The sequence below is a fragment of the Acidobacteriota bacterium genome, assembly GCA_018001935.1.
GTDB lineage: Bacteria > Acidobacteriota > JAAYUB01 > JAAYUB01 > JAAYUB01 > JAGNHB01.
This window is the reverse complement of the sequence record JAGNHB010000053.1, coordinates 1-41,783: the sequence shown is the minus strand read 5'-3', so window position 1 is coordinate 41,783 and position 41,783 is coordinate 1. Positions and strand designations below refer to the sequence as shown.

At 67.0% G+C, this 41,783-nt stretch carries 49 protein-coding genes; 4 read left to right on the top strand and 45 right to left on the bottom strand.

Annotated features, from left to right (window positions below; genetic code table 11):
- Positions 1 to 514 precede the first annotated feature (514 nt).
- The 34 genes from rplQ to KA419_16605 form a co-directional block, all read right to left on the bottom strand.
- Complete coding sequence (rplQ, locus tag KA419_16770) at positions 515 to 931, bottom strand: 50S ribosomal protein L17 (GenBank protein MBP7867588.1); 417 nt, start codon at positions 929 to 931, stop codon at positions 515 to 517.
- Between the two features lie 41 nt (positions 932 to 972).
- Positions 973 to 1,917, bottom strand: coding sequence for a DNA-directed RNA polymerase subunit alpha (locus KA419_16765; GenBank protein MBP7867587.1), 945 nt, complete (start codon positions 1,915 to 1,917; stop codon positions 973 to 975).
- 52 nt (positions 1,918 to 1,969) lie between these two features.
- Complete coding sequence (gene rpsD, locus KA419_16760; GenBank protein MBP7867586.1) at positions 1,970 to 2,599, bottom strand: 30S ribosomal protein S4; 630 nt, start codon at positions 2,597 to 2,599, stop codon at positions 1,970 to 1,972.
- Between the two features lie 21 nt (positions 2,600 to 2,620).
- Entirely contained in the window at positions 2,621 to 3,025 is a 405-nt protein-coding gene (gene rpsK, locus KA419_16755) for a 30S ribosomal protein S11 (protein ID MBP7867585.1), read from the bottom strand.
- Positions 3,026 to 3,049: 24 nt separating this feature from the next.
- Complete coding sequence (rpsM, locus tag KA419_16750; protein MBP7867584.1) at positions 3,050 to 3,406, bottom strand: 30S ribosomal protein S13; 357 nt, start codon at positions 3,404 to 3,406, stop codon at positions 3,050 to 3,052.
- A gap of 21 nt (positions 3,407 to 3,427) precedes the next feature.
- A complete protein-coding gene (gene rpmJ, locus KA419_16745; GenBank protein MBP7867583.1) occupies positions 3,428 to 3,541 on the bottom strand; it encodes a 50S ribosomal protein L36 in 114 nt (37 codons plus the stop codon).
- Positions 3,542 to 3,560: 19 nt separating this feature from the next.
- Complete coding sequence (infA, locus tag KA419_16740) at positions 3,561 to 3,779, bottom strand: translation initiation factor IF-1 (protein MBP7867582.1); 219 nt, start codon at positions 3,777 to 3,779, stop codon at positions 3,561 to 3,563.
- Between the two features lie 3 nt (positions 3,780 to 3,782).
- On the bottom strand, positions 3,783 to 4,532 hold the full coding sequence (map, locus tag KA419_16735; protein ID MBP7867581.1) for a type I methionyl aminopeptidase: 750 nt from the start codon (positions 4,530 to 4,532) through the stop codon (positions 3,783 to 3,785).
- A gap of 2 nt (positions 4,533 to 4,534) precedes the next feature.
- Positions 4,535 to 5,176 (bottom strand): adenylate kinase, encoded by a 642-nt coding sequence (locus KA419_16730; GenBank protein ID MBP7867580.1) that lies wholly within the window; start codon positions 5,174 to 5,176, stop codon positions 4,535 to 4,537.
- Between the two features lie 5 nt (positions 5,177 to 5,181).
- On the bottom strand, positions 5,182 to 6,579 hold the full coding sequence (secY, locus tag KA419_16725) for a preprotein translocase subunit SecY (protein MBP7867579.1): 1,398 nt from the start codon (positions 6,577 to 6,579) through the stop codon (positions 5,182 to 5,184).
- Positions 6,572 to 7,018, bottom strand: a complete 447-nt coding sequence (gene rplO / locus KA419_16720; GenBank protein ID MBP7867578.1) for a 50S ribosomal protein L15 — start codon at positions 7,016 to 7,018, stop codon at positions 6,572 to 6,574. Before rplO ends, secY begins: the two co-directional genes overlap by 8 nt.
- Before the next feature lie 19 nt (positions 7,019 to 7,037).
- On the bottom strand, positions 7,038 to 7,235 hold the full coding sequence (gene rpmD, locus KA419_16715) for a 50S ribosomal protein L30 (protein ID MBP7867577.1): 198 nt from the start codon (positions 7,233 to 7,235) through the stop codon (positions 7,038 to 7,040).
- On the bottom strand, positions 7,232 to 7,735 hold the full coding sequence (rpsE, locus tag KA419_16710) for a 30S ribosomal protein S5 (GenBank protein ID MBP7867576.1): 504 nt from the start codon (positions 7,733 to 7,735) through the stop codon (positions 7,232 to 7,234). The genes rpmD and rpsE overlap by 4 nt, the downstream gene beginning before the upstream one ends.
- Before the next feature lie 20 nt (positions 7,736 to 7,755).
- The gene (locus KA419_16705) at positions 7,756 to 8,115 is read right to left on the bottom strand and encodes a 50S ribosomal protein L18 (protein ID MBP7867575.1); all 360 of its coding nucleotides are present in this window, start codon (positions 8,113 to 8,115) and stop codon (positions 7,756 to 7,758) included.
- A gap of 40 nt (positions 8,116 to 8,155) precedes the next feature.
- Positions 8,156 to 8,716 carry a 50S ribosomal protein L6 gene (rplF, locus tag KA419_16700; protein MBP7867574.1) on the bottom strand — a complete coding sequence of 187 codons (561 nt, stop codon included), beginning with the start codon at positions 8,714 to 8,716 and terminating at the stop codon, positions 8,156 to 8,158.
- Between the two features lie 13 nt (positions 8,717 to 8,729).
- Positions 8,730 to 9,128: a 30S ribosomal protein S8 gene (gene rpsH, locus KA419_16695; protein ID MBP7867573.1), complete on the bottom strand. Its 399-nt coding sequence runs from the start codon at positions 9,126 to 9,128 to the stop codon at positions 8,730 to 8,732.
- A 21-nt stretch (positions 9,129 to 9,149) separates the two neighbouring features.
- Positions 9,150 to 9,335, bottom strand: coding sequence for a type Z 30S ribosomal protein S14 (locus tag KA419_16690; protein ID MBP7867572.1), 186 nt, complete (start codon positions 9,333 to 9,335; stop codon positions 9,150 to 9,152).
- An 18-nt stretch (positions 9,336 to 9,353) separates the two neighbouring features.
- Positions 9,354 to 9,896 carry a 50S ribosomal protein L5 gene (rplE, locus tag KA419_16685; protein MBP7867571.1) on the bottom strand — a complete coding sequence of 181 codons (543 nt, stop codon included), beginning with the start codon at positions 9,894 to 9,896 and terminating at the stop codon, positions 9,354 to 9,356.
- A 10-nt stretch (positions 9,897 to 9,906) separates the two neighbouring features.
- Complete coding sequence (gene rplX / locus KA419_16680; protein MBP7867570.1) at positions 9,907 to 10,221, bottom strand: 50S ribosomal protein L24; 315 nt, start codon at positions 10,219 to 10,221, stop codon at positions 9,907 to 9,909.
- A gap of 19 nt (positions 10,222 to 10,240) precedes the next feature.
- A complete protein-coding gene (gene rplN, locus KA419_16675) occupies positions 10,241 to 10,609 on the bottom strand; it encodes a 50S ribosomal protein L14 (GenBank protein MBP7867569.1) in 369 nt (122 codons plus the stop codon).
- Between the two features lie 18 nt (positions 10,610 to 10,627).
- On the bottom strand, positions 10,628 to 10,897 hold the full coding sequence (gene rpsQ / locus KA419_16670) for a 30S ribosomal protein S17 (protein MBP7867568.1): 270 nt from the start codon (positions 10,895 to 10,897) through the stop codon (positions 10,628 to 10,630).
- Positions 10,898 to 10,914: 17 nt separating this feature from the next.
- Positions 10,915 to 11,112, bottom strand: coding sequence for a 50S ribosomal protein L29 (gene rpmC / locus KA419_16665; GenBank protein MBP7867567.1), 198 nt, complete (start codon positions 11,110 to 11,112; stop codon positions 10,915 to 10,917).
- A gap of 5 nt (positions 11,113 to 11,117) precedes the next feature.
- The gene (rplP, locus tag KA419_16660) at positions 11,118 to 11,531 is read right to left on the bottom strand and encodes a 50S ribosomal protein L16 (protein ID MBP7867566.1); all 414 of its coding nucleotides are present in this window, start codon (positions 11,529 to 11,531) and stop codon (positions 11,118 to 11,120) included.
- A gap of 3 nt (positions 11,532 to 11,534) precedes the next feature.
- Positions 11,535 to 12,200 (bottom strand): 30S ribosomal protein S3, encoded by a 666-nt coding sequence (rpsC, locus tag KA419_16655; GenBank protein MBP7867565.1) that lies wholly within the window; start codon positions 12,198 to 12,200, stop codon positions 11,535 to 11,537.
- Positions 12,201 to 12,212: 12 nt separating this feature from the next.
- Positions 12,213 to 12,557: a 50S ribosomal protein L22 gene (gene rplV, locus KA419_16650; protein MBP7867564.1), complete on the bottom strand. Its 345-nt coding sequence runs from the start codon at positions 12,555 to 12,557 to the stop codon at positions 12,213 to 12,215.
- A gap of 16 nt (positions 12,558 to 12,573) precedes the next feature.
- Positions 12,574 to 12,861, bottom strand: coding sequence for a 30S ribosomal protein S19 (gene rpsS / locus KA419_16645; GenBank protein MBP7867563.1), 288 nt, complete (start codon positions 12,859 to 12,861; stop codon positions 12,574 to 12,576).
- Positions 12,862 to 12,879: 18 nt separating this feature from the next.
- Positions 12,880 to 13,701 carry a 50S ribosomal protein L2 gene (gene rplB / locus KA419_16640; protein MBP7867562.1) on the bottom strand — a complete coding sequence of 274 codons (822 nt, stop codon included), beginning with the start codon at positions 13,699 to 13,701 and terminating at the stop codon, positions 12,880 to 12,882.
- Between the two features lie 24 nt (positions 13,702 to 13,725).
- Entirely contained in the window at positions 13,726 to 14,019 is a 294-nt protein-coding gene (rplW, locus tag KA419_16635) for a 50S ribosomal protein L23 (GenBank protein MBP7867561.1), read from the bottom strand.
- Positions 14,016 to 14,642 carry a 50S ribosomal protein L4 gene (rplD, locus tag KA419_16630; GenBank protein MBP7867560.1) on the bottom strand — a complete coding sequence of 209 codons (627 nt, stop codon included), beginning with the start codon at positions 14,640 to 14,642 and terminating at the stop codon, positions 14,016 to 14,018. Before rplD ends, rplW begins: the two co-directional genes overlap by 4 nt.
- A gap of 18 nt (positions 14,643 to 14,660) precedes the next feature.
- Positions 14,661 to 15,290 (bottom strand): 50S ribosomal protein L3, encoded by a 630-nt coding sequence (gene rplC / locus KA419_16625; GenBank protein MBP7867559.1) that lies wholly within the window; start codon positions 15,288 to 15,290, stop codon positions 14,661 to 14,663.
- Positions 15,291 to 15,309: 19 nt separating this feature from the next.
- Positions 15,310 to 15,636 carry a 30S ribosomal protein S10 gene (gene rpsJ, locus KA419_16620; GenBank protein ID MBP7867558.1) on the bottom strand — a complete coding sequence of 109 codons (327 nt, stop codon included), beginning with the start codon at positions 15,634 to 15,636 and terminating at the stop codon, positions 15,310 to 15,312.
- 435 nt (positions 15,637 to 16,071) lie between these two features.
- Positions 16,072 to 17,385 (bottom strand): serine hydrolase, encoded by a 1,314-nt coding sequence (locus KA419_16615; GenBank protein ID MBP7867557.1) that lies wholly within the window; start codon positions 17,383 to 17,385, stop codon positions 16,072 to 16,074.
- A gap of 8 nt (positions 17,386 to 17,393) precedes the next feature.
- Positions 17,394 to 17,789, bottom strand: coding sequence for a type II toxin-antitoxin system VapC family toxin (locus tag KA419_16610; protein MBP7867556.1), 396 nt, complete (start codon positions 17,787 to 17,789; stop codon positions 17,394 to 17,396).
- Positions 17,786 to 18,034, bottom strand: coding sequence for an AbrB/MazE/SpoVT family DNA-binding domain-containing protein (locus KA419_16605; protein ID MBP7867555.1), 249 nt, complete (start codon positions 18,032 to 18,034; stop codon positions 17,786 to 17,788). Before KA419_16605 ends, KA419_16610 begins: the two co-directional genes overlap by 4 nt.
- A gap of 344 nt (positions 18,035 to 18,378) precedes the next feature.
- Here KA419_16605 and KA419_16600 point away from each other — a divergent pair, with 344 nt between their 5' ends.
- Positions 18,379 to 19,767 (top strand): hypothetical protein, encoded by a 1,389-nt coding sequence (locus tag KA419_16600; GenBank protein MBP7867554.1) that lies wholly within the window; start codon positions 18,379 to 18,381, stop codon positions 19,765 to 19,767.
- Positions 19,768 to 21,015: 1,248 nt separating this feature from the next.
- On the opposite strand, the gene KA419_16595 is transcribed toward KA419_16600, so the two are convergent.
- The 6 genes from KA419_16595 to KA419_16570 all read right to left on the bottom strand — a co-directional run bounded on the left by KA419_16595 (position 21,016) and on the right by KA419_16570 (position 30,899).
- A complete protein-coding gene (locus KA419_16595) occupies positions 21,016 to 23,154 on the bottom strand; it encodes a hypothetical protein (protein ID MBP7867553.1) in 2,139 nt (712 codons plus the stop codon).
- A gap of 146 nt (positions 23,155 to 23,300) precedes the next feature.
- The gene (locus tag KA419_16590) at positions 23,301 to 27,194 is read right to left on the bottom strand and encodes an FtsW/RodA/SpoVE family cell cycle protein (protein MBP7867552.1); all 3,894 of its coding nucleotides are present in this window, start codon (positions 27,192 to 27,194) and stop codon (positions 23,301 to 23,303) included.
- A 174-nt stretch (positions 27,195 to 27,368) separates the two neighbouring features.
- The gene (locus KA419_16585; GenBank protein ID MBP7867551.1) at positions 27,369 to 27,962 is read right to left on the bottom strand and encodes a cysteine hydrolase; all 594 of its coding nucleotides are present in this window, start codon (positions 27,960 to 27,962) and stop codon (positions 27,369 to 27,371) included.
- Positions 27,963 to 28,140: 178 nt separating this feature from the next.
- Complete coding sequence (locus tag KA419_16580; protein MBP7867550.1) at positions 28,141 to 29,256, bottom strand: DUF1972 domain-containing protein; 1,116 nt, start codon at positions 29,254 to 29,256, stop codon at positions 28,141 to 28,143.
- Between the two features lie 205 nt (positions 29,257 to 29,461).
- Complete coding sequence (locus tag KA419_16575; protein MBP7867549.1) at positions 29,462 to 30,568, bottom strand: DegT/DnrJ/EryC1/StrS family aminotransferase; 1,107 nt, start codon at positions 30,566 to 30,568, stop codon at positions 29,462 to 29,464.
- A 151-nt stretch (positions 30,569 to 30,719) separates the two neighbouring features.
- Complete coding sequence (locus KA419_16570; protein MBP7867548.1) at positions 30,720 to 30,899, bottom strand: hypothetical protein; 180 nt, start codon at positions 30,897 to 30,899, stop codon at positions 30,720 to 30,722.
- A 1,692-nt stretch (positions 30,900 to 32,591) separates the two neighbouring features.
- Here KA419_16570 and KA419_16565 point away from each other — a divergent pair.
- Complete coding sequence (locus KA419_16565; protein ID MBP7867547.1) at positions 32,592 to 33,509, top strand: DUF4147 domain-containing protein; 918 nt, start codon at positions 32,592 to 32,594, stop codon at positions 33,507 to 33,509.
- A 310-nt stretch (positions 33,510 to 33,819) separates the two neighbouring features.
- Here KA419_16565 and KA419_16560 read toward each other — a convergent pair whose 3' ends face one another.
- The 3 genes from KA419_16560 to KA419_16550 all read right to left on the bottom strand — a co-directional run bounded on the left by KA419_16560 (position 33,820) and on the right by KA419_16550 (position 38,159).
- Entirely contained in the window at positions 33,820 to 35,226 is a 1,407-nt protein-coding gene (locus KA419_16560) for a hypothetical protein (protein ID MBP7867546.1), read from the bottom strand.
- A gap of 556 nt (positions 35,227 to 35,782) precedes the next feature.
- Entirely contained in the window at positions 35,783 to 37,546 is a 1,764-nt protein-coding gene (locus KA419_16555) for a hypothetical protein (protein MBP7867545.1), read from the bottom strand.
- Between the two features lie 250 nt (positions 37,547 to 37,796).
- On the bottom strand, positions 37,797 to 38,159 hold the full coding sequence (locus KA419_16550; protein ID MBP7867544.1) for a hypothetical protein: 363 nt from the start codon (positions 38,157 to 38,159) through the stop codon (positions 37,797 to 37,799).
- A gap of 409 nt (positions 38,160 to 38,568) precedes the next feature.
- Here KA419_16550 and KA419_16545 point away from each other — a divergent pair, with 409 nt between their 5' ends.
- Positions 38,569 to 39,195: a hypothetical protein gene (locus tag KA419_16545; GenBank protein ID MBP7867543.1), complete on the top strand. Its 627-nt coding sequence runs from the start codon at positions 38,569 to 38,571 to the stop codon at positions 39,193 to 39,195.
- A gap of 100 nt (positions 39,196 to 39,295) precedes the next feature.
- Here the strand turns inward: KA419_16545 and ruvC are convergent, their stop codons facing one another.
- Together ruvC and KA419_16535 are read right to left on the bottom strand one after the other, a co-directional pair.
- A complete protein-coding gene (gene ruvC / locus KA419_16540) occupies positions 39,296 to 39,883 on the bottom strand; it encodes a crossover junction endodeoxyribonuclease RuvC (protein ID MBP7867542.1) in 588 nt (195 codons plus the stop codon).
- Positions 39,861 to 40,601 (bottom strand): YebC/PmpR family DNA-binding transcriptional regulator, encoded by a 741-nt coding sequence (locus KA419_16535; protein MBP7867541.1) that lies wholly within the window; start codon positions 40,599 to 40,601, stop codon positions 39,861 to 39,863. Before KA419_16535 ends, ruvC begins: the two co-directional genes overlap by 23 nt.
- A gap of 136 nt (positions 40,602 to 40,737) precedes the next feature.
- On the opposite strand from KA419_16535, the gene KA419_16530 reads away from it, so the two are divergent.
- A complete protein-coding gene (locus tag KA419_16530; protein ID MBP7867540.1) occupies positions 40,738 to 41,679 on the top strand; it encodes an MTAP family purine nucleoside phosphorylase in 942 nt (313 codons plus the stop codon).
- Positions 41,680 to 41,783 lie beyond the last annotated feature (104 nt).

Genomic DNA, 41,783 nt, shown 5'->3' with positions numbered 1-41,783 from the left:
CCGGTGAACCGAGCTCCCTTCTCGCTCCTGCGAAATCCTCTCTCTTTGCACTGTCGATTGAAAACCAGTCGCTGGCCTCACCCCAAACCGCTGATTTTGGCCTCATCCCAGACCGGCGCGAACAGCGCCGTGCCCCTGTGCCTCTGTGAGAGATCCTTCCGGGATGATTTTCGCCAAAGCACGGCACGGAAAAAACGGAGCATCGGAAGCCGGCAGGGGTGATCGCGGGTGATGCGGGATTTGCGGCCCGTGCGGTCTTCCTTCGCGAGCTTGGCGCCTTGGCGAGAGCTTGTCCGGATCTTGATCTCGCAAAGGCGCCAAGCTCGCAAAGAAAACGGGAACGGGAAACCAGGGATGCGGTCAAGGAACACGAAAGCCCGCCTTCACAAAGTCACCGCACCGCATTCCGGATTCTGAGTTCGTGATGTTCGTGGTCCCCCCCCCGTACGCAAAAACGCCCGGCCGTGGGGCCGGGCGTCGAGGCTTCGGGTCGGGCGGGCCGCGGCCCACCGTTTCACTTCTTCTTGTCGGTCTTCTTCTTCGCGGAGGGGGCGGGAAGCTGGTAATCCACCAGTTCGATGATGGCCTTCTCCGCCATGTCGCCGGGGCGCGCCCCCAGGCGGTAGATCCGCGTGTACCCGCCGGCGCGCTCCGCGAACCGGGGGGCGACGTCGTCCATGACCTTGTGCGCGATCTCCTTCGACATCAGGTACGACAGCAGCTGGCGCCGGGCGTGGAGCTTCTGCTCGGGCGTGCCGGTGGTCTTCCCGAGGGTGACCAGCTTGTCGGCCACGCGCTTGAGTTCCTTGGCCTTGGGCAGCGTGGTGAAGATCCGCTCGTGCTTGAACAGCGAGGTGGCCATGTTCCGCAGCATAGCCCTGCGATGGGCGGCCGTACGACCCAGTTTTCTTCCCGCAACTTTATGGCGCATGGTTCATTTCTCCTTGGTGTCTTGTCGGGGGCCCGTCCCCGTCACTTCTTGAGGATCTTCCCTTCCCGGTCCAGCACCATGCCGAAGGCAAGGCCCATTTCCGTCAGGACGTTCTTGATCTCGTTGAGGGACTTGCGGCCGAAGTTCTTCGTCTTGAGCATCTCGCTTTCCGTCTTGAGCACGAGGTCGGCGATGGTGCGGATCTCGGCGTTCTTGAGGCAGTTGTAGGAGCGCACGGAGAGTTCCAGCTCGTCCACGGACTTCTGGAGGTAGTCGTTGAGCTTGCTGTCCTCCTCGGTGATCTCGGACTCCTTCTCCTCGTCGTCCTCCTCGAAGTTGATGAAGAGGGACATGTGGTCCTTGAGGATCTTCGCGGCCAGGGCGACGGCGTCCACCGGCGTGATGGCCCCGTTGGTCCAGACCTCGAGGATCAGCTTGTCGTAGTCGGTGGCCTGCCCGAGGCGGGCGGCTTCCACCGTGTAGTTCGCCTTGACGATGGGCGAGTGCACGGAATCCAGGGGGATGTAGCCCAGTTCCAGGTCCTCGTCGAAGTTCTCCTCCGCCGGGACGTAACCCCGGTTCATCTCGACCCGCATCTCCATCCGGATGGCGCCGTCCTCGCCCAGCGTGGCGATGTGGACGTTCGGGTCCAGGACGTAGACGTCCGCCGGGGCCTGGATGTCCCCCGAGGTCACGACCCCGGGGCCGGTCTTCTCGAGGGTGAGGAGCTTGATGTGGCTGGTGGTCATCTTCAGCGGGACGCGCTTGAGGTTGAGCACGATGTCCGACACGTCCTCGGAAACCCCGCGGAGCGACGAAAACTCGTGGAGCACCCCGTCGATCTTGACGGCGGTGATGGCGCCGCCGGGGATAGAGGACATCAGGATCCGCCGGAGGGAGTTGCCGATGGTCGTCCCGTACCCGCGCTCGAAAGGCTGGGCGTAGAACTTCGCGTAGCGGTCGGTCATCGTCTCCGGGTCGTGCATCAACCGTTTCGGTTTCTGCAGCTTGGGAATGCTAACCACAGTGAACCTCCCGTTATTTCGAGTACAGTTCGACGATCAGCTGCTCGTTGACGTCGAGGTTGACGTCCTCGCGCCTGGGAAGTTCCAGCACGCGGCCCTTGAGGGTGTCCTTGTCCATGGACAGCCAGCCGGGGATCCCGCGGCTGCCCGCGATCTCGACGTTGGCAAAGAGGAAGGCGTTCTTTCGGAAGCCTTCCTTGACGGTGATCTCGTCGCCCTTGCTCACCTGGAAGGAGGGGATGTCCACGCAGCGGCCGTTCACCAGGATCTTCCCGTGGCGGACGAACTGCCGGGCCTGGGCGCGGGAGGCGGCGAACCCGATCTTGTAGATCACGTTGTCCAGCCGGCTCTCCAGGAGGATCAGCAGGTTGGCGCCCGTGATGCCCTTCAGCCGGTCGGCTTCCTTGAAATACTTCCGGAACTGCCGTTCCAGCACGCCGTAGATCCGCTTCACCTTCTGCTTCTCACGGAGCTGGAGGCCGTACCCCATGATCTTGGAACGGCGCTGGCGCCCCTGTTCACCCGGAGGATAGGGCCGGCGGTTGACGGCGCAGCTGTCCTTGAAGCAACGGTCACCCTTCAGAAAAAGCTTGATTCCTTCACGGCGGCACAGGCGGCACACCGACTCGTTATATCTGGCCAAGGTGCAAACCTCCTTATGGTCTTAGACTCTGCGGCGCTTCTTGGGGCGGCAGCCGTTGTGGGGAATGGGCGTGGCGTCGCGGATGGTGCGGATGCGCAGCCCGTCGATGTTGAGCGCCCGGATGGCGGATTCACGGCCGGGGCCGGGGCCCTTGATGACCACGTCCACTTCCTTCAGCCCGTTTTCCATGGCGGCCCGCACGGCGGCATCGGAAGCCTGCTGGGCGGCGAACGGGGTCCCCTTGCGGGAGCCCTTGAAACCGATCGTCCCACCGCTGGCGGAAGAGATGGCGTTGCCGTTCACGTCCGTGACGGTGATGATGGTGTTGTTGAACGTGGAGGTGATGAACACCTTCCCCGTGGGGATGTTCTTCCGAACTTTCTTCTTGGCGGTCTTTCGGGCGGTGGTCTTGGTATCCTTCGCCATGGTTGACTCCTGTTCCTTGCGGACTTATTTCTTCTTCCGACGCGGGCCTTTGCGGGTGCGCGCGTTGGTGTGAGTGCGCTGCCCGTGCACGGGGAGGCCCTTGCGGTGCCGGATCCCGCGATAGCAGCCGATATCCATGAGGCGCTTGATGTTGAGGGACACCTCCTTCCGCAGGTCCCCCTCGATGCCGCCTTCCTCGGCGAGGACGGCGCGGATCTTGGAGATCTCCTCGTTGGAGAGGTCCTTGATCTTCTTGTTCTCGTCGATGCCGGTCACCTCGAGGATCCGCTGGGAACGGGCGATGCCGATGCCGTGGATCCGGGTCAGACCGATGAGCGTCTTCTTGTTGTCAGGCAGATTTACACCTTCAATGCGTGCCAAGGTAATCCTCCATCCGGCTTCTCAGCCTTGTCTTTGCTTGTGCTTCTTGATCTCGCAGATGATCCGCAAGATACCCTTCCGCTTGATGATCTTGCACTTGGGACAAATTTTCTTCACCGATGCTCTTACTTTCATGGGAGTTCTCCGACTTCCGCTATTTGTATCTGTAAATGATCCGTCCACGGGACAGGTCGTAGGGTGAAAGTTCCACCAGGACCTTGTCCCCGGGGAGGATCCGGATGAAATTCTTTCGCATCTTGCCCGACACGTGCGCCAGGACCACGTGCTTGTTCTCCAGCTCCACATGGAACATGGCGTTCGGGAGCGTCTCCACGATGGTTCCGGTCACTTCGAAGGCATCCTCTTTCGGCATCGATCACTCACCCAATCTCGTCATGATTTCCGGTCCGTTCGCCGTCACGATGACGGTATGTTCAAAGTGGGCGGAAAAACCGCCGTCGATCGTCGTCGCCGTCCACTTGTCCGGCAGGTAGCGGACGTGGGGCGAATACTCGTTGACCATCGGCTCGATGGCCAGGAGCATCCCCTCCTTGAGCCGTGCCCCGGTGGCAGGCGACCCGTAGTTGGGAACCTGCGGCTCCTCGTGAAGGTGGGTCCCGAGGCCGTGACCCACGAATTCCCGGACCACGGAGAAGCCGAACCGGTCCACGTGGCTCTCGACGGCGTGGGAGATGTCCCCCACCCGGTTCCCTGCCCTGGCCTGGGCCAGTCCCTTGTAAAGAGCTTCCTCGGCGGCCTGCGCCAGCAGCGCATGCCGCGGGGCCACCCTGCCGATGAGGATGGTGCAGGCCGCATCCCCGTAGTACCCCTTGTAGACGGCCCCCACGTCGACACTGAGGATGTCGCCCGACCGGAGCGCGTAGTCCGAGGGGATTCCGTGCACGATCTGCTCGTTCACGGAGGTGCAGAGGGTCGCAGGGTAACCCCGGTAGCCTTTGAAGGCGGGCAGGCACCGCTGCCGGGTGATGTACTCCTCGGCAATCCGGTCCAGCTCCCGGGTGGTCACCCCTTCCCGCGTGTGCTCCCGGACCCGTTGCAGGGTCTCGGCCGTCACGCGGCAGGCCGCTCGGACACTCTCCATTTCCCGGGCGTTGCGCACGATCATGGTCAGTCGATCGTGCGGCGGATGTTTTCAAATACCGTGTCGACGTCCTGGGACGCGTCCACCGTCAGGAGGAGCTTGCGCGCCTCGTAGTAGGGGATCAGGGGCGCGGTGCTGGCGTGGAACACTTCCAGCCGCTTGGCCACGACCGACTCCCGGTCGTCGTCCCGCTGCCGGAGAGCCTCCCCGCAGGCATCGCATGTCCCTTCGCGCGCCGGGGGGGCGAAGTGGACATTGTAAATAGCGTTACATTTTACGCAATTCCGGCGCCCTGTCAAGCGTTTCAGCAGGATTTCGTCATCGATCCGGAAGTGGATGACGACGGTGCGGTCCTCGGGGCTCAGGATGGCGGCCAGGGCGTCGGCCTGGCCCACCGTCCGGGGGAAGCCGTCGAGGATGAAACCGTTCGCGCAGTCCTCCCGGGTCACGCGGTCCCGGATGATCCCCACCACGACGGCGTCGGGAACGAGTTCACCCCGGTCCATGCTCGCCTTCGCCCGGAGCCCCATCTCCGTGCCGTTCCGGACGGCCTCGCGGAGGATGTCGCCCGTGGAGATCTGGGGGAACCCGTATCGCTCGGTGACCCGCTGGGCCTGCGTGCCCTTGCCGCAGCCGGGGGCGCCGAGGAGGATGAGGACGCGGCGCATGGTCTTCACCCCCGCCGCCCGCGGATGCGGCCCTTCTTCAGGAAACCGTCGTAGTTGCGCATGATGAGCTGGGACTCGATCTGGTTGACCGTGTCCATGGCCACGCCCACGACGATGAGCAACGAGGTGCCGCCGAAGTAGAAGTTCACGCCCAGGCCCTGGGAAATGAAGGCCGGCAGGTGGTCATAGAGCCAGTCTCCCACCCAGGGGAAGGCCCGGACCTGGACGCCGCTGATCAGGAAGTCCGGCAGCAGCGCCACCAGGACCAGGTAGACGCTGGCGGCGAAGGTCAGCCGCGTCATGATCTTGTCGATGAGTTCCGCCGTGGGTTTCCCCGGGCGGATCCCCGGCACGAAGCCGCCGTACTTGCGGATGTTGTCGGCGACCTCGTTGGGGTTGTAGATGATGCCCACGTAGAAGAAGGTGAAGAAGACGATGCCCAGCGCGTAGAGCAGGATGTAGAGGGGGTAGCCGTGGGAGATCTGCTGGGCGATGGCCTCCATCCAGGAGGTCTTGATCATGAACTTCAGCGTCTGGGGCATGGCCAGGATCGACGACGCGAAGATGATGGCGATGACGCCGCCGGCGTTGACCCGCAGGGGCAGGAAGGTGCTCTGGCCGCCCATGATTTTGCGGCCGACGACCCGCTTGGCGTACTGGATCGGAATCCGGCGCTGTCCGCGTTCCACCAGGACCACGAAGCCCACCACGAACACCATGACGACGGTCAGGACCACCACCGTGAGCAGCCCGCCCTCGGTGATCTTGTGGTAGCACCAGGCCAGGGAGTGCGGCAGCCCGGCGACGATGCCGGCGAAGATGATGAGGGAGATGCCGTTGCCGATGCCGCGGTCGGTGATCTGTTCGCCGAGCCACATCAGGAAGGCCGTCCCCGTGGTGAGGGTGATGACGGTCAGGAAGATGAAGAGCCCCGGCGAGATGATGACGATGCTCTCGTTGCCGATCCGGCTCTGCAGCAGGAAGGTGGCCGTGGCCATGGACTGGAAGACGCTGAGCACGATGGTGAGGTACCGGGTGTACTGGGTGATCTTCTTCCGGCCCAGTTCCCCTTCCTTGGACAGCTTCTCCAGGTACGGCCACACCATGGTCATCAACTGGAGGATGATGGACGCCGTGATGTAGGGCATGATGCCCTGGGCGAAAATACTGAAACGGCGAAGGTTGCCACCCGTAAACAGATCCAGGAAACCCAGGAGCGAGTCACCCGCGTTCTGGGTGAAGGCATCCTGCAGCGCCTCGCCGTTGATTCCGGGCGTGGGGATCCACGACCCGATCCGGTAGACCGCCAGCATGCCCAGCATGAACAGCACGCGGTTCCGGAGATCGGGGATGGCGAAGATGTTCTTGATGGACGCAAGCGCCCTGTTTTCCTGGTCAGCCATTGATGACCTCGGTGGTTCCGCCCGCCGCGGCGATCTTGTCAAGGGCGGTCTGGCTGAACTTGTGGGCCTTGACCACCAGTTTCTTGTCCAGGGTGCCGTCACCGAGAATCTTGAGGCCGTCCTTGAGGTTCTTCACGATGCCGGTGGCCCGGAGCAGCTCGGGCGTCACCTCGGTCCCCGCGGGGAGTCGGTTGAGCACGTCCAGGTTGACGACGGCGAACTCCTTGCGGAAGATGTTGGTGAAGCCGCGTTTCGGCAAGCGGCGGTAGAGGGGCATCTGGCCGCCTTCGAAGCCGATCTTGTGCGAGTAGCCGGAGCGGGACTTCTGCCCCTTGTTGCCGCGGCAGGCGGTCTTGCCGTGTCCCGAACCGGGGCCTCGCCCGACGCGCTTCCGATTGCGATTGGCCCCGTGGGCCCTCTTGAGGTTGTGCAGTTCTATTCCCATCGTGACACCGCCGTTATTCGATGATTTTGACAAGGTGCGGAATCTTCGCCACCATCCCGCGGATGGCCGGCGTGTCTTCCCGCTCGACCACGTGGTTGAGCTTGCGCAGCCCCAGGCTCTTGACCACCAGCCGATGTTTCTTCGGCGTGCAGATCATGCTGCGGTAGTACTGGATGCGGATCGTCTTCGTGTCTTTGGAAACGGGGCTCATGACTGGATCTCCTCCACGGACTTCCCGCGCTTGCGGGCCACGTCCTCCGCGCGCCGGAGGCTCTGCAGGCCGGAGAAAGTGGCCCGGACCACGTTGTGCGGGTTCTTGGAACCGAGGGACTTCGTCAGGATGTCGGAAATTCCCGCCGCCTCCAGCACGGCGCGGACGGCGCCGCCGGCGATGACGCCCGTCCCCGGGCCGGCCGGCTTGAGCATCACCAGGCCCGCGCCGAAGCGCCCCATGATGGGGTGGGGGATGGTGGAGCCCTTCATCGGAACGTTGATCATGTTCCGCTTGGCCTGCTCGACACCTTTCTTGATGGCCATGGGGACTTCCTTGGCCTTCCCCTTGCCGAACCCCACGCGTCCCTTCTGGTCGCCAACCACCACCAGCGCGGCGAAGCTGAGGTTCTTCCCGCCCTTCACCACCTTGGTGACGCGGTTGATGGACACCACGCTTTCCTTGAATTCGAGCTCTTCCGGGTTGGTATTGTATTGAATATCCACGGTGCCACCTTCTCCTAGAATTTCAGTCCGCCTTCGCGGGCACCCTCGGCCAGGCTCTGGATCCGGCCGTGGTAGAGGTATCCGCCCCGGTCGAAGACCACCTGGGTGATCCCTTTCTCGACGGCCCGCTTGGCCACCAGTTCACCCACCTTCTTGGCGGCTTCCTTGTTCTTCGTGGACTTCAGGTCCCCCTTGAGGTCCTTGTCCAGCGTGGAAGCGCTGGCCAGGGTGCGGCCGGAGGCGTCGTCGATGATCTGGGCATAAACGTTCACCAGGCTGCGGAACACGCACAGGCGGGGCCGTTCGGACGTGCCCTGGACTTTCCGCCGCACGCGCTGGTGTTTCTTCAGATGTCTTTCAAGTCGTGTTCTGATGTTGCTCATTCCTGCCACCCGTGATTCTGTAGTCTCGGACTTACGCGGTCTTCTTGCCTTCCTTCAGGCGGATCGTCTCGTCGCTGTAGCGGATCCCCTTCCCCTTGTAGGAGTCGGGGCTCCGGAACCCGCGGATCTCCGCCGACACCTGGCCCACCACCTGCTTGTCGATCCCCTCGACGAAGATGGTCGCGATGTAGTTGGGGATCTTGCGGGCGGCCTTCTCGGCGCGGATCTTGATCCCGTCGGGCACCGGGTACTCGATGGGGTGGGAGTAACCGAGGCTCAGGACCAGCTTGCTGCCCTGCACCTCCGCCTTGTAGCCCACGCCGATCACGTCCAGCTCCCGGACGAAGCCGGTGCTGACCCCGGTCACCATGTTGTTGACCAGGCTCCGGATCAGGCCGTGCAGGGCCCGGACCCGCTTGGTCTCGTCGGCGCGCGTCACGTGGATCTGGCCGTCCTTCACCTGGAGGTCGATCTCCGCCGGCAACGTCAGCGGGAGGGAGCCCTTGGGGCCCTTGACTTCCAGCGCGCGGTCCTTGAGGTTGACCGTGACGCCCGCCGGAACCTTGATCAGTTTTTTCCCTATTCTCGACATGGTCGCACCTTCATCAATAGATCTTGCAGAGAATCTCTCCGCCCAACCCCAGCTTCTGGGCCGTCCTGGAGGTCATCAACCCGCGGGACGTGGAGAGGACCGAGAGCCCCAGGTTGCCCAGGACGGCGGGAATCTCGTCCTTGCCGCAGTACACGCGCCGGCCGGGGAGGCTCACGCGGTCCAGGCAGGAGATCACCGGCTCTCCCTGGGCGTCGTATTTGAGGGCGATATGGATCTCGTCCCGCTTGGCGGCCTTCTTCGTGATGAAGTCCTCGATGTAACCTTCTTCCTTCAGGATGCGGACGATCTCGGTCACCGTGCGGGACTTCGGAAGGACCACCAGCGAGTGCTTGGATCTCAGGGCATTCCGGATTCGGGTCAGGGCATCCGCGATGGGATCACTCATGCTCATGGCATCGCTCCAATAATAAGTTTACCAGCTGGCCTTGATGACGCCGGGGATTTCGCCCGCGAGCGACAGGTCACGGAAACAGATGCGGCAAAGCTGGAATTTACGGTAATAGCCGTGCGGACGGCCGCAGCGCTTGCAGCGGTTGTACTGACGCACCTTGAACTTCGGCTTTCTCTGGCTTTTCACGATCATCGATTTCTTGGCCACGATCAATCCTCGCTTCCGTTAGTTTTTGCTGAAGGGCATGCCCATCAGGCGAAGGAGCTCGCGGGCTTCCTCGTCGGACTTCGCCGTGGTGACGATGGTGATGTTCATTCCCCTCGCGTGGTCCACTTTGCCGTAGTCGATCTCGGGGAAGATGAGCTGGTCCTTCAGGCCCAGGGTGAAGTTGCCGCGGCCGTCGAAGGAGCGAAGGCTGACGCCCTTGAAGTCGCGGACGCGGGGCAGCGAGATGTTCACGAGCCGGTCGAAGAACTCGAACATCCGCTCACGGCGCAGCGTGACGCAGCAGCCAATGGGCATCCCCTTCCGCAGCTTGAAGCTGGAAATGGGCTTCTTGGCCTTGGTCACCACGGGCTTCTGGCCCGTGATGCTCTGCAGTTCATCGACGGCGGCGTCCATGGCCTTCGGGTTCTTGATGGTCTCGCCGACCCCCATGTTGATGACGATCTTGGTCATCGTCGGGACGGCCATGACGTTGGAGTAACCGAAGCGCTTGCGGAGCGCGTCCATCACGTCGGTCCTGTATTTTTCCTTCAATCTGCTCATGGTTCACCCGTCATTCGATATTCGTGTTGCACTTCTTGCACACACGGACGTGCTTCCCGTCGGCCAGGCGGCTGTTGCCGGTCCGGGTGGGGCGGTTGCACGAGGGACAGATCACCTTCAGGTTGGAGACGTGGATGGGCGCCTCTTTCTGGATGATCCCGCCCTTGATCTGCTTCTGGGGGTTCGGGCGGACGTGCTTGAAAATCTGGTTGAGGTTTTCCACCACGGCCTTGTCCTTGTCCGGGATCACCCGGAGGACCTTGCCCGTTTTTTTCCTGTCCTTGCCCGTCAGCACGAGCACCTTGTCGTTTTTCTTGATATGCATCTTGGGCCCTCGCCTCGTATTAGATCACTTCCGGCGCCAGGGAGACGATCTTCATGAATTTCTTGTCCCGAAGCTCCCTGGCGATGGGGCCGAACACTCGCGTGCCGATGGGTTCGCCCGCTGCGTTGATGAGGACGGCGGCGTTCTCGTCGAACCGGATGTAGGTGCCGTCCTTCCGACGGTACTCCTTCCGGGTCCGGACGACCACCGCCTTGACCACCTGCCCCTTCTTCACGGTGCCGTCGGGGCTGGCCACCTTCACCGTGGCCGAGATGACATCCCCCAGGGTGGCCCGGGTCCGGGACGCACCGTGCTGGGGCGTGATGCACATGATCTCCTTGGCGCCCGAGTTGTCAGCCACTTTCAGAATGGTCCGCATCTGGATCATGATGACATCTCCTCCACCTTATTTCGCCTTCTCGACGATTTCCACGACGCGCCAGCACTTCCGCTTGCTGAGGGGACGGCACTCCATGATCCTCACGCGGTCTCCCACGTTGCAGGCATTGGCTTCGTCGTGGGCCATGAACTTCTTGGTCCGGCGAATGATCTTCTTGAAGGCCGGATGCGTCATGATCCGGTCGACGGACACCACCACGGTCTTCTCCATGGCGTTGCTGGTCACGACCCCGACCTTGACGTTCTTGTTTCCCGTTTCCTGTACTGTGTTTTCCATAGGGCACTCTTCCCGGTTCATCTGATTTTCATTTCTTTTTCGCGGAGAACGGTTCTCACCCGCGCCAGGTCGCGCCGGATGCCGCCGATGAGGTTCGGCTTGTCCAGCTGGCCGGAAGCGCTCTTCATCCGCATCTTGAACAGGTCCTCGGAGAGGCGCTTGATCTCCTCGCGAAGCTCGTCAGGCGATTTTTCCCTGAGTTCGGTCGGTTTCAGCATGGTCATGCTCCATATCTCTTGACGAATTTGGTCTTCACGGGCAGCTTGTGGGAGGCCAGGCGGAACGCTTCCTCGGCGATGTCCAGGGTGACCCCTTCGATCTCGTACAGGACCCGGCCCGGGCGGACGACCGCCACCCAGCCTTCCGGGGCGCCCTTGCCCTTGCCCATGCGGGTCTCGGCCGGCTTCTTGGTGATGGGCTTGTCCGGGAACACGCGGATCCAGATCTTGCCGCCGCGCTTGATGTAACGGGTCATGGCGATACGGGCCGCCTCGATCTGCCGGTCGGTGACCCACCCGCCCTCGAGGGCCTTGAGGCCGTAGTCGCCGAAGGAGACGTTCTGCCCACGCTGGGCGCACCCCTTCATGCGACCTTTCTGCTGTTTGCGGTATTTGACCTTCTTCGGCTGCAACATGGCTTATCTCTCCCCGACAGCTTTCCCGTCTTTCCGGGTTTTGTCCTTGAGCTTCTCGCCCTTGTAGATCCAGACCTTGACGCCGATGACGCCGTAGGTGGTGTACGCCTGGGCGAAACCGTAGTCCAGGTCCGCCTTGAGGGTGTGCAGAGGCAGCTGCCCCACCAGGTACCACTCGGAGCGGGCGATCTCCACCCCGTTCAGGCGGCCGGAGCAGCGGATTTTCACGCCCTTGGCGCCGGTCTTCACCGCGGAGTCCACCGCGCGCTTCATGGCCCGGCGGAACGCGACGCGCTTCTCGAGCTGGGTGGCGATGGCCTCGGCCACGAGCTGGGAATCCAGCTCGGGGTCCTTCACCTCGACCGCCTTGATGTCCACGCTGCGACCGGTGGTGTTGCTGAGCTCCACCTTCAGCTTCTCGATTTCCTTCCCCTTCTTCCCGATCAGGATGCCGGGGCGGGCGGAGAAGATGAACACCCGGAGCTTGTCGGCGGCGCGTTCGGTTTCGATCCGGCTGATGCCGGCATGGTAGAACTTGGACTTGAGGGCTTCCTTGATCTTCAGGTCCTCGTTCAGCAGCTTGCCGAAATTCTTCTTTTCATACCATCTGGATTTCCAGGTCTTGTTGTATCCCAGCCGGAATCCATAGGGGTGTGTTTTCTGGCCCAAGGTGACTTCCTCCTACCTGTTGTCGGAAACGTGGATCGTGATGTGGCAACCGTGGCGCCGTTCGCGGTACGCCCGTCCCATCGGGGCGGGGCGCAGGCGGCGCCGGAACTTGGTGGGGCCCATGTCCACGTACGCCCGGGAGACGAACAGTTCGTCCAGGCTCACGTTCTTGTCGGCGTACTCGGCGTTGGCGATGGCCGACTTCAGGACTTTCTCCACCCGGTCGGCCGCCCGCTTCTTCGAGAAGCGCAGCAACCCCAGCGCCTCCTCCACGGAGAGCCCGCGGATCTGGTCCACGACCAGGCGCGCCTTCTGGGCGGAACCCTTCAGGAATTTTCCCATTGCCCTTTTTTCCATCTCCGCACCTCTCGCCCTACTTCTTCGCGGCCATCTTCTTGGCCGTCTTGGACGTGTGCCCCTTGAAATACCGGGTGGGGGAGAACTCGCCGAGCTTGTGCCCCACCATGTTTTCCATGACGTACACGGGGATGAACTTCTTCCCGTTGTAGACGGCGAGGGTCAGGCCCACCATGTCGGGGATGACGGTCGACCGCCGCGAAAACGTCTTGATGACCTGCTTCTTATCCTTCTCACGGGCATCCTCGACCTTCTTCATGAGATGATCGTCGATGAAAGGCCCCTTGCTGATTGAGCGCGACATTCGCTTATCCTCCTTCCCTTACTTCCGCCGACGGATGATGACGTTGTCGGTCCGCTTGTTGTGGCGGGTCTTGTACCCCTTGGTGGGGACCCCCCAGGGGGTCACCGGGATACGGCCGCCCTTGGTCTTGCCCTCACCGCCGCCGTGCGGGTGGTCGATGGGGTTCATGGCCGTCCCGCGAACCGTGGGCCGCACGCCCATCCAGCGGGTCCGGCCGGCCTTCCCCACCGTGATGTTCCCGTGGTCCAGGTTGCCGACCTGGCCGAGGGTGGCGCGGCACTCCAGGAGGATCTTCCGCAGTTCGCCGCTGGGGAGGCGGACCACGCCGTGGTCGCCTTCCTTGGCCAGCAGCTGCGCGGCGCACCCGGCGCTGCGAACCAGCTGACCGCCCTTGCCGGGGCGGAGTTCCAAATTGTGGATGAAGGTGCCGACGGGGATGTTCCGCAGGGGCAGACAGTTGCCGAGCTGGATGTCGGCCTTCTCCCCGCTCATGACCATCGCCCCTTCCTTCAGGCCGTCCGGCGCCAGGATGTAGCTCTTGACGCCGTTGGCGTAGTGAAGCCGGGCGATGTTGGCGGAGCGGTTCGGGTCGTACTCGATGGAGCCGACCTTGGCCGGGATGTCGTCCATCTGGCGCTTGAAGTCGATGACACGGTAGCGCTGCTTGTGGCCGCCGCCGTGGTGGCGCATGCTGAGCCGGCCGTGGCAGTTGCGGCCGCCGGAGCGCTTTTTCGGCTCCAGCAGCGACTTCAGCGGCTGGACGTCCGACAGCTCATCGAAGGTGAGCTGGGTCAAGAATCTCCGACTGGGGGTAACCGGTTTATGTGCTTTGATTCCCATCGCTGTTATTCCTGAACCGAGATTTTAGATGTTATCGAAGTACTCGATCATCTTCTCGCCCGCCTTCAGCTTGACGAGAGCCTTCCGGTAGCCGGGGCGGTGCCCCTCGTAGCGGCCCATGCGGCGTTTCTTCTCGGGCATGTTCATGATGCGCACCGACTGGACCTTCACGTTGAAAAGCTTCTGGACCGCTTCCTTGATTTCGGGCTTGCTGGCGTCGGGGTGGACTTCGAAGACCGCGTAGTTGCCCTCGTTCTTGAGGTCCACGCCCTTTTCCGTGATGCGGGGGCGCTGGAGCACCTGGTAAATGTCTTTCATCGCCCGAGTACCTCCTGGAGCTGGAGAATCGATGCCTTCGAGAACAGCACCGTGCCGCTGTTCAGCACGTTGTAGATGTTGACCCCGGTGTGGGGGACGAAGGTGGCCTTCGGGAGGTTCCGGGAGGCGAGGACGGCATTGGCGTTGCCCATGTCGTCTACGATGAGGACCTTGCCCGGAACGTCCAGGGTGGCGAGAATGCCCGCCATCGCCTTCGTCTTGTGGCTGGGCACGTCCAGCTGGTCCACCACGAGCACCTGGTTCTGCCGGAGCTTCTCGGACAGCGCCGACATCAGGGCGCCCTTCCGCTTCCGCTTCGGGAACACGTAGGAGTAGTCGCGGGGCTGGGGGCCGAACACGGTCCCGCCGTGCCGCCAGATGGGGCTGCGGGTCTGCCCGGACCGGGCGCGGCCGGTCCCCTTCTGGCGCCAGGGCTTCCGGTTGGAGCCGCTGACCTCGCCCCGCCCCTTGGTGGCGTGGGTGCCGCGGCGCCCGCAGGCGTTATAGTGCCGGACCGCTTCCCAGATCAGGGTCTCCTTCAGCTCGACGCCGAAGACGTCGTCCCGGAGCTCGAGCCGGTCCACCGTTTCGTTGTTCAGGTTCTTGATTTCCACTACTGGCATGATCGTTCTCCCCGATCCTTATTTCTTCTTGACGAAGACGTAGCTGCCGTTGTAGCCGGGCACGGCGCCCTTGAGCAGCACGATGTTCTTCTCCGGAAGGATCCGGACCACCTCCAGGTTCTTCACGGTGACCCCGGCGTCGCCCATGTGGCCGGCCATCCGCATGCCCTTGATGACACGGGAGGGATAGGCCGAGGCGCCGATGGAACCGGGGGCGCGGTGGAACATGGAGCCGTGGGTGGAACCGCCGCCGCCGAAGTTGTGGCGCTTCATGACCCCCTGGAACCCCTTGCCCTTGCTCTTGCCGGTGACGTCCACCTTCTCGTTGATCTGGAACACGCCGTCCGCCTTGATCTCCTGGCCCACCTGGATCTCCTCGAGGGAGATAGTGGGCTTGAACTCGCGGAGAATGCGCGTCGGGACGACCTGCGCGCGGAGGAAATGCCCCTTCACGGGCCGGGTGACCTTCTTGGGAGGACGCCCCTCCACCAGCCCCACCTGGATGGCCTCGTAGCCGTCCCGTTCCAGGGACTTCTTCTGGACCACCACGCAAGGCCCCAGCTGGATCACGGTCACGGGAACCACGCGGCCGTCTCCCTGGAAAATCTGCGTCATTCCAATCTTTTTTCCAATGAGCCCTTCAACCATCGCTCACTCCGTTGTAGTATTATTTGTGATCCGAGCCGAAAGCCTTGATTTCCACGTCGATGGCGGCCGGAAGGTCCATCTTCATGAGCTGATCGAGCGTTTCGGGGGTCGGTTCGAGGATGTCGATCAGCCGCTTGTGGGTCCGGATCTCGAACTGCTCCCGGGACTTCTTGTCCACGTGCGGCGACCGGAGGACGGTGTACCGGTTGATGTTGGTGGGCAGCGGAATGGGGCCCGACACCTTGGCACCGGTACGAAGGGCGATATCCACGATTTCCGACGTGGACTGGTCCAACACCCTGTAATCGTACGCCTTCAAACGGATCCTGATGATTTCATCGATCATACTTCACCAATAGGGCAGAGTTTACGAGCCGAGTTTTACTTCCCGCTCACGGAAATCGTCGGTCTGCTGAAAAAGGGTTTTCGGAACCCCCGCCCGGAGGCGGGTCCCACGAATCGCCGGCAGTGTCGGCCGTGAACGGGGGGCTGTCCGAAATTATCAGGCGTCGCAGCGGAACCCGTCGGGTTCATGCAAGGCCTATAGTAAAAAGAAGACGCACAAGGCGTCACCGGCAAAGACGGGCAGTTTACACCTTGAACCGGAAAAAGCAAGCAAAAAATTCACGGGAAGAAAAAATTGTTCGGGGCCGGCCTGGGTCGACAGCTGCGGGAAAGGACCCAAAGGACCAGAGGGACCCAAAGGACCAAAGGGACGGCAGGGGGCAAAAGCGGCGGGGAAGGATCGGCAGGCGGGAAACCATGGAAGGCCGCGTGGGTCTCAGGGGGCCGTGACGGCGGGGATGACATAGTCCCGGATCAGGATTCCCGCGTCGATCTCGTCCGGCGTGCCCGCCGTGTTCTCCGTCGTCACCAGGACGAGGTCCAGGTCGGGCATGACGTAGATGAACTGGCCGCCGTACCCCCACGCGAAGTACATGGGGTGGCCGGAAATCGTGCGCGACCACCAGCCGGTGTCGTAGGTGAACTCCGCATCGACCGGCCAGATTCCCTCGGCGGCCTGGGCCACGGCCGACGCCGGGAGCAAGCGCCGGCCTTCCCACAGGCCGCCCCGGAGGTAGAGCAGGCCGAACTTGGCCATCTCCCGCGGGGTCATGTAGACGTTGCACCCCCCGGAGTCGACCCCCTGCGGGTCCGGGCACCCCCAGTGCTCGACGGTGATGTTCAGGGCGTCCAGCAGGTTCTCGGCGGCGAAGGCGTGGGTCGGCAAGCCCGTGGCCTGCTGGAGCACGGCCGAGGCCAGGTGGGTGTTGCCGGTGCTGTAATTGAAGGAATTCCCCGGCGCATAGAGCTGCGGCAGCGCGACGATGGCCTGCACCCAGTCGGGGGTCTTCTCGAGGGCGTACTCCGTGCTGTCCTCCGTCCACAGGAGGCCGGACGACATCTGCATCAGGTGCCGCACCGTGATGTCCCGCTTGCCTTGCGGGGCATCGACGAAAAGGCCGGGCAGCACGGCGGACACCGGCGTGTCCCAGCCGTCCAGGCAGCCCTTCTCGACGGCGAGGCCGATCAGCGCCTGTAAAAGGCTTTTGGAGGCCGAGTGGATGTTGTTGGCCCGGGATTTGTCCATGCCCTGGTAGTAGCGCTCGTAGACGAGTTTGCCGTGGCGGACGACCAGCAGGCTGAAGATGCAGGAATTGCCGGCGATGGAGTTGCCCCCCGCCTCCAGCAGCAGCGGGTCCAGGCCCTCGGCCTCCGGGGTGGAGAAGTGCCAGTCGGCGGTGTCGTCGCGCGGGTCGGTGTAGGTGGGGTTGCTCTCGTACCAGCGGCCGGCCGGGGGATGCATCCGCCGCAGCAGGCCCAGGCAGTCCGCCGCGTCCACCCTGCCGTCGTCGTTGACGTCGGCGTTGGCGGGGGCGCTGAACTGGTTCGGCATCAACGAGCCCGCCAGGTACTTCTCCAGATTCCCCAGGTCCTTCGAGTTCACCGCCCCGTTGCGGTCGAGGTCGCCGGGCGACCGTGGCGGGATACACCCGTCACGGGCGCACAAGGGCATGCCGGAAAACAACACGCTGAAAAGGGCCAACATCACCAGCCGCATCGGAGTCCCCCGGGCGTCGGATCGGCGTTGCATCCCTGCCTTCAGATCAGCGTGAAACCCGCTTCCTGACCGGCCTTCCGGTCGAAGGTCAGCGTCGATTCCGCTCCGGAAAGCCTGCCACAGATGCAGATCAGGAGATCAACCAGTTCCAGCCGGGTTTTCAGGCCCAACCGGATCAGTTCCCTGACACGGTCGACCTGCTCGAATTCCAGGACGGGCATCAGGGTCAGGGCATCCAGCGCTTCCAGAATGGCCGCCTTGTCGAGACCGTACACGGATCGCAGAACCCAGATCAGCTCCATCACCACCGGCAACGTGATCAGGAAGCTCTCGCCCTCTTCCTCCGCACCGGCCAGCAATCGACGAACCCGCTCGGCCTGGGCACGGTCATCGTTGACCAGGAACCGCACCAGGACATTGGTGTCCAGTGCCTTCATTTCCAGTTCTCCCAGTGAAGGGTCCGGACTGCTTCGTCCATCTCTTCAACGGTTGCGGTTTGCTGTGTTTTTCCCGACAGGCAACCGAAGACGTCCGACACTTTGCGCGTCACCGGCCGGACGAGGATGACCCCGGAGTCGGTGAGCTGAAAATCGAGCTTGTCCCCCGCCCCCAGGTGGATCCGGTCCCGGATTTCCTTGGGCACCGTGACCTGGCCCTTGCTAGTCATCGTGGCAATGCTCATCTCGGCCCTTCCTTACCAATTCGTCCGCTTTTTATTATATCGTAAGGAGAATGCCGGTGAAAGAGGAATTGGCATGGCCGTCCCTGCAAGAATTCGGATTCCGGGGGGCAGCCGAACCTGTGGCGCCATCTCCCCGCAGGCGCTTTAGCGGCTGCGTTCCTACCAGCATGATGAGGGTCGAATGTCCGCGGCGGCTTGACAACGCCGGTGCCGGCGCCTACAATGCCGCCTCCGAAACCCCTCAGGGGGGGCGATGCCGGGAGCAAAACGCGGCATCCGGGAACCGGGTCCGCCCGGAACGCGATGCGGGGCGTGACTTCGCGAGGAGGTATCGACGAACAACCATGGGCAGACCGGACCCCATTGACGGCAACGATCCCGGCCCGGCCTCGGCCCGGCCCCTCCTGATCCGCAAGCACCCGCCGGCGGGGAGAATGTTCGTCCTTGGCCTGCTCTCCTGGTCCCTGGGCAACCTCGCCGCGGACCAACTCCTCGGACGCCCTCCGGAGTACGTCGGCGGCGGCCTGCTGACCGCCGCCTGGCTCCTCGTGTTCAGCGCCTTCTGGCTGAACGCCGTCGCCTGCGTCGCCTGGTCCCGCGTGGGGCTGGAGATCGGCCCCGACGGTGTCACCGTCCGGGAGGCGGAGCACTTCGGCCTCGGGGAACAGCGCTTCCCCTGGGCCGCCCTGACCGGCACCTCCCCGGTGGACGGGGCGATCCTGCTCCACGAGGCCGGCCGGGTCACCCCCGTGGACACCCGCGACCTGCTGGCCGGCGCCGACTGGATCGCCCGCCGGGCTTGGGCGGCCCGGCCCCCGGGACACGCCACGACCCCGGACGAAAGCGCCCCGGGCGCCGGCACCGCGTCGCCTTGCCCCGGGACCCCGCCCCCGGGGGTGGATCCCGCCGGGGAACCGGCAGGCCCGGGAGATTCCGCCCCCCTCGACGCCCCGGGCGCCAACCCGCCCCCCGCCGGGGTCCCGCCCGATACGGACGCCCTTTTTCCCGAGGGGGGCCCCGCCGGGGATTCGCCCGACCCGGCCGATCCCCCGCCGCCGGCGGCCGACAACGTCCCGGCGGTCCGTTCCGCCGTGCTCCCTGACGCCGGCGTTGCGTACTTTCCCCCCGCCGGCGAGCCGACCGACGCCGACTGGCCGGCCGGCTTCCGCGACGCCTCCGACGACCGGGTCCTGGAGCGCTGGGTCCTCGACGGCGAGGCCCGTCTCCGCCTCCTCCAGTGGACAGCGGCCCTGGCGGGCGCCGCCTGGGTGGGCGCGGCGGCCGTGACCGCCATGGGAGAGGCCCTGCGGGTCGGCCGGCCCGAGACCTTCCACCACTACGTCTACCGCGGCTTTCTGCCCTGCCTCGCGACCCTGCTGGCCGGCTTCGCCCTGTCAGGGTGGATCCGTCGCGTGGTGCGGGCCTGGGTTGGCCGCCGGGACCTGGCCGGTTGGAACGTCCCGCCGGGGTCCCGCGCCGGGTCCGACGCCCCCCTCTCCCGGGAGGGGTTCCGGGTCCTGGACCGGGTGTTCGGCCGCCTGGAAACCCTGTTCTTCACCCATTTCGTCTGGTTGATGGGCCCCCTGGTCCTCGCCCGGGCGGGTTACCCGCTGTGCCTGCGCACCCTGACCCCCCTCTGCGCCGCCTACCTGGCGGGCAACCTCCTCGTGGCCCTCATCGCCTCCGCCCCCCTGCTCGCCCCCGCACGAAGAGGCCCCGGCAGGCCGAGGTAGGCTGTAGTCCCTACGAAGTAAGATCTTTGGCAAAATGAGCAAGATTTGAGATCATCGGTGGGCTCCCACCGCTTTCAGAGCGGGGAAACCCGGTGCGGGGACGGAGGAGGGAATCCCGGCCGCGTCGTCCGGCATGCCCCGGGGCTAAAATGCCCCACTGGTTCTGATCCGGTTCCGGAATCGACGTATCCGGTCTCTCGCAAGGACGTCCGGACGCAAAGCCTCGCAAAGGAATCCTCCTTTTCCGGTTCCGGCTTTGCGTCTTTGCGCCTTTGCGAGAGGTAAAGACCGCCTGTTTTTTTCTGGAGCGTCCGGATGATCCGTGTCCATCCGTGTTCATCCGTGGTTTCTCTCCAGTTTATCCGGGTTGGGCTGTAGACTGTAGGTCCGGAGTGTTCTTATCGGGGTCGGTATCGGTATCGTAATCGCTGTCGCAATCGCTGTCGCAATCGCTGTCGCTGTCGCTGTCGCAGTCGCTGTAGCTGTCGCGGTCGCAGTAGCTGTCGCTGTCGCAGCCGGGATCGCCGGCCCCCTTGACGATGGCGCCCCGCAACCCTCGATCTTCCCCCTTCCCTGAGGAGTGCGGCGCGAAGGGACAAAGGGACCTAAAGGAGCAAAAGGACCAAAGGGACAGGCTGAGCCGGCGCGGAAGGCGGCGTTGAGGGGGCCTGCCACACAAGCAGGCGCTTTGGCGGCCTTCCTTTGCGAACTTGGCGCCTTGGCGAGATCACGAACCAATTTCTTTGTCAGCTTGGCGCCTTGGCGAGATCACGAACCAATTTCTTTGTCAGCTTGGCGCCTCGGCGAGATCACGATCCGATTTCTTTGCCAGCTTGGCGCCTTGGCGAGCGCGGATTCGGATCTCGATCTCGCCAAGGCGCGAAGACCGCAAAGAAAACGGGGCCCGACCTTCGCAGAACCCAACCGGGGTTTGCGCTTCGGGGGCCCTGGACCTCCCCGAAGGGGAGGAGGCGTCCCAGCCGGGGGCAAGGCGCGGGCGCCGGCCACTAACGTGCAACGTGCCGTTCTGCAGGGGCGCCCGCGGCGCCGCCCCCGGAACGCGGCGGCAGAGGGAGCAACCGCACCCTGAAAGGGTGCTGGGAAAGCGGGTTTTCCCCGGCCCCTGCTCCCCGGACCGGAAGGCGCACTCGGAGAAGCCGCCCCGCAACTCAACACGCAGCGTTCGTGTGATTCGTGGTTTTTGTTCCGTGTATTGCGTGGTCCCTCTTCCGCTGTCCCCCGGCGGCGTCAGGGCGTCGCGCGGGCCATCAGGACCAGGTCCACCGCGTTGGTCTTCCGGTCGCCGTCGATGTCGCCGCAAGCCAGTGGGCCGGGTACACGGGAGCGCACCGCGGCGAGGGCGTCGGCGAGGCCCTGCCGGTCGGCCGCCGTCCGCTGGGTGTCCCAGTTCAGGTCGCAGGGGTCGACTGTCAGGCCCACGGCGCCATCGCGGGGGGTCCCCACGGCCACGCCGCCCGGCCAGACGGCGCCCGCCGCCAGGCAGACCGTCTGCGAGAGCTTCGCGGGGGTCGACCCGTTCAGCGGGTAGGTCACCCCGACCCCCGTCCAGGTGCACCCGCCGTCGCCGCTCACCCAGGTCCCCAGGTCCGCGGTCCTCAGGTAGACCACGCCCGGGCGCAGGGGGTCCGGCGTCGCGTCCAGCGCGGCGGAGAGAACGTCCCGCCAGGGGGCATCCGGCGGGCAGGCCTCGCGGAGTGCGCGCCAGTTCTCCCCGCCGTCCACGCTCTTGAGGATTCCCACCGACGGAATGACCCCGTAGAGGGTCCCCGGAACGCCGGGGTCGGGCGCGACCCTCTCCAGCAGCGGGGGCGTCTGGCCCCAGGTGGCGCCCCCGTCGGCACTCACCATGAACCCGTTGGTGGTGCAGGCGTAGAGGGTCCCCTCGGTGAAGGGGTCGAAGGCCACGTCCCAGGTGGGGCCGATGAAGCGCGGGGTCCAGTTCAGGGCGCCGTCGGTGGTGAAGGCGGCCCCGCCGGAGAAGAAGACGAACTCCATGCGGCAGGTGCCGTTCCACAGGTGGCTGACGTCGAAGGGATCGACGACGATGGCGTTCACCCCGAGGTAAACGAGGCCGTTGCTGGCCGCGGACCAGGCGCCCCCGCCCGCGTCGCGCCGGAAGACGCCCCCGCCGTCCGTCCCGGCGTAGAGGGTCCCCGTGGGCGCCGCCGCGATCACGTTCAGCCGGAGGTCGGCGGGGCCGCCGCCCACCGGGGCCCAGCCGGAGGCCCCGTCCGGGCTGCGGAGCACGCCGGCCCCCTGGATGCCCGCCAGCATGGAACCGGTCCCCGACGGGTCGGCGGTGAGGCACTCGACCCGGGTGTTGGTGAGCCCGGCGTTGGAGGCGGTCCAGGTGCCCCCCCCGTCGGTGCTGCGCAGGACCCCCTCCGGCACGGTCCCCAGGAGCAGTTCGGTAGAATTCGGGTGGATGGCGAGACCCTGGCAGACCTTCGTCGCCAGCCCCGCCCAGGTGGACCCGTTGTTGGTGGTCTTCCAGAGCCCCCCCCGGGACGGGTCGCCCCAGATGTCCCGGGTGTTCCCCCCCAGGAAGAGGGTCCCCGGGTTGGCAGGGTCCACCGTCACCACACCCACGTCGGCGTCCGCGGTGGGGGTGGCGACGATGGTCCAGGTCTGGCCGTCGTCGAGGCTGCGGCGCAGAAGGTTGTAGATGTCGAAGACCCAGAGGGTCCGCGGGGTGGTGGCCGCCACCGCCATGCGGTCGCCCAGGATCTGCTCGAACATGTCGCCGCCGTCCAGGCGGGTCCAGGCGTTCCCGCCGTCGATGCTGCGATAAACGCCCGTCCCGGCCGCGTAGATCACGTTGTGGGTCACGGGGTCCGCGACGATCCGCCGCGGGGTCGCCCCCGTCTTGTAGACTTTCCCGGGATCGGCGACGGCGGCCCAGGTGTCGCCGCCGTTGAGGCTGCGCTGGACGGCCCCCCCCGTCACGGCGAAGAGGGTGCTGGGGGTCGTGGCGTCCATGGCCAGGGACTCGACGCCCCACAGGATGAGCCGGCTCCAGGCGGCGCCGCCGTTGGTCGTGCGCAGAAGTCCCAGCTCGTGACCCCACACCCAGACGCGGTCCGCGTTCTGCGGGTCGACGATCAGGCCTTCCGCCCCCCCCTCCCAGTTCTCGGCCCCGCCGGCGTAGGTCCAGTGAACGCCGCCGTCGGTGCTCTTGAAGGGCCCGCGGTCGGCGGTCAGGGCCCAGGCCACCAGGGGGTTCAGCGGGTGGATGGCCACGGCGGCGACGTCGCCGCCCGCGGGGCCGTCTCCCGTGAGGCGGTTTGAGCCCGCCGTCGCCGGCGCCGCCAGGACGGCAGCCAGCGCCACGATCGCCAGGGATCTCGAAAACCAGGGTCGGGTCATGTCTCCTCCTCCTCTCCGGCCTATGGGTACTGATGAGCGAAAGGCCCCGAGGTCGCAAGCTCGCGCGCCCCGTTCCACCCGCGGCAGATCCGCGAGTTTAGCAGAGAATGCTGGAAAGATAAACCGGGATCTGACGCCGGCGGCGTTTACCGGGCGCCGCGGGGCACAGCCTTCCTGGCGGGCTGCTTCACCGGCCTGACGGTTTTCCCCTTCACCGGGGCCTTGCCCCCGCGAGCCTTCCCCTTGACCGTCGGGGGAGGCTTGGCGTTCTTCCCGGCCTTCCGGGCCGGGGCCGGACGGACGGAGGGGGCTTTGCCCCGGGCCTTCGGGGCAGGCCTGGCGGCGGCCTTCCCCCGGGCCTTCGGGACCTTGCCCCGCACGGTGGAAGGCGCCTTCTTCCCCGCGGGCGGCGCATCGACGCGGGACGGGTTGCCGGGGTCGCGGGACGCCGACGGGCCCGTCTCGTCCGTGACCCACGCGTTTTCGGGAACGGGCGGCGCCGGCGCCCCCGCGGCGGGAGCGCCCCCCGGGCCCGGCAGCAAGGGAGGAGAACCGGGCGGCGCCGCGGCGGCCGGGGGGACCGTCACCGGAAGACCGGCAAGGGGGGGTGACGGCGGCGGGGGTGAAGGAGCCGGTTCCGGGAAGAGGTCCCTCTCCTTCACTGCCGCCAGGAAATCGTGGGCGGCGGGGGCGGCGGTCCGTCCCCCGTACCCGCCGTTCTCGACGAGGAAGGCGAAGGCGAGGGGGTTTGCGCCCTCCCCGGGGGGATCGGCAAAGCCGATGAACCAAGCGTGGGACTGCTTGTCCCCGGAAGCGTTCTGGGCGGTCCCCGTCTTGCCCCCGACCCCCAGGCCCTCGACGGCGGCCCGCCGCCCGGTCCCCTCCGTCACCACCCGGACCATCCACTCGCGGAGCCGCGCGGCGTCGGCCGGGTCGCGGAAGGCGGCGGCCGGGGCCGGGGTCTGATCCCGCGGCGACAGGGCGAGGCACGGGTCGACCCGGAAACCCCCGTTCGCGGCGAGAGCGGCCACGCGCGCCATCTCCAGGGGGGTCACCGTGATCATGGCCTGCCCGTAGGCGTTGTCGGGGAGGTTCGGCTCCAGGGCCGCGGCGTCCTTCACCCCCGCCAGCTGCAGGCCCAGCGTCGAACGGCAGAAGGCGAAGAGGGGGCCGGCGCCCAGGCGCGTCCCCAGCCAGGCGAAGTAGACGTTGCACGACTCGATCAGGGCCCGGGGCATGGCGATCCGCCCGTGGGCCCGTTCCGTCCGGTCGTCGGTGACGCCCCGCTTGTGGAGTTTCCCGCCCCACGTCCAGGGGACCACGGTCTCGTGAGTGCAGATCGTGGCCTCCCGGTCCGGGTCCATCCCTTCGGCCAGTGCCGCCGCCGCCGTCACCACCTTGAAGGTGGAACCGGGCGGGTAGATCTCGAAACGGCAACGGTCCCGGGCCGCGTAGCCGTCGGGCCCGTGGATGGTCCGCAGGCGGGCGGGGTCCGGGGGGAGGTTGGGGTCGAAGCCCGGCAGGCTCAGGCAGACCAGGAGGCCCCCGTCCGCGGCGTCCAGGACCGCCGCGGCCCCCGCCGTCCGCGGGACGCCGTCGATGACGGGGAAGTTCTTCCGGAGGGCTTCCGCCGCCGCGGCCTGCAGCCGGATGTCCAGGGCCAGGACCACGTCGCGGTCCTTGCGGAGGACTTCGCCCAACCGGCCGTCCGGGTAGGCCCCCCGGTCGCGGAACGGCCCCGCGAGGCCGCTGTAGTCGGCAAAGACCACCCGGTTGCCGTCCACCAGCTCCACGCGCTCCACGTAGCGGTACCCGCGCAGGTGGTTGTCGAAGCGCTTCTCCACCGTGCGTTCGTCGGACCAGTAGTCCTGGAAGCACCCCAGCAACTGGACGGTGAGCGGCCCGAAGGGGTAGACGCGCCTGCGGCCGTCGGCCGCGGGGGGGTCCAGCCCCAGTTCACGGGCGACGACGGCCGCGCGCGCCACCTCGTCCGCTTGTGCCGCCGCCAGCGGGAGGCCGTTGCGGTCCCGGATCACCCCGCGGGGGATGGCGTCCGCCAGCGCCAGCACCCGGCGGTTGACGGCCCAGCGGCGGACGCCGTCCGCCTGAGGGACCAGGCAGGGCCGCACCAGGACCGCATCGGCGTCGGGGCCCATCACCCGCCACGCCTGGTTCCCCGCCAGGAAGAGGGTGAGCAGCACCGCGGCGGGGACGGGGAGGGCCGCCCAGGGGAGCTTGACGGGGCGCGGCTCCTCCGGCCGGGGCCGCGAGGCGACGTTGATCATGAGGCCCACCAGGAGGAAGGCGGCGATGGTGGCGGACTTCCCGTACCCCACGAGGGGGAAAGGGATGCCCGTCAGCGGGAGCAGCCCCACGGCGCCGGCGCTGATCACCGCCGCCTGCACGCCGAAGAGGAGGGCGAGGCCGAAACCCAGGTAGCCGGCGTAGACGTGCCGGGCGCGGTAGGCGTGCAGCACCATCATCCCGAAGAGGAAAGCGCAGCCGCCCAGGAGGAGCGCCACGGCGGCGAAGCCGAAGACCTCGCCCGACGAGGCGAGGATCAAGTCCGTGTGGCCGGCGGGAACGAACTGGGGAGAGGAGAGCCCGGCCCCGCTCCCGGAGGTCCCCCCCGACGCGAAGGCCCAGAGGGACTCGGCGAGCTGGAGCCCGCCGGGGCGGTGGTTGTCCCACGGGGAGAGCCACATCTCGATCCGGGTGGTCACCGTCTGGAAGGTGGCGTGGCGGTAGCAGTACCAGAACGCCCCGGTCAGGAGGGCGAACCCGGCCAGGCCCAGCACCACGCGGCGCGACACCACGGCGAAGAGGCAGACGAAAACGAGGTAGAGCACCAGGGCGGGGCCCAGGTCCTTCTGGAGGAAGAAGAAGACCAGGGAGGCCGCCATGAAGACCGCCACGGGGCAGATGTCCCGGATGCGCGGGAGCGAGACGAAACCGATGCGGAAGGCGTCCAGGGAGCGCAGCTCGTTCTCCCGCTCCGAGAGATAGGCCGCCAGGAAGAGCACCACGAGGAGCTTGACGAACTCCACCGGCTGGAAGCCGAAGAGGTTGATGCGGGTGTCGGTCCCCTCGGGGCCGGTGCCGAAGAGGACCAGGAGCGCCGAGAGCCCGAGGGCGGCCAGGATGGTCAGGTACTTGTAGCGCTCGAGGTCCGCGAGGCGGACGACCCCGGCCGCCAGGGCCAGGACGACGCAGGCCCCGGCCACCCCCTCGGTGTAGGTGAAGGCCAGCGGGTTGTCCCGGAGGGGGTCCTGGAACTGGTAGAGCACCACGGCGGTGAAGGCGGTGAGGAGGAGGGCCGCAGGGAGGTACAGTTCGCCCCCGGAACGCCCCCGCGAGCGCAGGAAGAGGTGAACCAGGAGGAACAGCGCCGGGAAGGCCCCCAGGTGGATTCGCCAGGCCTTGCGGGCCTCCTCGGGCGACCGGACCGCGAGCGCGCGGCGGAGGTCCTGCCAGGCGGCCGGGGTCAGCCCGGGGACCGCGTTGGTGCGGAAGGTCTTCCCGTCGATGCCGAGACAGGCCTGAAGGGAGATGTGCATCCGGCCCCACCACCCGGCCTCGCGGAGGGCCCGTTCGATCCTCCCGGCCAGAAGATCCACCGTCGCCGGCGGGAGCCCTCTCGCCAGGACCCCCCGGAGGTCCCGCGCCGATGCGGATCCCAGGAAGAGCGGGCCGGGGTCTTCCCCCGTCGATGCCCCGCTGCCCTCCGTTGCGGGCGGGGAACCGGGGGCGGGGCCCGGCGAGGCGGGGCCGGACGGCTCTCCCGGCGGCGCCGGGGCCGGCATGGCCGTCCCGCCGCCTTCCGGAACCGCCGGCTCGGAGATGGCACCGGCCCTCCGCTCCATGCCCGGCGGGAGGGAAATGGCCGGGGTGCGGGAGGCCGTGCGGCTCCAGGCGGGAGGGTGCGCACAGGCGTTGATCCGCGCATCGCCCGCGGCGAGACCCGCGAGGAGTACCGCGGCGCCCGCCGCCAGCAGCATGATGAGTTCCAGGTTCCGGTACCGCCAGACGTTCCCTTTCATCCCACCTTCCCGGCCGGGGACGTTTCGGGGTCAGGATGCTCAGGCCCCACGGTATGCCATCGCCGGCAGGGAAGTCAAGGCCCGCCGAACCGGGGTGTGATCGCCGAAGCATCCCCCCCTGATTGGATAGCGGACCTTCCCGGATGTTTCATCGTGAAAGTCCCGGACCGCACCTCAGGGTTTCAGGCTGTCCAGAACCAGTTCCATGGCCTCGTAGGTGACGGTGTCGCAGATCCGCTCCACGGCCTTGGTGAGCTCGGTATCGTGGCTCATGATGGCGTTCTGGACCATGAAGACCCGGAAGTCCAGGTCCTTGGCGCCGTGGTAGGTGGCCAGCACGCAGCCGGTGGCGCTCAGGCCGCAGAGGAAGAGGGTGTTGACCCCCTTTTCCCGGAGGATCTTTTCCAGGTCCGTTTTTTTGAAGCCGCTGGGGTGGTTCTTGATCACCTTGGGGTCCCCGGGCTCGACCTTGACGGAGGCGGGGAACTCGAAAGCCTCGGTGCCGGGCTTTGGGCCCTGCTTCGGGTCGGTGTGGTACACCAGGATCACGGGGAGTTTGTGCTCGCGGAACTTCTCGATGCAGGCCCCGATGTACAGGAAAGCGATGGTGCGGTCCTTTTCCGGGACCCACTTGAGGAACGCGTTCTGGATGTCGATCACCACCAGAGCGGGCTTGACCGGCTTCGCCGGCTCCGGAGGGGGGTCCGCGGCCACGACGGCCACGCCCGACACGACAAGGGCCAACAGCAACGACAGCACGTGTTTCATGGATGCCTCCCGGTTTGCAGCGTCAAGGGAGGTATACGGGGGCGGCGGCCGGTTGTTCGAGGCGAGGGGGGCGGGGCGGCCTGAAATAAAAAACGGGTTCCAGGGTCTGGGGAGGCGGAACCCGCTTAGGGGGTAATTCAATTTCGCAAGGGAGTTTACACGGGAATTCCTGAAAATGTCAAGCGTTTTTTTCGCTTTTTCGTCGGACCAGGCGTTCGAAGAGGCCCAGGTAGGCCTCCACCACGGTGTCCCACGCGTAGTGCGCCGCGGCGCGCGCCCGTGCCCGAGCCCGCAGCGACGCGGCGCCCGCGGGGTCGTCCTCGAAGGCCTGGAGCCGGGCGAGCGCGCCGGCCGCGTCGGCGGCGTCGAAGAGGACCCCGGCGTCGCCCACCACCTCGCGGTTTTCCGGGGTGTCGAGGCAGAAGACCACGTTCCCCGACGCCAGGTTCTCCACCAGGGCCGGGTGGGTCCCCCCCACTTCCGTGGCGTGGAGGTAGGCGTGGGCGTTGGACACCAACTCCCGGTACCCCTCGCCGTAGATGGCACCGGGGAAGCGGATCCGGGGGTCTTTCGTGGCCTTGAGGGCGGCGATGTACTCCTTGGCGTACGGCGCGTCGCCCACCACCAGCAACTTCCGGTCGGTCTTGAGGCCCTCGAAGAGCCGGACGACGAGGTGGGCGTTGTTCTCGGGCTCCAGGCGGCTCACGTAGAGGTAGTAGTCCCCGGGCCCCACCCCGAGCCGCGCCAGGGTCTCGCCGGGCGGCGTGTCGAACGGGTCGGCCCCGTAGGGGATCATGGTCGTCTCGGTCCGGTGCCGGTCCCGGTAGTAGCGCTGGATCGCGACGGCGTCGGTCACCACCGCCGAGGGGAACCAGCACGACAGCGTCTCGGACACCCGGTAGTGAAGCCGCCCCAGGGCGTTCCACTTCCTCCGGTTGCGCTCCAGGCCGTCCACGTTGAGCACCACCTTCTTCCCCGTGAGGCGGGGCACCCAGCAGCAGAAGGCGTTGGCGGCGTTGCAGACCAGGAGCACGTCGAAGCGGCGGAACAGGGCGTGCAGGACGGAGAGGACGGTGTGGGAGACCGTGTCCAGGTACTTGTGGCGCACGGCGGGCAGCCGCACCAGGCGGACCCCCTCGTGCTCCCGCAGGCCGCGGGGCACGTAGTGGTTCCGGCCGTAGACGGTGACGGCGTGACCCCGCTTCACCAGGCGGACGGCCAACTCCTGGGCAAAGGTCTCGAAGCCGCCGTAGTTGGCGGGGATCCCCCGGGTCCCCAGGATGGCGACCCGCAGGGGACGCACCCCCTCGGACACACCGGCTGTCATGTCCACCTCGAGGGAATATTGAACCACGAACCACACGAACCACACGAAAGGAATCCGGAGCCGGTTTGTCCTGTCATGTTCCCGAAGCCCCGAGGCCCATCCAATACGGCCCTATGAAAGCAGACTGACCTCAGTCGATTGACGGATTTCATCTCGCCAAGGTTATCCTGCGTCACGGCCGGAAGAACCCGCGAACGGCGGTGATCACCTCGGTCGCTTCCTCATCGGCGAGGCCCTGGTACATGGGCAGGGACATGACTTCCCGGGCGCATGCTTCCGAAACCGGGAAGGCGCCCTCGGCGTACCCCAGGTGCGCGTAGGCCTTCTGGAGGTGCAACGGCAGCGGGTAGTGGACGGCGGTGCCGATCCCGAGCCCCGCGAGGTGCTGCCGGAGGGCGTCCCGACGGGCGGTGCGGACCACGAACTGGTGGTACACGTGCGTCGCCCCGGGGGCGGTTTTCGGCAGGACCAGGTCCCCGACGCCCTCCAGTTCGCCGAGGTAGCGACCGGCAATATGTGCGCGCGCCGCGTTCCAGTCGGGAAGCCGTTTCAGCTTGGCGTCCAGGAAAGCGGCCTGGATGGCGTCCAGCCGGGCGTTGTAGCCCTCGAACTCGTGGCTGTACCGGGCACTCTGCCCGTGGTTGCGCAGGGCGAGGCACTTGTGGGCCACGGCCTCGTCGCGGGCCGTGATGAAGCCGCCCTCGCCGAAGGCCCCCATGTTCTTGGTGGGGTAGAAGCTGAAGGCCGCGGCGTCTCCGAGGCTGCCGGCGACCCGCCCGTCCAGCGCGGCGCCGTGGGCCTGGCAGGCGTCTTCCAGCAACCAGAGGCCATGTTTCCGGGCGATCTCCAGGATGGGACCCATGTCGGCCGGGTGGCCGTAGAGGTGGACCGGGACGATGCCGCGGGTCCGGGGGGTGAGGGCCGCCTCGAGTTTCGCGGGGTCCAGGCCGTAGTGGACCGGTTCGATGTCCGCGAACACGGGCCGGCAGCCGCACTGGGTGATCACCTCGGCGGTGGCGATGAAGGTGAAGGGGACCGTGACGATCTCGTCCCCCGGTTCCACGCCCAGGGCGAGGATGGCCAGGCGCAGGGCGTCGGTTCCGCTGTTGACGGCCACGCCGTGGGGCGCGCCGCAGAAGGCCGCGAAGTTCGATTCGAAGGCGGACACCGCGGGGCCGCCGATGAAGGCGCTGTTGAGAATGGCCTCGCGCACGGCGGCGAGGGCCTCGTCCAGGATCTCCCGGTTCTGCCGGGTCAGGTCGAGAAAGGCTACGCTCATTCCAGGCTCCTTGGGGCCGCCGACCGGCGGCGCAGATTTCGAACGGGCGATTATGCACCATTCCCCCGCGGATGGCAATCCGGATGCGTGGAGCACGGTGAAGGGGTTTAGGCTGTAGGCTGTAGGCTGTAGGCTGTTAGGCTGAAGGCTGTTAGGCTGAAGGTTCGGAGGTCTTCCCATCGGCATCGGTATCGGCATCGGTATCGCTATCGGTATCGCTGTCGGTATCGGTATCGCCATCGGTATCGCCATCACCATCTCCATCGCCTTCAGGCTCGGTGGCCGAAGGGGTTTTCGCGCCCATCCCCTCAAAGCCGTTTTTGTGCAACACGCGCGAGGTCCCAGGACCACGCTTTGCTCCCGCCGCCTTCGGGGCGGGGGCGGAACGGCCTGGGGTTCGCGTGTTCCCGGGGCGCCGCCGCGGACGCCCCTCACGCCGACCGAGACGGTGGCGAATCGCCGGCGTCCGCGGCTTGCCCCGGGCTGAATCGTCCTTCCCCTTCGGGGAATCCGGGGAGGGGGGGATAAATTGTCTCGGGATCGGACGTTCGCAGGGCCCAACCGGGATCGGACGTTCGCGGGGCTCAACCGGGATCGGACGTTCGCGGGGCCTGGCTCGAGCTTGGACGTTTGCCGAACCCGACCGGGGTTGGCGCTTCGAGGGCCCGGGCCCTCCCCAACGGGGAGGGGGCGTCTGAGCCGGGGGCCAGGCGCGGGCGCCGGCCGCGTACGTGCAACGGGCCGTTCGTTCCGGGCGCCCGCGTCGCCGCCCCCGGAACGCGGCCGCGGGGGGAGCATTCGCACCCTGAAAGGGTGCGGGGAAGGCGGGCTTTCCCGGCCTGAACTCCCCGGAAGGCTGCATCCGGAGATGCCGGGCCGCGGAGCGCGTTGCGAAGGGACAAAGGGACCTAAAGGACCAAAGGGACAGGCTGAGCCGGCGCGGCAGGCGGCGCTGACGGAGCATGCGACACGCGTCGGCGCTTTGGGGTCTTCCTTGGCGCCTTGGCGAGAGCCGGTCCGGATCCTGATCTCGCAAAGGCGCAAAGCCCGCAAAGAAAACGGGGCGCCGGGGATGCGGCCAGGGGGCACAAAACTCGCCTTCACCGGGTCGCCCCGCCTTCGGGAGAAAGCTTCCGGAAGGTCTCTCACAAAGGCACGGGGGCACGGAGAAGAACCATAAGGATTGTTGATTCAATTAAATACGACTTTCATTTCTCCGTGCCTCATTTTTTGGTAATTCTACATTTTTTGCGTATTCTGTGCTTCTTTTCCTTCCGCGCTTGATCCGTTTCCGTGTTCACCCGTGGCTCGCTTCCGATTTTCCCTCCCGGCGTCCGGCGTTCCCTGTTAAGATTCCGGAGAGGAGAAAACCATGCCCGAACCCGTGGGGAATCCATTGAGAGCTTCCGCCTGGCGCATCCTGCGTGCCGCCCTGGACGCCGTCGACCCGGGGGCGGCGGTGCGTCGGCACCTGCGGCGGTCCGGCGGGCGCCTGTTCGTCGGGGACCCGGCCGACCCCGGTCCGGTTTTCGACCTCGGGGCCTTCGACCGGGTCCTGGCGGTGGGCGCCGGGAAGGCGGGGGCCTCCATGGCCGCCGCCGTGGCGGAACTCCTGGGGGACCGGCTCTCCGGCGGCCTCGTCGTCACCAAGTACGGCCACGGCGGCGGAGTGGTCGGAACGGGGCCGGTGGAGGTCGTGGAAGCCGGCCACCCGGTCCCCGACGCGGCCGGCGTCCGCGCGGCGCAGCGGATCGCCGGGCTCCTGGAGGGGGCCGCGGCGCGCGACCTGGTCCTGTGCCTGCTCTCCGGCGGCGGTTCCGCCCTCCTCACGGCCCCCGCGGACGGGGTCACCCTGGAGGACCTGCAAGCCCTCACCCGCGTCCTGCTTGCGTGCGGGGCCCCGATTCACGACATCAACACCGTCCGCAAGCACCTCTCCCGGGTCAAGGGCGGTCAACTGGCGAGGTTGGCCGCGCCGGCAACCGTGGTCAGCCTCATCCTCTCCGACGTGGTGGGCGATCCCCTGGAGGTGATCGCCTCGGGACCGACGGTGCCGGACCCCGCCACCTTCGCCGACGCCTGGGACGTGCTGGTCCGTCACGGGGTCCTGGATGCCGTCCCTCCCCCGGTCCGGGCCCATCTGACCGAGGGGCTCGAGGGCCGGGCGGCCGACACCCCCAAGCCCGGCGATCCCCTCTTCGGCCAAGTTCACAACGTTCTCGTGGGAAACAACCGCCAGGCCGCCCTGGCCGCCGCGGCGGAGGCCTCCCGCGGCGGGTTCCGCCCCATCGTCGTCTCCGACCGCCTCCAGGGGGAGGCCCGCGCGGCAGGACGCATCCTGGCCGGCCTCGCGAGGAGCGCGGCTGCCGCGGCACGGGGTCGGCCCGAAAATTGGACACCCGCTCTTCCCCCCGCTTCCGGTCTGGCTGGCGAGCCCTTCCGCCCCGGCGAGAACAGGACACCCAACCACTGTCCGGATGCCGGCGCTTCCTTTTCCGACGGCATCCCCCCCCGGGTCGCAACACCCCCGGCGCCCCTCTGCCTCATCCTCGGCGGGGAAACCACGGTCACGCTGCGGGGGGAAGGACTGGGCGGCCGCAACCAGGAGACGGCCCTGGCGGCGGCCCTGGAACTGGACGGCCTCGAGGGTGCCTTGGTGGTCTGCCTGGCCACCGACGGCGGCGACGGGCCCACCGACGCCGCCGGCGCCTTCGCGGACGGGGAGACGGTCTCGCGCGCCCGGGCCCTCGGCCTGGACCCGGCGGACCACCTCGCCCGCAACGACGCCTACCCCTTCTTCGCCGCGCTGGGCGACCTCGTCGTCACGGGCCCCACCCGCACCAACGTCAACGACCTGGCGCTGGTGATCGTGCATCCGGGGCAAACCGGCCCTGGCAACCTGCTTCAGCGCTTTCCTCCCGGGAGGCGTTCTTTTAACTGACCTCCTCAACTCCGGGGCCGGGGTGCCCCGTGCGGCAGGGTCATTCCTATCCCGAAGGGATTGAGGAAATTAGCCGGCGGGTACTCCCCCGGAGGGGGTGTTCCCGCGGGGAAAAGCGGCCGCGAGAAGGGCCGGCGCCCCGGAGGCGGCGCCGGAAAAAGGTCCACGGGCCCTCCTGCACTTCCAGGGTGCCCTCCGGAACCATGGCGGCAGCCCATGGAACGGCGCGCGTCGGCGTCGTGGAGTACGGCGCGGGGGCCGCCGTAGCGCCGCCTTGGCCCTTGCCGAGGAAAAGGCGCGGGGCCCCGCATCACTCCGACGGCGGTTCCGCGCGGCGGCGCAGCGAGTCGAACCACAGCCGGGCCCCCCGGATGCAGGGGACCAGGGCCGAACCGTGGTCGTAAGGCCCCACGTTGACGTAGTTCACGTTCCCGCCCAGCGCGTACATCCGGTCGTAGGCCACCTCGGCGTTGGCGAAGGGGACCACCGTGTCGTTGGAACCGTGGTACATCTGGAGCGGGGCGACGGGGGCCCAGTCGCAGACGTCGTTGTCCCGGACGGCCCGGTTGAGGGGGTGGTTCTCGTCCGACAGCACTGCCGACAGGTAGGCCGGCACGAGGACGTTCCGGGGGATGGGCGGCAGCGACATGGCGATCTGGCCGGCGTCGTGGAAACCGTCGAAGAGACCGAAGACGGTGACGTCGTAGGGGGAGACGAACACGTCCGCCGGGTCCGACCACACGTCGTAGACAAGGTCCATGGAGAGCAGGGTGTAGGGCAGGTAAGCCACGTGCGCGGAGCCGGGCGTCGAGATGTCGAGCACGTAGGGCACGGTGGTGCCGGAGAGGTCGTAGGGCCCGGCCATGGGCGCGCAGGCCGTCACCGGGAACTCCGCGGCGTGCCGGGCCTCGACGAGCCGGTGCAGGGCCATGGTGACGTGCCCGCCCTGGGAGTAGCCGGCCAGGAAGAGGTCCTGGTCGAAGGCGGCCCCGTAGAACGGAACCGCGGCCCGGGCGGCCCGCATCGCGTCCAGGGCGCACGTGGCCTCGGAGACGGCGTGGAGGTAGGGGTGGAGGCCCGGGCTGTCGCCGAGGCCCAGGAAGTCGGGGGCCACGACGCCGTAGCCCCCGGACGAGGCGAAGACCGCCGCCGCGGCGGGCGTCAGGGAGTAGTCCGGGTTGGAAGGCACGTCCTCCTTCCGGGTCTCCGTCCCGTGCGCCAGGGCCACCAGCGGAAGCGATCCCTTCAGGCCGGCCGGCAGGCCCATCAGGCCGGAAGCGTGGACCATTCCGCCCCAGGGGTCGAGGGTGCGGTAGACCAGCTTGTAGAGATTGACGTCGTAGCGGGCCGGCAACAGGTCCGACAGCCCGGCGTACTGCAGCAGCAGGGCCGCTTCCGTCTTGCTGACGGAGCCCGTGGCCGTCCGGGCGACCACGGCGCCGCGGAAGGGGGGGGCCATCGTGCCGAGCCAGGCGCCGTCGAGGGCCTGAAGGCGGCCGTCCTCGTTGACGTCGGCGTTGGCGGCGTTCACCTGGGCGGGGACGAGGTTGCCCGCCAGGAGCTGGCGCATGGCCGCCTGGTCGGCGGCGTTGATCACCCCGTTGCCGTCCACGTCACCGGGCAGCGGCAGGGTCGCCTCCGAGGCGAAAACGAGCGGGGCCGCCGCCAGGAGCAGGCAGACCGCGGTCAGGATCGGGCGGAAAGCGCGTCTGGACATGGGAACCTCCGGGACCGTCGGGATGAACGACCCGATTGTCTCACGCCCCACCGCCCGAATCAAGGTCGATGCGGTCGCAAAAAGCGACCATGGACCTTGGCTGAATTCGAGGGCTATCCGTTTTTCCTGGCGAGCTTTGCGCCTTTGCGAGACCGGGATCCGGATCGACTCTCGCCAAGGCGCCAAGGCGCAAAGATCGCAAAGGAGGACCGCATCCGCCGCAACTGCTTCTCCCGGCCGACGTTTCAAGAGATCGACTTGCCCCGTGCGGATCGCGGCCTTTCGTATCTTCACCGCGCCAGGGTCGTGAACGCCGCGTCCTCACCCCGTCAGGGGTGAAATATTTGTAGAAAGGGCAGTTATAAAGATTTTCCTCCCCCGCGCGCCGCCGGCCGGGAGGGTGCTCCGGAGCACGGTTCACCCCCGGCGGCGCGCGGGGGGATATGAATAATAACCTCATTTACTACAAACATTTCACCTCTGACGGGGTGAGGGGGCGGCGGCGATCGACTCCCGGTGGCGGGAAAACCCGCCCGGCGGCCCCGCCACGGGGTCCTCATCGCCAGAAGTAGTGCCAGGAGTAACCCAGTTCCACCGGCGCCCCCGGCGGGAGGGTCACGGTCCACCGGATGCGGCCCACCTCGTTGAGACGGGTCCACCACCACGGCCAGGAAAACCACCCCCACCAGCCGGGATAGGGGTTGGACCCGCCGGTGAAGCCCGGGTCCTCCAGGGTGTTGACCCGCTCCACCTTCCCGCCGAGGTCGGCGGTGTCCACCCGGCCCAGCGCGTGGCGAACCACCTCCACCTCGACCGGGGCCTTCCGGTGGGAGACCAGGACGATCTTCCCCGCCAGGTCCACCCGGGCGTAGGCGTCGCCCTGCCAGCGCTCGGCATCGGGTTTCCGGGCCGTTTCCACGTCGGTCTTCGTGACCCGGACGTCCACCGCGACGGTGACGGGGAGGTCGGCGTCGGACCCCGGGGCCGCGTAGGTCATCAGGGACTGGGCCAGCACCCGCCCGTTCTCCAGGATCAGCGCCGGGGCCGTCGTCAGGGGGACGTCGCTGCCGTTGGTCAGGCGGACCTTGTGCATCACCCTGGGCGCCGCCACCAGGCGGGCCAGCTCCGCCTGGCGCGCCCCATCGACCTGCCGCCACACCTCGGGAGGCGGGGCGAAGGGGATGTCCAGGAGGAAAACGTCCCGGTACTTCATCGTGAACTCGCCGAGGGTCACCACCGTCCGTTCGCCCTTCGCCAGGGTGAGACGGGGGACCGTGAAGACGTAGAGGTCCCCGGCCCGCCCCGACCCGGCCACCTCCGGCCCGAGACCGCCCTCGCCGCCATCCGTTTCCCCCGGCCCGGCCCCGTTCGGGACGACCGCCGAGGCCTGCTGGGTCATGATGGCGTTGGAGAAGGCGTAGGCGGTCCGCGCCTCGGGGCGGAAGTGGGCGGAGAGTTGAGCGGCGGCCTGTTGCAGGGAGATGGGGTCGGGGGTGTCCTTGAACTCGAAGCTGGGGACCCCCACCACCAGGTGCGCCGTCACACCCTCCAGGTCCGCGAGTTCGTTGACCAGCGTCGCCTGGAGCCGCACAACGGCGTTGCCCCGGCCGTCCAGCTCCACCTTGTAGCTCGGGACCCACCGGATGCCTTTCTGAAGGTAGACCAGCCCCACCTCGGCCTCGGCCGCGGGACGCCCGCCCCGCCACTCCAGGTCCAGCGTCAGGAGGTCGCGGAACTCCTCGCCGGCTACCGACGTCCGGTAGTCCGACGGGAAACTGAGGTCCAGGATCCGCTCGAGACCGATGACCTTCACCCCCGTCTCGGTCCGGAGCAGCACCACGTTGCCCTTCTCCACCGCCTTTTCGCCCCCGCCCCCGGGGGAGAGGGCCTCCAGCTCCTCCCCGGACCGGAATGGCAGCCCCTCGATCCGGGCCCGGTACGTCCGCGGCTCCGGCCCGTGGGTCTCGGTGACCACCACGTCACGGCCCACGTTGGCTTCCACCAGGTCCCTCAGGCTCAGGGCGGTCCGGTCGGTGTGCACCCTGCGCCGGCCCGCCGTCACGGTCCGGAGCCGGGCGCCCGGGTCGGCGGCGTAAGGCCAGAACGTCCCCACGACGGGGGTGGGCAGGTAGTCCAGCACCACGCTGCCCCGGTCGTCCGTGGGCATGCGGCCGTGGTGCAGGACGAAGGCGTGCCCGTCCTTGAAAACCGTCACCTCCGTCACCGGCAGGCGGGCGAGCGACCGGCCGGGGGTCACCGGTCCGGCCAGGGCCCAGCCGGCAAGCCAAATCACCAGGATCACCGTTGCCGCGGGGATCATCCGCCTCGCCGCCCCGACCTTCACCCCCCCGACGATGTTCAGGCCCCTCGACTGCTTCCTGCTTTCCATGTCTCACCTCCAGCCGTCGGATTTTTCACTCCACGGTTCCCTTATACCGGGAAATCCGACGCCGGGGCGTAACAAGTCCGTAACGGCGGGGATGTCAAGATGCAAAACGCCCCGTTTCCGGGGCGTTCCTGCTCGAGGGGCCCGGTGAGGCCCGCCTCACCGGTTTATGTTCACGGGCTCTTCAGCGCCCGGTCCAGCCGACGCCGAAGTAGACCCCGCCGCCGTTGTACCCGGCACGGAAGCCGGCGCCGTGGCGGTTGTACCTGGGGTAGCGGTGGTAGCGGGAGTACGGGCGGTAGTGGGGGTGCCGCCAGTCGCGGCGGAACTCGGGCCGGCGGTGGTAACGGGCGTCCCGGTAGCTGTCGTGCCGGCGGTCGTAGCGGTCCGCGCCGAAGTGCTGGCCGGAGTGGCCGTAGTTCTGGCCGTAGTAGGACCCTTTCCCGTGGAAGTTCTTCTTCTTGTTCTTGGAGCCGGGCAGAGCGAAGACGGAGAGCATCGCGGCGAGCACCAGGACCAGGCTGACTCTGAAGAATTTGTTTTTCATGATCGACCTCCTGCTTTCTCTTGTTTTCGGGAGCCCCCCGGCCCTTTTCCGGTACCGCTCCCGTTTTCACCGTGATGGAGGCGGGGGGGCACGGGAGAGTTCACGGAATTTCGAGAATATTTTTCTCGCTCTAAAAACAACTGAAATTATGGGGGTTATACTCTGGACATCCCGGGTTGGCCGGGCGTGTTCCCCGGGCGGGCGGCGCACCGGCCCCCCAAGTGTCGGGATATTTTACAGTTGGTCCCCGACCGGACGGCCCGGGGGCCATGGGGGACCGGGGCGGAGTTTCCCTTGACACCCCGCGGGCTTCCCCGTACAATCGCCTCGTTTGCCCATCCGGAACCCTTGCCGGCATCCCGAGCGGAATGAGAAGAAACCGGCGAAACCCCGCCCCGGAGGAGATGCGATGAGAAAGACCCTTCTGCTGTTCGTGATGTCGACGGCCCTCGTGGCGGTGCACGGCCGTCCCGCGTCACCGGAGAACGCCGCTGCCGGGCCCCCGGCGGGCGCGGAGGCGTCCGCCGCGGTCGCGAAAGAAAGCGGCCTGACCGGCGCAAGCGTCCCTTCCTACCGTTTCCTGTACGGCCTGTTCGAGGTCTTCGGCCTGAAGGAGTCCGGGAAGCCCCGGGTCAACGCGGCCTCCCTGGCGGTGGCCGCCCGCGTCTCGAAGGACGGGTTCGCCGCGTCCTTCGCCGGGAAGCGCTTTCGCATCGAGAATCTCCTGGGCCTCTCCGTCCGGGTGGACAAGCTCGGCACGGAACTCGAGGCGGCGGCCCTCGACCCGAAGTCCGACACCGTGATGGCCGAAGGCAAGGTGACCCTCGAAGGGAAAGCGGTCGAGGTTTCCGGTTTCCGTTTCGGTTTTCGCCTGCGTTTCGAGGACCCTTACGACCTCGTGTGGATCGCCCTGCCGCCGGCACCCGGGGGAACCGACACCCCGTGGGACCTGAAAGGGCCTTTCAACGTGGAAGCCACCGTCGGGGAACTCCAGGGCGACACCCTGACCCTCACCGGCGCCCGTCTGGTCCGCTGACCCCTCCCCGCAAGCCCGGGCCCGGATTCCGAACCCGGATTACCGTTCGCGTTCTTCGCGGCTCTTTCTCCGGCGACCCGGGGTGAGGCGCTTGCGGCTCTCAGCGGAAGCGCCGGCCGATCTTCAGGCGGGGCGGCCCGGGGGTGTTCGCGGCGGCGAGGTCCCAGGCCGACCGCACGGCGTGGTGGTTGACGTGGCACAGCGCCGCGGCCAGGGCGTCCGAAGCGTCGATGGGGATCTCCCGGCCCGCCAGGCCCAGCAGGAGGCGGACCATGTCCCGAACCTGCTCCTTTCCCGCCCGCCCGTACCCCACCAGCGCCTTCTTGATCTCCAGCGGCGTGTAGGAAAAGGTCTCCACCCCCGCCAGTTCCAGGGAGAGGAGCACGGCGCCCCGGGTCTGGCCGAGCTTGAGGGCACTCTGGACGTTCAGGGCGTAGAAGACGTTCTCGACGGAGGCGGAGTGGGGTTGGTAGAGGGCGACCGCCTGGGTCAGGTGCTCGTGGATGAGACGCAACCGGCCGGGAAAGGTGGGCTCCCGGCCGGCGGCGATGGCTTCCCAGAAAAGGACGCGGCTTTTCCCGGCCGCGTGCTCGACGATCCCGACGCCCGTGGTCTCGCTGCCGGGATCGACGCCGATCACCCGGAGCGCGGGCGCCGCCGGGACGTCAGTCCTGCATCTCGGATTCATCGATGTCGAAGTTGGCGTAGACGTTCTGTGCGTCGTCGTGGTCCTCCAGCGTCTCCATGAGCCGCAGCATCAGGCGGGCCTCGTTCCCCGTCACTTTGACGGTGGTCTGGGGGATCATGGCGATCTCGGACTCCGCGATGGGAACCCCCGCCTTGTCGAGGGCCTCCTTGACGGTCTCGAAGGCGTCGGGCGAGCAGGTGATCTCGAAGCTGTCGTCCTCGGCCTTCACGTCGTCGGCGCCGGAATCCAGGCCGATTTCCATCAACTCGTCCTCGGTCTTCCCCCCCTCGGTGATCAGGAAGTACCCCTTCCGGTCGAACATCCAGGACACACAGCCACTCTCGCCCAGGTTCCCGTTGTTCTTGGTGAAGATGTGGCGAAGTTCGGAGACCGTGCGGTTCTTGTTGTCGGTCATGGTCTGGACCAGGACCGCCACGCCGCCGGGGCCGTACCCCTCGTAGGTGATCTCCTCGTACATGGCCCCCGGAAGTTCCCCCGTCCCCTTCATGATGGCCCGCTTGATGTTGTCCGCGGGCATGTTGGCGGCCTTGGCGTCGGACACCGCCTTGCGCAGCCGGGCGTTGCCGTCCACGTCGCCGCCGCCCAGCCGGGCCGCCATGGAGATTTCCTTGATGAGGCGGGTGAAGATCTTGCCGCGCTTGGCGTCGGCCGCCGCCTTCTTGTGCTTGATGGAATGCCACTTGGAATGTCCGGACATGGGTTCGCTCCTTAGAGAGAAGAGTGCTCCGGCAAACGGAGCGGGATATATTATAATGACGTCCCGGTAAAAGGGAAGAGAAAATCTCTCCGGGCAACGCCCTCCGGGGCGTCGATCCGAGAACGGGAGGCCGATCATGGACAGGAACGGAAAGCCGGTGGAAAGGCTCGAGGGAAGCGGAACCGCGACGCCCCTGGCGGTCGTCGGCGGCAGCGCCGCCTGGCGGCTGCTGGAGCGGGCGGGGTGGGAGGTGCGGGAGACGGTCACGGTGGAGACGCCCTTCGGGCCGTCGCCGCCGGTCCGGACGGTCCGGTGGGAGGGGGGCGCCGTCGCCCGCTTCGTCTCGCGGCACGGGGAGGACCGCTACGCCGTCTCCGCGCCCTTCGTGAACTACCGGGCCATCGTGTGGGCCCTCAAGTCCCTGGGGACGGAGCGAATCCTGGCGTGGTCGGGCCCCGGCTCGCTGCGGCCCAAGCGGTTCCGGCCCGGGGACCTGGTCATCCCGGACGACCTGGTGGACGAGACCCGGAACCGGCCTTCGACGTTCTTCGCCGGGAAAGGCTGGGGGTTCATCCGCGTCCACCCCGTCTTCTGCCCCGAGGCCTGCAAGGCGCTCCGCCAGGGGACCCGGGACGCCGGCCGGGGCTGCCGCGACGGCGGGACGTACGTCTGCACCGAGGGCCCACGGCTGGAAACGCCGGCGGAAATCCGGAAGTGTCGGGTGATCGGCGGGGACCTGGTGGGGATGACGCTGTGCCCCGAAGCCTTCCTGGCCCGGGAGCTGGAGATGTGCTACGCCCCGCTCTGCTACGTCACGAACTTCGCGGAGGGCCTCGTCCGGCGCCCCGCGAAGCCCGGCGTCCTCTTCGGCGGGATGCTCACGGACGCCGAGCGCGAGCGGGTGGATGAGTGTGTCGAGGCCTTCCCCGCCGTCTTCGGCCACGCCCTCGCCCGCCTGGCGGTCCTGCCCGGCCGGTGCATCTGCCGCCAGGCCATGCTCCGCTACCGGCGGGAGGGTGTCCTCGGGGAGGACTGGAGGGAGTGGGTGGGGGGAGAGGCTGTAGGCTGTAGGCTGTAGTCCCTACGAAGTAAGATCTTTGGCAAAATGAGCAAGATTTGAGATCATCGGTGGGCTCCCACCGCTTTCAGAGCGGGGAAACCCGATGCGGGGACGGAGGAGGG

Coding starts and splice junctions, on each gene's coding strand:
- rplP (MBP7867566.1), bottom strand. CDS start 11,531: ATGTTGCAGCCGAAGAAGGTCAAATACCGCAAACAGCAGAAAGGTCGC.
- KA419_16555 (MBP7867545.1), bottom strand. CDS start 37,546: ATGATCCCCGCGGCAACGGTGATCCTGGTGATTTGGCTTGCCGGCTGG.
- rpmD (MBP7867577.1), bottom strand. CDS start 7,235: ATGAGCCCCGTTTCCAAAGACACGAAGACGATCCGCATCCAGTACTAC.
- rplF (MBP7867574.1), bottom strand. CDS start 8,716: ATGTCGAGAATAGGGAAAAAACTGATCAAGGTTCCGGCGGGCGTCACG.
- KA419_16730 (MBP7867580.1), bottom strand. CDS start 5,176: ATGCGCCGCGTCCTCATCCTCCTCGGCGCCCCCGGCTGCGGCAAGGGC.
- KA419_16545 (MBP7867543.1), top strand. CDS start 38,569: ATGAGAAAGACCCTTCTGCTGTTCGTGATGTCGACGGCCCTCGTGGCG.
- rpsK (MBP7867585.1), bottom strand. CDS start 3,025: ATGGCGAAGGATACCAAGACCACCGCCCGAAAGACCGCCAAGAAGAAA.
- secY (MBP7867579.1), bottom strand. CDS start 6,579: ATGGCTGACCAGGAAAACAGGGCGCTTGCGTCCATCAAGAACATCTTC.
- rpsJ (MBP7867558.1), bottom strand. CDS start 15,636: ATGATCGATGAAATCATCAGGATCCGTTTGAAGGCGTACGATTACAGG.
- rplQ (MBP7867588.1), bottom strand. CDS start 931: ATGCGCCATAAAGTTGCGGGAAGAAAACTGGGTCGTACGGCCGCCCAT.
- KA419_16765 (MBP7867587.1), bottom strand. CDS start 1,917: ATGCACGACCCGGAGACGATGACCGACCGCTACGCGAAGTTCTACGCC.
- infA (MBP7867582.1), bottom strand. CDS start 3,779: ATGCCGAAAGAGGATGCCTTCGAAGTGACCGGAACCATCGTGGAGACG.
- rplV (MBP7867564.1), bottom strand. CDS start 12,557: ATGGAAAAAAGGGCAATGGGAAAATTCCTGAAGGGTTCCGCCCAGAAG.
- rplE (MBP7867571.1), bottom strand. CDS start 9,896: ATGAGCAGATTGAAGGAAAAATACAGGACCGACGTGATGGACGCGCTC.
- KA419_16535 (MBP7867541.1), bottom strand. CDS start 40,601: ATGTCCGGACATTCCAAGTGGCATTCCATCAAGCACAAGAAGGCGGCG.
- KA419_16585 (MBP7867551.1), bottom strand. CDS start 27,962: ATGAAACACGTGCTGTCGTTGCTGTTGGCCCTTGTCGTGTCGGGCGTG.
- map (MBP7867581.1), bottom strand. CDS start 4,532: ATGATCGTGCGCAACGCCCGGGAAATGGAGAGTGTCCGAGCGGCCTGC.
- rplB (MBP7867562.1), bottom strand. CDS start 13,701: ATGGGAATCAAAGCACATAAACCGGTTACCCCCAGTCGGAGATTCTTG.
- KA419_16550 (MBP7867544.1), bottom strand. CDS start 38,159: ATGAAAAACAAATTCTTCAGAGTCAGCCTGGTCCTGGTGCTCGCCGCG.
- KA419_16615 (MBP7867557.1), bottom strand. CDS start 17,385: ATGCAACGCCGATCCGACGCCCGGGGGACTCCGATGCGGCTGGTGATG.
- rplX (MBP7867570.1), bottom strand. CDS start 10,221: ATGCATATCAAGAAAAACGACAAGGTGCTCGTGCTGACGGGCAAGGAC.
- rpmJ (MBP7867583.1), bottom strand. CDS start 3,541: ATGAAAGTAAGAGCATCGGTGAAGAAAATTTGTCCCAAGTGCAAGATC.
- KA419_16605 (MBP7867555.1), bottom strand. CDS start 18,034: ATGAGCATTGCCACGATGACTAGCAAGGGCCAGGTCACGGTGCCCAAG.
- rpsQ (MBP7867568.1), bottom strand. CDS start 10,897: ATGGAAAACACAGTACAGGAAACGGGAAACAAGAACGTCAAGGTCGGG.
- KA419_16560 (MBP7867546.1), bottom strand. CDS start 35,226: ATGTCCAGACGCGCTTTCCGCCCGATCCTGACCGCGGTCTGCCTGCTC.
- KA419_16590 (MBP7867552.1), bottom strand. CDS start 27,194: ATGAAAGGGAACGTCTGGCGGTACCGGAACCTGGAACTCATCATGCTG.
- rplD (MBP7867560.1), bottom strand. CDS start 14,642: ATGCCAGTAGTGGAAATCAAGAACCTGAACAACGAAACGGTGGACCGG.
- KA419_16575 (MBP7867549.1), bottom strand. CDS start 30,568: ATGAGCGTAGCCTTTCTCGACCTGACCCGGCAGAACCGGGAGATCCTG.
- rpsS (MBP7867563.1), bottom strand. CDS start 12,861: ATGTCGCGCTCAATCAGCAAGGGGCCTTTCATCGACGATCATCTCATG.
- rplW (MBP7867561.1), bottom strand. CDS start 14,019: ATGAAAGACATTTACCAGGTGCTCCAGCGCCCCCGCATCACGGAAAAG.
- rplN (MBP7867569.1), bottom strand. CDS start 10,609: ATGATCCAGATGCGGACCATTCTGAAAGTGGCTGACAACTCGGGCGCC.
- KA419_16530 (MBP7867540.1), top strand. CDS start 40,738: ATGGACAGGAACGGAAAGCCGGTGGAAAGGCTCGAGGGAAGCGGAACC.
- KA419_16600 (MBP7867554.1), top strand. CDS start 18,379: ATGGGCAGACCGGACCCCATTGACGGCAACGATCCCGGCCCGGCCTCG.
- rplC (MBP7867559.1), bottom strand. CDS start 15,290: ATGGTTGAAGGGCTCATTGGAAAAAAGATTGGAATGACGCAGATTTTC.
- KA419_16610 (MBP7867556.1), bottom strand. CDS start 17,789: ATGAAGGCACTGGACACCAATGTCCTGGTGCGGTTCCTGGTCAACGAT.
- KA419_16595 (MBP7867553.1), bottom strand. CDS start 23,154: ATGACCCGACCCTGGTTTTCGAGATCCCTGGCGATCGTGGCGCTGGCT.
- rpsH (MBP7867573.1), bottom strand. CDS start 9,128: ATGAGCATGAGTGATCCCATCGCGGATGCCCTGACCCGAATCCGGAAT.
- ruvC (MBP7867542.1), bottom strand. CDS start 39,883: ATGAATCCGAGATGCAGGACTGACGTCCCGGCGGCGCCCGCGCTCCGG.